The sequence below is a fragment of the Saccharospirillaceae bacterium genome, assembly GCA_022448365.1.
Lineage (GTDB): Bacteria > Pseudomonadota > Gammaproteobacteria > Pseudomonadales > Oceanobacteraceae > Bacterioplanoides.
Window position 1 is genome coordinate 115,344 of sequence record JAKVCS010000001.1, and the last position, 57,671, is coordinate 173,014.

The 57,671-nt window shown below is 48.9% G+C and carries 49 protein-coding genes and 1 other RNA gene (2 of these 50 cut by a window edge); 19 read left to right on the plus strand and 31 right to left on the minus strand.

Going from position 1 to position 57,671, the window contains the following annotated elements:
• From MK185_00510 to ybfE, 11 genes are all read right to left on the minus strand, one after another.
• Nucleotides 1–650, minus strand: the 5' portion of a protein-coding gene (locus tag MK185_00510; protein ID MCH2039103.1) for a hypothetical protein. It extends 19 nt beyond the left edge of the window; the window shows 650 of its 669 coding nt (coding positions 1–650); it begins with the start codon at nucleotides 648–650; its stop codon lies off the left edge, out of view.
• A gap of 268 nt (nucleotides 651–918) precedes the next feature.
• Complete coding sequence (locus tag MK185_00515; protein ID MCH2039104.1) at nucleotides 919–1,275, minus strand: hypothetical protein; 357 nt, start codon at nucleotides 1,273–1,275, stop codon at nucleotides 919–921.
• A 13-nt stretch (nucleotides 1,276–1,288) separates the two neighbouring features.
• The gene (locus MK185_00520; GenBank protein ID MCH2039105.1) at nucleotides 1,289–1,729 is read right to left on the minus strand and encodes a YcgN family cysteine cluster protein; all 441 of its coding nucleotides are present in this window, start codon (nucleotides 1,727–1,729) and stop codon (nucleotides 1,289–1,291) included.
• On the minus strand, nucleotides 1,719–2,015 hold the full coding sequence (locus tag MK185_00525; protein MCH2039106.1) for a YcgL domain-containing protein: 297 nt from the start codon (nucleotides 2,013–2,015) through the stop codon (nucleotides 1,719–1,721). Before MK185_00525 ends, MK185_00520 begins: the two co-directional genes overlap by 11 nt.
• 22 nt (nucleotides 2,016–2,037) lie before the next feature.
• Nucleotides 2,038–3,177: a ribonuclease D gene (gene rnd / locus MK185_00530; protein ID MCH2039107.1), complete on the minus strand. Its 1,140-nt coding sequence runs from the start codon at nucleotides 3,175–3,177 to the stop codon at nucleotides 2,038–2,040.
• Nucleotides 3,170–3,718: a toprim domain-containing protein gene (locus tag MK185_00535; protein ID MCH2039108.1), complete on the minus strand. Its 549-nt coding sequence runs from the start codon at nucleotides 3,716–3,718 to the stop codon at nucleotides 3,170–3,172. Before MK185_00535 ends, rnd begins: the two co-directional genes overlap by 8 nt.
• 27 nt (nucleotides 3,719–3,745) lie before the next feature.
• A complete protein-coding gene (locus MK185_00540) occupies nucleotides 3,746–4,072 on the minus strand; it encodes a YbaB/EbfC family nucleoid-associated protein (protein ID MCH2039109.1) in 327 nt (108 codons plus the stop codon).
• Between the two features lie 31 nt (nucleotides 4,073–4,103).
• Nucleotides 4,104–6,059 (minus strand): DNA polymerase III subunit gamma/tau, encoded by a 1,956-nt coding sequence (dnaX, locus tag MK185_00545; GenBank protein ID MCH2039110.1) that lies wholly within the window; start codon nucleotides 6,057–6,059, stop codon nucleotides 4,104–4,106.
• Nucleotides 6,060–6,144: 85 nt separating this feature from the next.
• Nucleotides 6,145–6,241, minus strand: an RNA gene (gene ffs, locus MK185_00550) — signal recognition particle sRNA small type.
• Between the two features lie 71 nt (nucleotides 6,242–6,312).
• On the minus strand, nucleotides 6,313–6,876 hold the full coding sequence (locus MK185_00555; protein ID MCH2039111.1) for a hypothetical protein: 564 nt from the start codon (nucleotides 6,874–6,876) through the stop codon (nucleotides 6,313–6,315).
• A 118-nt stretch (nucleotides 6,877–6,994) separates the two neighbouring features.
• A complete protein-coding gene (ybfE, locus tag MK185_00560) occupies nucleotides 6,995–7,264 on the minus strand; it encodes a LexA regulated protein (GenBank protein MCH2039112.1) in 270 nt (89 codons plus the stop codon).
• Nucleotides 7,265–7,388: 124 nt separating this feature from the next.
• Here ybfE and MK185_00565 point away from each other — a divergent pair, with 124 nt between their 5' ends.
• Nucleotides 7,389–9,773: an AAA family ATPase gene (locus tag MK185_00565; GenBank protein MCH2039113.1), complete on the plus strand. Its 2,385-nt coding sequence runs from the start codon at nucleotides 7,389–7,391 to the stop codon at nucleotides 9,771–9,773.
• 64 nt (nucleotides 9,774–9,837) lie between these two features.
• Here the strand turns inward: MK185_00565 and MK185_00570 are convergent, their stop codons facing one another.
• On the minus strand, nucleotides 9,838–12,135 hold the full coding sequence (locus MK185_00570) for a YgiQ family radical SAM protein (GenBank protein ID MCH2039114.1): 2,298 nt from the start codon (nucleotides 12,133–12,135) through the stop codon (nucleotides 9,838–9,840).
• 298 nt (nucleotides 12,136–12,433) lie between these two features.
• On the opposite strand from MK185_00570, the gene MK185_00575 reads away from it, so the two are divergent.
• The 3 genes from MK185_00575 (at nucleotide 12,434) to MK185_00585 (ending at nucleotide 17,099) form a co-directional block, all read left to right on the plus strand.
• Entirely contained in the window at nucleotides 12,434–13,531 is a 1,098-nt protein-coding gene (locus MK185_00575; GenBank protein ID MCH2039115.1) for a helix-turn-helix domain-containing protein, read from the plus strand.
• A 498-nt stretch (nucleotides 13,532–14,029) separates the two neighbouring features.
• Nucleotides 14,030–15,805 (plus strand): right-handed parallel beta-helix repeat-containing protein, encoded by a 1,776-nt coding sequence (locus tag MK185_00580; GenBank protein MCH2039116.1) that lies wholly within the window; start codon nucleotides 14,030–14,032, stop codon nucleotides 15,803–15,805.
• 79 nt (nucleotides 15,806–15,884) lie between these two features.
• On the plus strand, nucleotides 15,885–17,099 hold the full coding sequence (locus MK185_00585; GenBank protein ID MCH2039117.1) for a hypothetical protein: 1,215 nt from the start codon (nucleotides 15,885–15,887) through the stop codon (nucleotides 17,097–17,099).
• 71 nt (nucleotides 17,100–17,170) lie between these two features.
• Here MK185_00585 and MK185_00590 read toward each other — a convergent pair whose 3' ends face one another.
• Complete coding sequence (locus MK185_00590; protein MCH2039118.1) at nucleotides 17,171–18,160, minus strand: ion channel; 990 nt, start codon at nucleotides 18,158–18,160, stop codon at nucleotides 17,171–17,173.
• Between the two features lie 173 nt (nucleotides 18,161–18,333).
• Between MK185_00590 and MK185_00595 the strand changes: the two genes are divergently transcribed.
• From MK185_00595 to MK185_00625, 7 genes are all read left to right on the plus strand, one after another.
• Nucleotides 18,334–18,939, plus strand: a complete 606-nt coding sequence (locus MK185_00595; GenBank protein ID MCH2039119.1) for a response regulator — start codon at nucleotides 18,334–18,336, stop codon at nucleotides 18,937–18,939.
• A gap of 46 nt (nucleotides 18,940–18,985) precedes the next feature.
• Nucleotides 18,986–20,044 (plus strand): ABC transporter substrate-binding protein, encoded by a 1,059-nt coding sequence (locus tag MK185_00600; protein ID MCH2039120.1) that lies wholly within the window; start codon nucleotides 18,986–18,988, stop codon nucleotides 20,042–20,044.
• A 631-nt stretch (nucleotides 20,045–20,675) separates the two neighbouring features.
• Nucleotides 20,676–22,013 (plus strand): ABC transporter substrate-binding protein, encoded by a 1,338-nt coding sequence (locus MK185_00605; protein ID MCH2039121.1) that lies wholly within the window; start codon nucleotides 20,676–20,678, stop codon nucleotides 22,011–22,013.
• 178 nt (nucleotides 22,014–22,191) lie between these two features.
• Nucleotides 22,192–23,211 (plus strand): ABC transporter permease, encoded by a 1,020-nt coding sequence (locus MK185_00610; protein MCH2039122.1) that lies wholly within the window; start codon nucleotides 22,192–22,194, stop codon nucleotides 23,209–23,211.
• 14 nt (nucleotides 23,212–23,225) lie between these two features.
• Nucleotides 23,226–24,068 (plus strand): ABC transporter ATP-binding protein, encoded by an 843-nt coding sequence (locus MK185_00615; GenBank protein ID MCH2039123.1) that lies wholly within the window; start codon nucleotides 23,226–23,228, stop codon nucleotides 24,066–24,068.
• Between the two features lie 38 nt (nucleotides 24,069–24,106).
• Complete coding sequence (locus tag MK185_00620; protein ID MCH2039124.1) at nucleotides 24,107–25,303, plus strand: alginate export family protein; 1,197 nt, start codon at nucleotides 24,107–24,109, stop codon at nucleotides 25,301–25,303.
• 115 nt (nucleotides 25,304–25,418) lie between these two features.
• Nucleotides 25,419–26,648, plus strand: coding sequence for an FAD-dependent oxidoreductase (locus MK185_00625; protein ID MCH2039125.1), 1,230 nt, complete (start codon nucleotides 25,419–25,421; stop codon nucleotides 26,646–26,648).
• A gap of 120 nt (nucleotides 26,649–26,768) precedes the next feature.
• Here the strand turns inward: MK185_00625 and MK185_00630 are convergent, their stop codons facing one another.
• From MK185_00630 to MK185_00650, 5 genes are all read right to left on the minus strand, one after another.
• Nucleotides 26,769–28,547, minus strand: a complete 1,779-nt coding sequence (locus tag MK185_00630; protein ID MCH2039126.1) for a bifunctional protein-serine/threonine kinase/phosphatase — start codon at nucleotides 28,545–28,547, stop codon at nucleotides 26,769–26,771.
• Nucleotides 28,548–28,751: 204 nt separating this feature from the next.
• Nucleotides 28,752–30,218 carry a NarK family nitrate/nitrite MFS transporter gene (locus MK185_00635; GenBank protein MCH2039127.1) on the minus strand — a complete coding sequence of 489 codons (1,467 nt, stop codon included), beginning with the start codon at nucleotides 30,216–30,218 and terminating at the stop codon, nucleotides 28,752–28,754.
• 25 nt (nucleotides 30,219–30,243) lie between these two features.
• Complete coding sequence (gene nirD, locus MK185_00640) at nucleotides 30,244–30,570, minus strand: nitrite reductase small subunit NirD (protein MCH2039128.1); 327 nt, start codon at nucleotides 30,568–30,570, stop codon at nucleotides 30,244–30,246.
• A gap of 82 nt (nucleotides 30,571–30,652) precedes the next feature.
• Nucleotides 30,653–33,241, minus strand: a complete 2,589-nt coding sequence (gene nirB, locus MK185_00645; protein ID MCH2039129.1) for a nitrite reductase large subunit NirB — start codon at nucleotides 33,239–33,241, stop codon at nucleotides 30,653–30,655.
• 339 nt (nucleotides 33,242–33,580) lie between these two features.
• Nucleotides 33,581–34,786, minus strand: a complete 1,206-nt coding sequence (locus MK185_00650) for a diguanylate cyclase (GenBank protein MCH2039130.1) — start codon at nucleotides 34,784–34,786, stop codon at nucleotides 33,581–33,583.
• Nucleotides 34,787–35,369: 583 nt separating this feature from the next.
• On the opposite strand from MK185_00650, the gene MK185_00655 reads away from it, so the two are divergent.
• Both MK185_00655 and cobA read left to right on the plus strand, forming a co-directional pair.
• Nucleotides 35,370–38,117 (plus strand): molybdopterin-dependent oxidoreductase, encoded by a 2,748-nt coding sequence (locus MK185_00655; GenBank protein ID MCH2039131.1) that lies wholly within the window; start codon nucleotides 35,370–35,372, stop codon nucleotides 38,115–38,117.
• 1 nt (nucleotide 38,118) lies between these two features.
• Complete coding sequence (cobA, locus tag MK185_00660; GenBank protein MCH2039132.1) at nucleotides 38,119–38,928, plus strand: uroporphyrinogen-III C-methyltransferase; 810 nt, start codon at nucleotides 38,119–38,121, stop codon at nucleotides 38,926–38,928.
• A gap of 23 nt (nucleotides 38,929–38,951) precedes the next feature.
• On the opposite strand, the gene MK185_00665 is transcribed toward cobA, so the two are convergent.
• Nucleotides 38,952–39,407, minus strand: a complete 456-nt coding sequence (locus MK185_00665) for a hypothetical protein (protein MCH2039133.1) — start codon at nucleotides 39,405–39,407, stop codon at nucleotides 38,952–38,954.
• A gap of 183 nt (nucleotides 39,408–39,590) precedes the next feature.
• Nucleotides 39,591–40,235, minus strand: coding sequence for a class I SAM-dependent methyltransferase (locus MK185_00670; GenBank protein MCH2039134.1), 645 nt, complete (start codon nucleotides 40,233–40,235; stop codon nucleotides 39,591–39,593).
• Nucleotides 40,236–40,483: 248 nt separating this feature from the next.
• Here MK185_00670 and MK185_00675 point away from each other — a divergent pair, with 248 nt between their 5' ends.
• Together MK185_00675 and MK185_00680 are read left to right on the plus strand one after the other, a co-directional pair.
• On the plus strand, nucleotides 40,484–42,214 hold the full coding sequence (locus MK185_00675) for a proline--tRNA ligase (protein MCH2039135.1): 1,731 nt from the start codon (nucleotides 40,484–40,486) through the stop codon (nucleotides 42,212–42,214).
• Nucleotides 42,215–42,235: 21 nt separating this feature from the next.
• Nucleotides 42,236–42,844, plus strand: coding sequence for a lytic transglycosylase domain-containing protein (locus tag MK185_00680; protein ID MCH2039136.1), 609 nt, complete (start codon nucleotides 42,236–42,238; stop codon nucleotides 42,842–42,844).
• On the opposite strand, the gene MK185_00685 is transcribed toward MK185_00680, so the two are convergent.
• From MK185_00685 to mqo, 5 genes are all read right to left on the minus strand, one after another.
• Nucleotides 42,835–43,569 carry a pseudouridine synthase gene (locus MK185_00685; protein MCH2039137.1) on the minus strand — a complete coding sequence of 245 codons (735 nt, stop codon included), beginning with the start codon at nucleotides 43,567–43,569 and terminating at the stop codon, nucleotides 42,835–42,837. The two genes, MK185_00680 and MK185_00685, sit on opposite strands and share 10 nt — an antisense overlap.
• Nucleotides 43,570–43,666: 97 nt before the next feature.
• Complete coding sequence (locus tag MK185_00690; protein MCH2039138.1) at nucleotides 43,667–45,076, minus strand: NAD(P)(+) transhydrogenase (Re/Si-specific) subunit beta; 1,410 nt, start codon at nucleotides 45,074–45,076, stop codon at nucleotides 43,667–43,669.
• Nucleotides 45,077–45,090: 14 nt separating this feature from the next.
• Nucleotides 45,091–45,375: an NAD(P) transhydrogenase subunit alpha gene (locus MK185_00695; GenBank protein MCH2039139.1), complete on the minus strand. Its 285-nt coding sequence runs from the start codon at nucleotides 45,373–45,375 to the stop codon at nucleotides 45,091–45,093.
• A gap of 13 nt (nucleotides 45,376–45,388) precedes the next feature.
• Nucleotides 45,389–46,552 (minus strand): Re/Si-specific NAD(P)(+) transhydrogenase subunit alpha, encoded by a 1,164-nt coding sequence (locus MK185_00700; GenBank protein MCH2039140.1) that lies wholly within the window; start codon nucleotides 46,550–46,552, stop codon nucleotides 45,389–45,391.
• Between the two features lie 154 nt (nucleotides 46,553–46,706).
• Complete coding sequence (gene mqo, locus MK185_00705) at nucleotides 46,707–48,260, minus strand: malate dehydrogenase (quinone) (protein ID MCH2039141.1); 1,554 nt, start codon at nucleotides 48,258–48,260, stop codon at nucleotides 46,707–46,709.
• Between the two features lie 480 nt (nucleotides 48,261–48,740).
• Here mqo and MK185_00710 point away from each other — a divergent pair, with 480 nt between their 5' ends.
• Nucleotides 48,741–49,055 carry an NIPSNAP family protein gene (locus MK185_00710; GenBank protein MCH2039142.1) on the plus strand — a complete coding sequence of 105 codons (315 nt, stop codon included), beginning with the start codon at nucleotides 48,741–48,743 and terminating at the stop codon, nucleotides 49,053–49,055.
• A 111-nt stretch (nucleotides 49,056–49,166) separates the two neighbouring features.
• Here the strand turns inward: MK185_00710 and cysN are convergent, their stop codons facing one another.
• Together cysN and cysD are read right to left on the minus strand one after the other, a co-directional pair.
• Nucleotides 49,167–50,777, minus strand: coding sequence for a sulfate adenylyltransferase subunit CysN (gene cysN, locus MK185_00715; GenBank protein ID MCH2039143.1), 1,611 nt, complete (start codon nucleotides 50,775–50,777; stop codon nucleotides 49,167–49,169).
• Nucleotides 50,777–51,685, minus strand: a complete 909-nt coding sequence (gene cysD / locus MK185_00720) for a sulfate adenylyltransferase subunit CysD (protein ID MCH2039144.1) — start codon at nucleotides 51,683–51,685, stop codon at nucleotides 50,777–50,779. Before cysD ends, cysN begins: the two co-directional genes overlap by 1 nt.
• Before the next feature lie 274 nt (nucleotides 51,686–51,959).
• On the opposite strand from cysD, the gene MK185_00725 reads away from it, so the two are divergent.
• The 3 genes from MK185_00725 (at nucleotide 51,960) to MK185_00735 (ending at nucleotide 54,528) form a co-directional block, all read left to right on the plus strand.
• Nucleotides 51,960–52,580 (plus strand): alpha/beta fold hydrolase, encoded by a 621-nt coding sequence (locus MK185_00725; GenBank protein ID MCH2039145.1) that lies wholly within the window; start codon nucleotides 51,960–51,962, stop codon nucleotides 52,578–52,580.
• A 126-nt stretch (nucleotides 52,581–52,706) separates the two neighbouring features.
• Entirely contained in the window at nucleotides 52,707–53,831 is a 1,125-nt protein-coding gene (locus MK185_00730; protein ID MCH2039146.1) for an AFG1 family ATPase, read from the plus strand.
• Nucleotides 53,832–53,931: 100 nt separating this feature from the next.
• A complete protein-coding gene (locus MK185_00735; protein MCH2039147.1) occupies nucleotides 53,932–54,528 on the plus strand; it encodes a rhomboid family intramembrane serine protease in 597 nt (198 codons plus the stop codon).
• Nucleotides 54,529–54,560: 32 nt separating this feature from the next.
• Here MK185_00735 and MK185_00740 read toward each other — a convergent pair whose 3' ends face one another.
• From MK185_00740 to MK185_00755, 4 genes are all read right to left on the minus strand, one after another.
• A complete protein-coding gene (locus MK185_00740) occupies nucleotides 54,561–55,931 on the minus strand; it encodes an L-serine ammonia-lyase (GenBank protein MCH2039148.1) in 1,371 nt (456 codons plus the stop codon).
• 120 nt (nucleotides 55,932–56,051) lie between these two features.
• Complete coding sequence (locus MK185_00745; protein MCH2039149.1) at nucleotides 56,052–56,672, minus strand: hypothetical protein; 621 nt, start codon at nucleotides 56,670–56,672, stop codon at nucleotides 56,052–56,054.
• Nucleotides 56,669–57,346 carry a hypothetical protein gene (locus tag MK185_00750; GenBank protein MCH2039150.1) on the minus strand — a complete coding sequence of 226 codons (678 nt, stop codon included), beginning with the start codon at nucleotides 57,344–57,346 and terminating at the stop codon, nucleotides 56,669–56,671. The genes MK185_00745 and MK185_00750 overlap by 4 nt, the downstream gene beginning before the upstream one ends.
• Nucleotides 57,347–57,477: 131 nt before the next feature.
• Nucleotides 57,478–57,671: the end of an endonuclease/exonuclease/phosphatase family protein gene (locus tag MK185_00755; protein MCH2039151.1), read on the minus strand. It continues 601 nt past the right edge of the window; 194 of the gene's 795 nt are visible here — the last part of the coding sequence; its start codon lies beyond the right edge, outside the window — the gene reads right to left on this strand; it ends in the stop codon at nucleotides 57,478–57,480.

Sequence of the window (57,671 nt, forward strand, 5' to 3'; positions counted from 1 at the left end):
ACACGTCGGCCTTTTTCGGTGATATGCCAGCGCACGCCGTTTTTACCGCTCACCTTGCCAGCCAGGCTGCGTATGGTTAAAACATGCAGCGTTTTGAGGATGGTGGATTCCTCAGCATTGGCCTCACGACAAACACCGGCCAAAGAGCGGAAGATAAAACGTCCACTGGAGAGTATTTTCAATACCTGAGCGGAAGTAACATCCAGCTCATCATTCATCTCGACAACCTGAGGATCAGCATTTGACATGTCCTGCTCGGTTTCCGTATCGATCAATGGTAATAATTCATTTTGAATTGTGCGTAAATTCTGCTGAACCTCCTCCGAACGGGATTTAGCAACCTGTGCCTCACTGAGGATTCGATCCGAAAGATTATCGATAAAGAATCGGCTTAACAAAGCTGAAATAAGACAGAAACCCGTGAAAATTAACAGTCGGGATGGGTCCCCCTGGCTCTCAAGAACAAGCTCACTGTTGACCATGTCGAGGATTACCGGCACCAAAAACGATGCGCCAACACCGACAACTAAAAAACGTGGCAGACTTGCCGCATCCGGGTCCTTCTCACCGTACAGGTAATAATTCACCAAACCGCCAAAAATGCCAGCCAGCAACATCACAGTTGCCAGAATAAAAATATGATTTGCCATGATCTCTAACCTCATCCATCAGAGGAGTTATCTCGCGCAGAGACTCAACCTCTAAGTCCTGTTATTCCGTTGATGGAAGAACCCCCAAGTTACTTTTTTCATTCCGCACTTTCGCCAGAATCGACGACATCAGAACGCTCCCTGCATTAAAACTAGCAAAGAATCCGCTGTTAGCCAGAAAAGTAATAAAAAAATAATCGATCGATGCTTAAGCGATCAGAGGTATAAAGGTGAAGTGCCAGGGTCAGAATAAAAACAGTAACGACCATTAGCTGGCCGTTTTGGTTTCATCCGCAGTGAAGCGCCGAACAAGCTGAAAGATTGCCAACAACAAAGCCCCCGCTGCAAGACCAGATAACAACCAGTTTGCAGCATACATCGCCTGTGCCAGTGAAGAAGTAAGCAATGTAAATGGAAAGACGACAAACGCTGGCGCAAAATACTGTGACCCAGCTTCAATCGGTGCTGGCGTATAAAGCAGCACTGCACCCGTCATATAGCAAAAGCGCCGCGCCTCACCACTCGCATCCATCCAGAAAAATAACCGCCGCCAGCACCAGAATGCCAGCGTGGCGAACACGAAATACATCAGCCAAAAAACAATAAACTCTGAAATACCTTCCATTAATAATCCCGCTCTACGCTTTCCAGATAATCCGATCCTGCCAGTACTCTTCAGCGATTCGATTGTCGGCAATACCTTTATTTTTGATTGAGATCCCGGCCCGATGAACAGAGTCCGGATCACCGCTGATTAAAGGGTGCCATTCCGGCAGATCTCGTCCCTCTTGCAATACACGATAAGCACAGGTTTGCGGTAGCCAAAAGAAGCTTTCCGCCTGTTCGGGTGTTAGCCAGACACAGGTTGGGACCTTTTTATTGCGTTCTTGATAGACAGTACACTGGCAGTTTTTGGTATCCATATAACGACAATGAACGTCGGTATAATACACATCCCCGGTATCTTCATCTTCAAGCTTATGCAAGCAACAGAGCGCACAACCATCACATAACGACTCCCACTCCGGGCGACTCATTTGCGCCAGTGTTTTGGTACGCCAGAATGGCTCAACACTCATGATCGCTTTTGTCCTTTTTACAGAACAAATCCAACATATAGGTTTCTTTAGGAGGAGGCATCTGAAGGTAATAACCTTTGTCTTCAATTTCTGCCATAACTTTTACAGCCTCTGCGCGTGCCAACTTCTTATCCTCGGTAAGAATAATCGTCAGCGTCTTCTCTGCTGGGCCGAAAACCTCCAGCAACTCCTCAGGTAATTCCTTCAATCCTGTTTTTTGCGCGACGTACAAATAGGCTTCATCTTTTTTCAATGACTTGTAAATGTCACATAAAATCTTAGTCATGAACTCTCTCAACTTACATCTGTCAATCCGGCGCCGTCACTTCGGTTAACGCCAGAATTAATTCATCGGTAATTTCTGCTTTACGCCAACCCGCCAGACTGTCAGGCAGAGCGTACTTTCCTGATGCCATTCCCGAGCGCAGCAAGGCTTCAAGGGCTTTTTTCTTCACCAGAAGGTCGGCCGGAATATTCAGCTGCTCTGCTTTTTCCACAATGATCTTTTTCAGATCTTTCAGTGTCTGACCAACTTGCGGTGATAGTGGCTTATCCAGCTGCTTGGGCCAATAACGACTTTCCATGGCCAATGCTTGCTCAATGATTTTCAGTACAACCTTTCCATCTTGTCGTGCAGAAGCCGGCTTCATTCCCGAACGGATTAACTGATCGTGGTTCTTTACTTTGTAGCGGGCAAGATTCCACAGGGTATTGTCATCAACCACTTTATTTCGTGGTACATCGCGCTCACGCGCCTGTTGTTCGCGCCACACAACAAGCTGTTGCAACACAAATTGCTCCTGGGCGCGTAATTTCCACGCCAGCTTCACGCGGCGATAGTGCTCTGCCAACACTTCAGGTGCCTTTGCCTGCTCCACAAGCCGATCACAATCTTCTGCCAGCCAGGCTTCACGCTGCATTTTTTTTAGCTGAGCAATTAGCTTGGGATAAAGACGATACAAATAATGCACATCGGCCACAGCATACTGTACCTGCTCTTCACGTAGCGGGCGCTCCAGCCAATTCGAACGCGTCTCGCCCTTTGGCAAATCAATGCCCAAAACGGCAGATACAACACGTTGAAATCCCATGGATCCCCCCAGGCCAGCAAGCGCTGCGGCGTGTTGACTGTCGGCCAGAGGCGCAGGAACGCACCCCACTAATTGCCGACAAACCTCGAGGTCTTCAGCGCAGGCGTGAAACACCTTTACGATCAGAGGGTGCTCAAATATCTCACGCAATGGCTGCCAATCATCAATTACCAGAGGATCAATCAGGTAATCTCCGTCACTGGAAGTGATCTGAATCAAACCGGCTTTAGGATAAAACGTCGTTGTTCTGACAAATTCAGTATCAACAGCGAGATACGCCTCTCCCTGCCACAGATTGCAGGCTTCCTGCAACGCCTGGTTATCGGCAATCCAGTTCGGCTGAAATAATTCAGTCACTGCTTTTGACCCCGTTAGTGTTTAGATGTTGCAGAAAGTCATCGACAGACCAGCTGCGTAACGACATTTCCGGCAACAGATTGCGAATAAACTGCTCGGTCACCTGAGCCTCAACACCGCCTTCTAACTGCAACCAGACGGCAACAGGCTGCAGCTGTGCAGTCAAACGCTTTAATTGTGCCAAACCCAGTTCAGTTGGCCCGCAGCCCGCGGCGGGTGATAACAAACCGTGCAAAACGAAAACACGCCCGGTGAATCCATTTGCTTGCCAAAACACCGCCTGATCCGCTTGCTCCACGACCAGCAACTCGTTCGAAATGGCATCACGACATCCATCGCAACTGGTTCTGACTGGCATGCGACAGTATTCACAGTGAGTGAATTTCTGTGCCGATTGAAGGCGATCGGCTAATTCACCGGTACTCGCCTGATTAAAAACATGCCTGGCAAGGCGCTTCGCAGCCTTTGGGCCGACACCAGGCAATGCGTCAAAGCTCTGTTCCAGACTCTGAAATAACTCAGCGAATTCGTTTTTGTTCAATGTCTGTCGCTACTTTTACTCAACCGATCAGAACGGCATTTTCATACCGGGTGGCAAGCCCATGCCAGCCGTCATCTTAGACATTTGCTCCTGACTGTTGGCTTCGATCTTGCGCACAGCGTCATTGACCGCAGCAGCCAGCAAATCCTCTAACATTTCTTTGTCTTCTTCCATCACAGAGTCGTCCAGCTCAACACGCTTAACGTCATGACGACCGTTCATGGTGACTTTGACCAGGCCAGCACCAGACTCTCCGGTTACTTCCGCCTCTGCCAGTTTTGCCTGAGCTTCCTGCATTTGCTCTTGCATCTTCTGGGCCTGCTTCATCAGGTTACCCATACCACCTTTAATCATACTTCGACCTCTTCAAACTGTAGGTTTTTCTTTAATTCGCCGGACGGATACTGTCTTCTATGACAAAGCCACCCATCTCTGTGAGAATCTGATTCACAACCGGATCAGATTCAATGGATTGTTTCGCAGCATAAAAAGCTTCGGCCTGCTCGCGTTGACGTCGCTGTTCCGGTGTTTCACCGCGCGGCGATTGCAACGACATTTCAATTTTCGCGCCCGGGAGCAACTGTTGCAATGCATCCTGAATTCGACCGACCTGGCTGGCATTAAACAACGCGCCTTGTGCCGGATCGACATCGAAAACCAATGCTTCTCCGTTCACATCAATCAATGCACTGTTGCGTGCAATCGCCTGAGGCAAACCCGCCAGCGGTAACTGCTGAACCCACTGCCACCAGTTATGTGGCTGAAGCGGATCGAGCTGTTCTGCATCCTGCTTAGCTTCTTTTACTGTCTCTGCGGCCTTCGTCACGAGCGGAGTCTCAAGTTCGACCGGTGTCTGTTCCGCCTGCTTCAAACGTTCTTCGATCGAGAAAACCGGTGCCCTATGTTCAGCGGCATCAACACGCTCTGAACCACCATCAACAGGATCATCAACACCAGCGGTATCACCAACACCCTCTGAGTCATCAACAGCAACGGCATCCTGCACACAATTGGTATCAACAACCTCCTGAGCTACAGCAGGTTCCCCATTCTGGTCGACGGGAGCGGTGACGCCATCATCACCTGCGACCTGATGCAGAGCAGCGACCGAAGACACGGCTGCCGGGTCACTGCTCAGTCGCTTTTTTTTTTCGTCCTCAGCCACCGGTTCAGCAATCGTTGCAACGGAAGTGCCTTGCTCAATCATGGGTGGTGCCTGCAGCGCAGAATTCAGATCGAGATCAACCGGTGCTTGAGGCGCCGGACGGAATGCCAACATACGTAACAAAATCATTTCAAAACCCTGGCGAGGATCTGGCGCCAGATTCAGATCAGCACGTCCGGATAAAGCAATCTGATAATACAATTGCAGGTCTTCGGCTTGCATACTCATCGAAAGTTGCAGGATGGCTTCACGATCCCCCTGCGAATTTTCAATCGCGTCCGGAACCACCTGAGCCAATGATGCCCGGTGCCAGATATGCAACAGTCCTTGCAAGACCTCGTCGTAATCCGGTCCATGCTCAGCCATCGCAGCAATTTCTGCCAGCACATCAGCCGCATTGGCCTTTGCCATCACCTCTGCCAATTTAAACAGGCGACCGCGATCCATAGTACCCAGCATTGCATTGACCTGGCTTTCCCCGACCATTCCCTCGCCGTAAGCAATGGCCTGATCAGTCAGCGATAATGCATCACGCATACTGCCCTGCGCAGCGCGCCCCAACTGCCACAGCGCCGGCTCTTCAAACTGCATTTTCTCTGCCTCAAGCACCTGAGCCAGATAGCTAACAATTTTCTCCGGCGTCATATTCTTCAGACTGAACTGCAGACAGCGCGACAAAATCGTCACAGGTAACTTTTGCGGGTCGGTCGTTGCCAGAAGAAACTTTACGTGGGCAGGCGGTTCCTCCAAAGTCTTCAGCAAGGCATTAAAGCTGTGTGTCGAAAGCATATGCACTTCATCGATCAGGTAGACCTTGAAGCGCCCTCGTGTTGGCGCATACTGGACATTGTCCAATAGCTCGCGGGTATCTTCGACCTTGGTTCGCGATGCAGCATCCACTTCAATCAGATCAACGAAACGACCTTCCGCAATTTCCTGGCAAGAGGCGCAAGTGCCGCAAGGACGCGCACTCACCCCCTGCTCACAGTTAAGACATTTCGCTAAAATCCGGGCAATGGTGGTTTTACCGACACCTCGTGTACCGGTAAACAAATAGGCGTGATGCAGACGTTCTTCGTTCAGCGCATTGATCAGCGCACGCAGCACATGCTCCTGCCCCACCATTTCATCAAAGAAACGCGGGCGCCATTTTCGAGCAAGTACTTGATAACTCATGAATTTTCCAATCAGGAAGGTTGCACATGGTTGCGCATAATACCGCGAAGAATAAGGAAAGTCAGTGACAAGATTTGGAGATGACCTCCGCCAGCCACACCCCGGCACACGAGTCAGCTACTACCGTTGCTCCCTTCCGGGCCTGGCGGGGTTCGCAGCCTATCATTGCGAGGGGACCGACAGAGGCCACCACAACAACCTGAAGAACTTCAGGTGGGCGCACTTTATCAAAACTCAATTTAAAATCAAGCAGTTATCCACCAACCAATTGATTTTCTACCGACTGTACCGGCAAGGCTTCGATAAATTGTTTCATGCGTGACTGTGGGCCGTAATATTTTGGCCGAGAGAAATAATCCGAGGTGGTGCCTGATACTCGTTGCTCAACCACTTCATCTTCAAAAAAGATGCGCAGTATCACGCGCTTACCGGAACTGATGCTAACAAGCTCACCTTCTGTGACCGCAAACTCATTGCAGCCTGCCGCCCCTTTACCTGCCTGCTGCAGATAGGTGAGCTTGCCATCGAGGTAAAGCACCAAAGGCTTCTCAGGCTGCAAACTGCGGTCGCGGCTATCGCACAATTCTAATCGCAGCTCCTCTCCTTTTTGCCAACGCGCACCCAGCGACAATTCAGGCAATCCATACAATGGCACCGGAACAAGGTGAACCAATCCCAGTTGGCGTTCTATTTCGCCAATAACAGGTGGGGTATCGGCAACGGCGTTGCCTTTAACAGACGGGGTATTAGTACAACCCGCAACTATGACCGCGAGTAACAAAAGCCAGCTGCCGCGCAGCATCAACATCTTATCCATAAGAATTAAACCTTCCCTGACTTTCGTTCCTGATAATTTTATCCGGAACGCATTTTATGAAACATCCTTTTTGCGATCAACACCTAGTTGACCTAATCGTCAATTTCCTACATTGATATCAGATATGAAGCCATTGCTTCAAAGCGAGTTCAATTACCTCAGCGCGAGTCAGATTCAGTTCGTCACGAACGTCATCAAGGCGACGAACAACATCACCGTCTACCTTAACTTCGAGGCGATGCATACCAGCCGCCTTGTCACGCTGACGCTGACTACGCTTGTTATGCTTACACTGTAGCGCACGATCATATGGATTGCTGCGTGGCCTTCCAGGTCTGCGGCGGGTAAACATATCGATGGTCGTGCGATCTTCAGGTTGTACAGACATAACAGGCTCGGACAATTAACCGCGCAATTATCCGCGATAGTCTTTTAAAATCAATACACTTGCGTCATCCAAGGGTTCACAATAGGGTGATCGAACGAGATTTACAGGACGAAGTGATTTTTACATGAGCCAGGACACACAATTGCAGCCTGAGAAGCTGTGCCTTTCCATTAGCGAAAGCCAGCTGAATTTTACCTCCACTGCTGATCTGGATGAATTCCAGGGCGTTCTCGGCCAAGACAGAGCCGTCAATGCCATCCAGTTTGGCGTCGCCATGAACCGCCCTGGCTATAACATTTTTGTCATGGGCGATACCGGCACCGGGCGTTCATCCTACGTTAAAGACTACCTGAAAAGTGAAGCGAAACGTCAACATACGCCCAACGTCTGGTGCTACGTCAATAATTTCAAGAATCCTCGTGAGCCTAAAGCCCTTGAGCTGATGCCAGAGCAGGCGTCTCAATTTAAAGAACGTATTGCCACCCTGATTGATCAGCTGTTGGCGACCTTCCCGGCCGCACTGGAACACCCAGCGTACCAGCAAAAGAAATCGGCCATCGATTACGTTTTTAATCGTAAATACGATCGCGCCATTGAAACTGTTGAGCGTGAAGCACACAAACGAGGCGTGGCCCTGTACCGCGACGCCTCGACCATTAGCTTTACGCCTATGCGCGACGGTAAAGCGCTGGATGAAACCGAATTTGCCCAGTTAAGCGAAGATGAACGGGAAACCTTTCACGACGACATTGGTGAACTGGAACAAATGCTTAGCGAACAACTGGCTGAGCTGCCACAATGGAAGCGAGAAAGCAGCGACTCATTACGCCAGTTAAACCAAACCACCATCAAAGATGCGATAGCACCCCTGCTCAATCCGATTCGGGATGATTTTCATGAACAAGGCGCTTTGATCGGTTATCTTGATGAAATGGAAGAACACCTGCCGCGCCTGGTACTGGAAGAACTGGTCGAAGAAAAGATGCTTGAGCTGCGCGAGGAATATGTAAAGCGCTCAAGTATGGAAGAATCGTTAATGCCAAACTTCGCCACACAACATGAAAGCGATAGTGGTGCCCCAGTGGTTTACGAACCGCACCCAAGTTACGGCAATTTGTTCGGCCGCATTGAATACGCCAGCGACCAGGGAGCGCTGGTAACTAACTTTCAGCGAATTTGCGCCGGCGCATTGCACAAAGCCAATGGTGGCTACCTGATTCTCGACGCCGAAAAAGTATTGAGCGAACCTTGGGTTTGGGATGCACTGAAACGCTCCTTGCAATCCAAACAACTCAAGCTCGATTCGCCGTATTCAGAGATGGGGCTGATCAATACCACCAGCTTATTACCGGAACTGATTCCTCTCGATGTAAAACTGGTACTAATTGGCTCACGCCAGATTTATTACCTGCTACAGGAATACGACGAAGACTTTAAACGGCTATTTCGCGCGGTGGTCGACTTCGACTCAGATTTACCGCTGAACGATGACAACCTGACGGGTTATGCACGGTTACTGAAGAGTCGCACCAATGAACAAGGTTACGCCGACCTGAGCCGCGACGCCGTTGTACGCATGGTGCAATTCAGCGCCCGACTGGCCGAACAACAGGATGTCATCAGCGCTCGCATTGGAGAACAATTTGATTTGTTAGCCGAGGCTGATTTTTTACGTCAACTGGCCGGAGATGCAGTCATTGATCGTTTGCATCTCAACCGCGCCATCGCAGCCAAGCAAGAGCGCACCGGTCGGGTGTACGATAAGCTGTTCGAGCAAATGATGGACGGTACGGTACTGCTGGAGACCGGGGGCCAGGCCATCGGTAAAATTAACGGCTTAACCGTAATGGCCCTGGGCGATACCAGTTTTGGTTCGCCTGCGCGCATTACCACAACGGTTTACCCGGGCTCCAAAGGCGTGGTGGATATCGAGCGTGAAGTTTCTCTCGGTCAGGCGATCCATTCCAAAGGTGTCATGATTCTCAGCGGCTTCCTCGGTAATCGCTACGCGCAGAAATTCCCGCTGGCCATATCCGCCCATATCGCGATGGAACAGTCCTATGGCTACATCGACGGCGACAGCGCCTCGCTGGGCGAGCTGGTGTGTCTGATTTCGGCTTTAATTCACTCACCTATCGATCAGAGTTACGCGATTACCGGTTCAGTCAATCAATACGGCGAAGTTCAGGCAATTGGTGGCGTAAACGAAAAAATAGAGGGCTTTTTCCGACTGTGTAAAGCGCGCGGTTTAACCGGCAACCAGGGCGTTATTATTCCGGCATCCAACGCCAATAACCTGCTGCTAAAACAAGAGGTGATTGATGCCGCAGCTGCTGGTGAATTCAGTGTTTACGCGGTCTCACACGTTGATCAGGCCATTGAAATTTTGCTCAATCGTGAAGCCGGTGTGGCCGATACTAACGGCGATTTCCCTGAAGGCAGTGTAAATGGCGACATCATCAAGCGCCTGGAAGAGATTTCTAAAATGGGCGACAAAAAGCCAGATTAACGTAAGCACATAAAACCGCTCAGGGGATCTGCCACAGCGGCAGGTCCCCTCGTGACGTGAGCGGCTATTTCAGTTTACGCACACGCTTAGCTTTTCCAGCCCCCGAGCCCGCATTCCCCTTAGCGCCACTGGCTTTAATCTGGGTTGCAAACTTACCCGGTTTTTTACTGGCTGCTTTCTTACCGCCGGATGACTTTGCAGCACCCGTGCCCTGTGGCTTAACCGGAGATTTATTACCCGGCTTCTTGCTGCTGATGGACTTCTTAAAACCGGGACGCTGAACGCGCTTATTACCAACATCATCTTCAGCCGGGATCAACGCATTCGGGCCAGAACCGATCAGGTCCTGACGCCCCATGGCTTTAAGCTCTTCGCGCAGCATCGGCCAGTTTTTCGCATCGTGATAACGCAAAAATGCTTTATGCGTACGGCGCTGATTAATATCGCGGGGAATGTTCATTTTGGGTTGTTTGTAGCTCATCCGCTTCAACGGATTACGCTCGGAGTGATACATAGCCGTCGCCAGCGCCATCGGCGAAGGATAAAAAGTCTGCACCTGATCAACCCGGAACTTATTGCGCTTCAGCCATAACGCCAGATTCATCATATCCTTATTTTCAGTACCCGGATGAGCAGCAATAAAATAAGGAATCAGGTACTGTTCTTTGCCCGCCTCTTTCGAGAACTTATCAAACATACGCTTGAAGTTATCGTAAGTCCCCATTCCGGGCTTCATCATTTTCGTGAGTACGTTTTGCTCGGTATGCTCTGGAGCAATCTTTAAATACCCTCCAACATGATGCGTCACAAGCTCACGAACGTATTCCGGATCTTCCACCGCCAGGTCGTAACGCAGACCCGAAGCAATAGCAATGCGCTTAATGCCAGGCAATGCACGCGCCGCACGATACAGTTCTGTCGTTGGTTTGTGACTGGTCTCCAGATTCTTACAAATACCCGGATAGACGCAGGATAAACGACGACAATTGTTAAGAATTTCCTGACTCTTACACTTGAGGAAATACATATTGGCCGTCGGCCCGCCCAGATCGGAAATCGTTCCCGTAAAACCCGGAACCTTGTCACGGATTTCTTCGATTTCGTTGATGATGGATTCCTGCGAGCGACTCTGAATGATGCGTCCTTCGTGTTCCGTAATCGAACAGAAAGTACAACCACCAAAACAGCCGCGCATGATATTGACCGAGAAGCGAATCATGTCATACGCGGGAATCTTGGCATCGCCATAACTCGGATGCGGCACGCGTTTATAGGGAAAACCAAATACCGAATCCATTTCATCCGTCTCTAACGGAATGGGCGGTGCATTTACCCAGATTTCCTTATTACCGTGTTTCTGTATCAATGGGCGTGCGTTGTATGGATTGGACTCCTGGTGCAAAACCCGCGAGGCATGGGCATACAAGGCACTGTCATTTTTAACTTTTTCAAACGATGGTAATCGAATCACAGTAGTGTCGGCATCATGATCAACCTTACGCTGCAATGGCATAGGGATGATCTTTACTGGCATCACATCGTCATCTTCATCCGCGTTTTGCTGATTCTTCTGATCAGAAGCACAACCTTCCGTGTTGGCTTCTTTCATATCATACGGGTTCGGCAGCTGATCAATGTGCCCCGGCCAATCAATACGACTGGAATCAATCTCAGTCCACCCAGCCGGCGTGGAATCCCGAACAATAGTCGTGCCGCGCAAATCGTCAATTTGCTCCACCGGTTCACCAGCCGCCAACCGATGGGTCAGATCAACAATGGCCCGCTCGGCGTTACCGTACAGCAGAATATCCGCACCAGAGTCAATCAATACAGAACGGCGTACCTGATCCGACCAATAATCGTATTGCGCAATACGACGCAAACTGGCTTCGATGCCACCAATCACAATTGGCACATCTTTATAGGCCTCTCGACACTTTTGTGAATACACAATGACCGCACGATCAGGACGCTTACCGGGTTCACCATGAGGGGTGTAGGCATCGTCTGAGCGCACTTTCAGATCGGCGGTATACCGATTGATCAATGAATCCATGTTTCCGGCGGTCACACCAAAGTAAAAATTTGGCTTACCTAATCGTGTGAAAGCATCCGGGTCGTTCCAATCCGGCTGAGCGATGATCCCCACACGGAATCCCTGCGATTCCAGCATACGACCCATTACCGCCATACCAAAGCTCGGGTGATCGACATATGCGTCGCCGGTGACCAGAATCACATCACAGCTGTCCCAGCCCAACACATCCATTTCCTGTCGAGACATGGGTAAAAACGGCGCCGTACCAAAACACTCGGCCCAGTATGGATAATTAGAAAAAAGATGCTTTTGAGGCTGATTCATGAACAAAACTAATAGCTAAACGGAAGTGTGTGCATTCTCCCAAAATTCCGTTCGACACAAAAGCAGATTCACAGAAAGTCCCGTAAATTCTGGCCTGCCCCTTCCGTTAACAGCGTCAAAATCTGCATTCTCTGACCTATGACAGCTTTCGCTGTGCAATTTTAATAACTGCTAAGTCTTTGCCGGAGCATTCGGTCTATATTTGTCCGATATTTACCTTGAGTTTTTGCCACTTGTGCCAGACCATCGAACAGGCATTCGCATCTCGAATAACAATAACAACGAAACCTAATACTTTATGATTCAAGCGCAAATTGAGCTTTTCCTGGCCGCCCTTGGTACGGGCCTGTCTTTGTCACTAGCTTTGCTGATTGCCAGAGACTACCTGGATACCCCGGCCGCCAAAGCCTTTATCATGTTACTGCTGTGCGCCAATGTGCACATGTATCATCTCTTTATGCCGGAAGACTGGTTTGTCCTGTCCTGGAGTGTACAAAGCATGGCACCGGCGATGTTCTGGATCGCCTCACGCTACACCTTTGTTGACCCTGGCGACTCGCGCACACTGAGCTGGACGCTGGCTATGACCAGTTTTCTTTTGCCTTTTCTTTGGTTGCTGACAGGTAAACCCGCGGAGTTACGCACCGTATTGATCGATATGCCACAAAAGCTCGAGTACGTGGTAGTGATGCTTGGTATCTTTGAAATCATCAACAACTGGAATAACGACCTGGTTGAGGCGCGGCGGCGCCTGCGAGGTGGTTTATTACTGTCAATGGGAATTGCCACTGGCTGGTCGATATTCTCCTATCGCTTCAGTATTGGGGGTGATGCCATACGCTATCTGGGTATCAATATCAGCCTGATTATCATGGTCTGGTTCCTGCTTCAGAGTCGCCCTGAATTGTGGAAATTACGCGGCAACTCTGCTGACCGGCTGGCGCGCACTGCGCCGGACGAGGAAGCTCCGGCAGAGAGACATCCAGCGCCCGAAGAAACTGCCCCCCTCACCCACCAGAATCCTCACCTGGAACAGTTACACACGTTAATGGCAACAGGCTTCTACCGGCAGGAAAATCTGACGCTGGCGATCCTGGCACAGGCACTGGCACTGCCAGAATACAAGCTGAGAGCAACAATTAATAAATCACTGGGATATAACAACTTTAATGAGTACATCAATCAACTGAGAATTGGCGAAGCAGCTAATCGCCTGGTCAATGAAAAAGAAACCCCCGTGACCAATATTGCCTTAGATGTCGGGTATCGCACTATGAGTTCGTTCAACCGGGCATTCCGTAAAATTCATAGTATGACGCCATCGCAATATCGTGACTCAGACGGTTTAGCAACCAAGCCAGACTCGGAAAAGACGAATACTGCGGTCATGCACTGAACAAAGCTCGATTATGCGGAACGGACAGCAGGTTCCGCCTGTTTCATAAAGTACTTGATAACGTTTCACTGACATCCCCTTTTCTATTCTGCTTGGTGCACTCCGCTGCTATCTAAATAGGCGTCGTTGCAGACTCAATTTTCAAACACTCCATTGAGATTTTTCTGATATAGGTCGTAAAAACTCCATTTTCCAGGAAAGTGGCTACTGCTAGCGCCAGACCTATTCAGCCAATTAGAGTTTTAAGCGCTTTTCTTCTTTGTAATTTCTTCATTCAAGAATTGCACACCGTAAAAAATACACCTGAAAATACCAGTAAAACCACTGATTCTCGGACGTTTCATATTTTGCACATTGATTATCAGAAGTTAATTATCGAATTGTTTTCCCCCATCAATAAACGTTGTCTTTTACTAGCGAGACAACCAAGGAAGGTTGGAATAATAACAATCAAGCCAACGGAACTCGTTCGACTCAGAAAACACTCGAGACTTCAAAATGAAAATAAATACAGTAGCAAATGGAATAAAACCACTGGCTCTGGTGACAGTGATGGCCATCACAGCCCTCAACTTCAGCGGCTGCGGCAGTGACAGTAAAAATTTAACCAGTAATGACCCAGTAGCCGCCCCAAGCAAAGCATTCGATTGCACAGATAACGACACGGTCGGTGCGCGTGTTATTTGCATTGGCGCAGTGGATGACCTGAGCGATCAGAGAATTCAGGATGATCTAATCGCAGCACTGGCGGTTGCCAGAACCGGTGATACGTTTATTCTTCCCGCCGGTCGATACAACTTTAATTCGACCATTGAGTTTAATGGTCTGGTCGACAATGTAGCAGTTTCCAACCTGACATTCCGCGGTGCAGGCAAAGATAAAACCATTATTGATGCCAGTGGCGCTGCTGCTGATGGCTTTCTGATTAATAATACCAACTACCTGACTTTTGAAGACTTCGGCATCTACGAATCCAACAACAATGCATTAAAAGTGACCAAATCCAACGGCGTCATCATGCGTAATATGGCGACTGTCTGGGAAACAGATTACCAGGCCAGCAATGGTGCTTACGGCTTATATCCGGTAGAAACCAGCAACGTACTCATCGAAGACTGCTTCGTAAAAGGCTCGGCGGATGCCGGCATCTACGTTGGCCAGTCCGACAAAATCGTGGTACGAAACAACATCGCGGAAAAAAATGTGGCCGGTATTGAGGTCGAAAATTCGACCAATGCTGATGTCTACGGTAACACCGCACGCGGTAATACCGGTGGAATCCTGGTGTTTGACTTGCCGATTGGTAATGGCAAATACGGCTCCGGTGTTCGTGTTTTTGATAACGAAATAACCGCCAACAACGCGCCTAATTTTGCTAATACCGGCACCTTTGCCGGTGGTGTTCATATTGTCCCGCCAGGTACTGGTGTCATTGTGTTATCGACGTCAGATGTTGAAATTTATCACAACAGGATTCGCGACCACCAAACCATCTCAATTGCTATTGCCTCCTACATACTCGCGGATGAAAAGGTAGCGCAACCTCCGAAAGCCAACGTAGGCATGGGCGAAGGTGAGGTACAAAACTATGGCGATATTCATCCGTATGCGACGGCATTTATGGATGGCTGGAGCCCATTTGTCCGGAATCTGAATATTCACAACAACACCATTACCGTTGCTGACGGTATTGATAACCCACAGGGCGATTTAATCAAAGACCTGATCACCGGGTTCAAAGCGTTCCACAACGAAAACCCGGATATCGCCGATGGCAAGATCACAGCGCCACACATTTTATACGATGGCATTGCCGAGCTGTTAGCCAACACACCTCACCCGGAAGGCCAGGGGGAGTCCATGATTGCCGCCATCGTCGCAGGCATTAATGAAGTGGCCGCTGGTATTAAGGCCAACATTCCAGGCGCTCAGGATTACACCCCAATTAATATGGCTGTGTTTGCCGCGTATGGCGAGGACAGTGGCGTGTGTCAATCCGATATCGCCCTGAACGATCCAAGCCTATTTGCCGCTTCCGTTTATCAGACCAGCGCGACTGCCGATACTTTCAGTACTGGGGCACCACGCGAAAAATTGCAATTACTGGCTGGTGGAGTAAGTGGCGTAGCCAATGCGATCATGCGAGACCCCAACGGTGTGATGAACTGTGCCAGCGAAAATGCCTTCAGAGGCAGCCCGGCAACCGTCACCTTCAATACTGAAACCTTTGGCTGCACCGCTGACGACCGCACGCAAGCGGCTTGTGCGCTTTGATCGCCCAATAAGCAATATAAGCAATAACAACAGGAGGCGCTTTAACGCCTCCAACACCGCCGTAAACCGGATCTGCTTTATGAAAACAATAAAATACCTTTTAGTGTCAGCAACCAGCCTGACGCTATTGGCCTGTGGCAGCTCAGACAACCATTCGCCAAAACCATCGACGCCTTCAGCCATTGCGTCTTGCCAAAACCAGAATAAAACCGTGAACTGGCAACAGGCATTAACCGCCGACGCTGAAAAGCTGTCTCAATATCAATTGTTCGAAAATCCTTGCGACCCGACTCAAAATCCCAGCAATCGTGGTCTGGCTTACGACTTATCAGCACCGCTGTTTACCGACTATGCCAGTAAATATCGCTTTATTTTTATACCGGAAGGTAAAACAGTCAGCTATTCCGCAACCGAGTCCTTTGATTTTCCGGTTGGCAGTATTATCGCAAAAACATTTACCATGCCCGCAGATACCAGCCAGCGTGGCGTAATAAATGAGCGCCTGATTGAAACCCGCTTACTGATTAAAAAGGACGCCGGCTGGGTCGCTCGACCTTACGTTTGGAATGCAGAACAAACCGAAGCCACCTGGGATACCACCGGAGAACAGGTTGCCATCAATAACCTGAAACACGGCAACGACAATCTGTCGTTTACCTATCAGGTGCCGAATCAGAATGCCTGCTCCACCTGCCATCAATTTAATCCAAATGGTGATAACGACGTTGTCAATGGCATTGACCCAACGCCGGTGCGTTTCAGCCCTATTGGTCCCAAAGCACGATTCCTGAACGCTGATTTTGACTATGGTCAGGGACCGGAGAATCAGCTACTGAGATGGGTCGCTGAAAATCTGTTGTCAGGGCTGCCGGACGAATTATCAACGGTGCAAAAAGCCGTGGTTTTTACTGATAGCAAACCCCTGTCTGATTACACTGGTTCCAAAGAACTGCTGACCGCAACCGCTAAATCCTGGCTGGACATCAACTGCGGTCATTGCCACCGAACCGAAGGTCAAGCCAGTAATACCGCTTTTCGCGCAGACTACAATATTCCATGGCGCGGCAATGAGGGATATCACGGTGCCTGTGCCGTGGCAGTTTCCGGTGCCAGCGAGGGATCAGCGCGAATTATCGAACCAGGCAATGCTGCAGAGTCACTTCTGTTTAACCGCCTGAACACCACACAGGCCGGGGTTACCATGCCTCCCCTGGGTCGTGCAGTTATTCATCAGGAGGGCACCGCATTGATCAAAGCCTGGATCGATAGTATGGATCCTGATCTGTGCCAATAAGTGTTCAAGTCAGAGAGCGCAGCTGCGTCCTCTGACAACCTGCATCCTTGATAAACGATCAAAAAGTCCGGTCAGCGTGTCATTTTTTTTACGAAAACAACAACGAACAATGCCATGGTGAAACTGCCAACAAATGCTTCTACAGCGGCAACAAACCGAGCTACGCCAACCGGTGCAATGTCTCCGTAGCCCAGAGTAGTAAACGTCACGATGCTGAAATACATCGAGTTGAGAAAGCGCAACAAATTTTCGCTATGACTGGCATGCATCGAGTAGTGCAACATATCCGCACCGGTTGTTACTCCCATTACAAAATAGATCAGTGCGCAACAAATAATCATCACCAGCGAAAACAGCACCACCCGCAGCGGGGATTCACCGTAGCCACAAAACAGATCAACCACTTTCGAAATGAACCGTTGGGAGCTGAATAAAGGCATTTGATAACGTCGACAAACCATTTCTTTCTTGAAGAAAAACCCGGCGCACTCGAACATACCCTGCTTCTCGCACTGCTTACGAATATTGCGTGAAACCTCCTCTGACTCTTGCCATAAGTCGTTAGCCGTTGCCGGCTGACACGCCGATAACATATCGAGTGCCTGCAATTCCTGGCGAAGGTGATCACCCCACTGAATATTCTCTAAGCGCGCATGAGTAAGACGAGTCCCCAATAAGTTACAGCCACGAAAATCAGCACAATGAAGATTCGCCCCCGCCAGATTGGCTTTCATAAATGAGCTGTCACGGGCGTTGAGTTTAAACAGATGAGCGCCCGACAGATCTGCCCGGTAAAAATCAGCACCTTGACAGGAATAACCGTCTTTGTGGTCACGATTCACCAGATTAATGCCTCGTAAATCGGTTCGCGCCAGCTGTAATCCATCTAATGGACGCCCTGACTGAGCCCATTGTTCCAGCGTTTGCCGTAACTCAATGCCCGCTTTACTATGTGATTTATCGTGCCAGAAACAATAATTGCCATACATGGCAGGCTGATCGCATCGCCAACCATCAGGTGAGCAATAGCAACAAGGCTGTAACTTACCGGTTGTATTCATGTTCTGACTCCTGACGGGATACATCCAGTATAGGAACAGACCGGCAAGGTTCGGCTGCCAAAGTCAGCAATGACACTTGACCGAACACCGGAGATTGCATAGTCAGCTCCGAACAAGGATGATTTGACCCTACTTTTCAAGGCGTTATCGCCGTCGAATATGGAAATACAAACATGACCAAGCCATCTGGCCCGCGCGAATCAGCCAGAATTATGCTGGTAGACGATCAACCCGCTCGTGCGGCACTGCTAGAGCAGGCACTTACCGATGCAGGTTGCAGTGTGATCGCCCGCCTCAGCAGTGCCCAGGGGTTAATGAAACGCGTTGAAGAACATCAACCTGACGTCATTATCATCGACATCGAAAGCCCCGACCGGGATATGCTTGAACACATGAGTGTACTTAATCAGCATAATCCCAAGCCCGTCATAATGTTCAGTGATGAAGACGACACCAGTACGATTGAAAAAGCCATGCGTGCCGGTGTCAGCGCCTATGTTGTGGACGGTCTCAATCCTGGCAGACTGAAATCCATTATGGACGTCGCAGTAGCGCGGTTCCGCGAATTCCAGGCGTTACGCTCTGAGCTTGAGAAAACCCGTAATCAACTGGCAGACCGTCGCTTGCTGGACGAAGCTAAATCGCTGCTGATGAAACAAAAAGGTATGTCTGAAGAAGAGGCTTATCACGCAATCCGGAAGATGGCGATGGATCGTGGACAGCGAATGGTGGATGTCGCTAAAAACATTATTTCTGTCATGGATTTACTGAGCAACTGAAACGAAAACGGATATCGCACCTGACAATGCAACAGAGAACGCTGAAATGACCAACTCATTCCCCACTCCGGAAAAAACCACGCTGACCGTTGGATACATGCCGTTAAGCGACAGTCTGCCACTGATTGCTGCACAAGAACTTGGCTATTTCCAGCAACAGGGCCTCGATGTGAAACTGCAGCAGGAGGTGTCTTGGGCCAATATCCGCGACAAACTGCTCGTTGGTCATTTTGATGCTGCGCAAATGCTGGCACCCATGCTGCTCGCGAGTCACCTGGGACTGGGCGGATTGAAAAAATCCATGCTGGCACCGATGTCACTGGCATTGAATGGCAATGCACTGACCATTTCCAATTCACTGGCACAGCGTCTGAGCGATCACACCGGGTTGGATGAACTCTACACCGATAGCAACAAAGCCGGCGCTGCGATGGCCGACATCATTGATCAAAATAAGCGTGACGGCCGCGACAAACTGGTGTTTGCAGTGGTATTCCCGTTCTCAGTACACAACCTGATGCTGCGCGACTGGCTGGCCGGTGCCGGGATTAACCCTGATGACGATGTACAGCTGGTAGTGCTGCCACCATCACAAATGGTGGAACACCTGCAGCAACAACATATTGATGGCTTCTTCGCCGGGGCACCCTGGAACAGCGTCGCCATTCAACAAGGCGTTGGTCAATGTCTTCTCGCTGGGCCTGATTTATGGGATGAAGCGCCAGACAAAGTGCTTGGTGTCACTCAAGACTGGAGCCAGCAACACCCGAATACGTTGTCGGCTGTTATCCGCGCGATCAAAGCCGGTTGTCAGTGGGCAGCAGAGAATCCGCAAGCAGGTGCGGAATTACTCAGTCAACATCTTGATCTGCCGCTGGAGTGCTTGTTACCGGCCCTCAGTGGTCACTTTGTTTATCGTAATGAGCAGCCACCACGATACATCGCCGATATGCTGGTGTTTACCCCGGAGCGGGCATGCGCGGCACAACAGCAACATGCCACCTGGTTCCTGCAACAGATGCAACGCTGGGGCTGGTTGCCGCAAAGCAGCAACATCGCAGATATTGCCAGCCAGTGCTACCGCGACCCCGCACAATCGCTGTGATCGACACTTATCTCTGGTAATACCGGAAAAGGAACACCACACCTTTTCCGCTCAACCCGGATTCTCAGGCACTCAGCGACACAGGCAGCGTGAGAATTGCCTGGTTCATACGACACTTGCTGCCGCTCAATGACGAATATTCCCAGAATTACTGCACGATGATTTACAAACATAAATAGTTCGATGCCTGACTCTCCATAAAAAGTAACTCAGCAAACGGGGGAAACCAATCGGAAAATTTATCGCCCGCCCCACAATGTGCCATCGCTATATCCTTTCTGCACCAGCACGGTGACTGTTTTTTGCACCATTTTCGTCACTTAGAGCATTCCCATTTATTTATTTTGGTGCCTGTAATTTGCATTCTTCATCAAAGACAAACCGAACAATCGTCGCAAGTACGCATTAAATAAGGATTTTTAAAAACTGGCACAATCCTCGCTATATCCAAATCACAGAGATCCAACGGTGGATCATGTATACAAACTAATTCAATGCCCATTGCCGGGCATTTATATTTAGCACCGACGCTAACGGAATTTTATTCCGTTAGCGTTTTTTTTTGGCCTGAGAAAGAGGAAGAAAGATGCGAGGAATAAATACCTTGAGACGCAACCTGCTCAAAGCAGCAATGGTCGTCTCCACCGGTCTGGCAACGCTGGCAGCACCTATTGCGGTAGCTTCAGATTGGCCAGAAAAAGAAGAGCTGAAGTTTGGTTTTATTAAATTAACCGACATGGCACCACTCGCGGTTGCTTACGAAAAAGGCTTTTTTGAAGATGAAGGCCTGTATGTAACGCTGGAAGCTCAAGCGAACTGGAAAGTACTGCTGGATCGTGTAATTGATGGCCAGTTAGATGGCGCTCATATGTTAGCAGGCCAGCCTTTAGGTGCAACGATTGGTTTTGGCACCAAAGCTGACATCATCACTGCCTTCAGCATGGATTTAAATGGTAATGGTATTACCGTATCCAACGACATCTGGAAACAGATGAAAAAAAATATTCCACATGAAAATGGCAAACCGGTTCACCCGATTAAAGCCGATGCGTTAAAGCCTGTGGTAGAAAAATATAAAGAAGACGGAAAGCCATTTAATATGGGGATGGTGTTCCCGGTATCAACGCATAACTACGAGCTGCGCTATTGGTTAGCTGCCGGTGGTATCCACCCTGGTTATTACGCTCCGCACAAGGGTGATACATCCGGTCAGATTGATGCCGATGCTTTATTATCTGTAACACCACCACCACAAATGCCAGCCACGATGGAAGCCGGAACCATTTACGGTTACTGCGTAGGCGAACCATGGAACCAACAAGCGGTATTTAAAGGAATTGGTGTACCGGTGATTACCGATTACGAAATCTGGAAAAATAATCCGGAAAAAGTGTTTGGTGTCAGTAAAGGCTGGGCCGATAAATACCCGAATACTCACAAGCGTGTTGTAAAAGCCATGATCCGTGCCGCTCAGTGGCTGGATGCAAATAACAACGCCAACCGTCCGGAAGCCGTAAAAATTCTCGCCAAGAGCCAATATGTTGGTGCGGATTATGATGTGATTGCAAATTCCATGACCGGTACCTTTGAATATGAAAAAGGTGATAAGCGTGACGTGCCGGATTTCAACGTGTTCTTCCGCTATAACGCAACCTACCCATACTACTCAGACGCTATCTGGTACCTGACGCAAATGCGCCGCTGGGGTCAAATCTCTGAACCAAAATCGGATAACTGGTACAAAGAAATCGCGAAAAAAGTTTATCGTCCGGATATTTACGCTGCTGCAGCAAAAGATCTGATTAAAGAAGGCAAGGTTAACGCAAAAGACTTCCCGGATTTTGCAACCGAAACCGGCTTCAAGCCAGTACAAACCGAATTCATCGATAACGTGACTTACGATGGTACTAAGCCAAATGAATACCTTGAACAATTCAAAATTGGCTTAAAAGGTTCGGAAAAAATTTAACCCGATAGATTGATCGTTACCGGGACTGGAAGGGCTTTGCCCTTCCCTTCTCAATAAACCGATCAGTCAGAAAGCTACAAATACCTTTTTTAACAATGATCGTTTTTTTGTACAACAACCGTTATTGCAAAGTAACCGACTCAACCCGAGTTTCAACAATAACTGACAGGAAGCAACCATGAGCAGAACCATCGCATTACCCAACCTCGCCAATGTCAGTTGGCTGGAACCGATTATAAAAATCGGCAAAGGCGAAAATATTGGCCTGCAGTTCCAGATCATCGCGAAGAATATCGGCATACCTCTGGCTGGTTTATTAGTTTTTTTAATGATCTGGCACGCCGCTGCCAGCAACATCAATACCTCGCTGGGTAAATTCCCTGGCCCTTATGAAGCCATGACTCAGGCATCAGCACTGTATTCAGAGCATGTTGAAGAGCGTGAAAAAGCAGACGCTTTTTACCTGCGTCAGGAGAAACGCAATGCTGCTCGCAGCGCCCAGGATCCCGATTACAAGCCGCGTATTCGTGAATATACGGGTAAGCCGACCTATTTCGATCAGATTGGTACCAGCCTGATTACGGTACTGAGCGGTTTCGTGCTGGCATCGGTTATCGCTATTCCGGTTGGTATCGTCATTGGCTTAAGTGCCAACTTATATTCTGCGTTTAATCCGGTGATTCAACTGTTTAAACCGGTATCGCCTCTGGCTTGGTTGCCTCTGGTTACCATGGTAGTGAGTGCCCTGTATGTTTCCGACGACCCGACAGTACCAAAATCATTCATTACCTCGATGATCACCGTAATGCTGTGCTGCCTATGGCCAACCATGATTAATACCGCAGTGGGTGTCGCATCTATTTCCAAAGACTTGTTGAACGTCAGCCAGGTACTGCGTCTGAATTACTTTACTCATATTCGTAAAATCGTACTGCCTTCTTCCATCCCAATGGTATTTACCGGCTTACGTTTATCACTTGGTATTGCCTGGATGGTATTAATTGCAGCGGAGATGCTGGCACAAAATCCAGGGCTGGGTAAATTTGTCTGGGATGAATTTCAGAACGGTAGCTCTAACTCACTCGGCCGTATTATGGTCGCGGTATTAACCATTGGTGTGATTGGTTTCATGCTGGATCGTGTGATGTTGATCATTCAGAAGTCCGTGTCCTGGGACAAATCAGCCACTTTACGCTAATCGAGGAATTATTAATGAAAACATTACTTGAATTAACTCAGGTTGGCATCGAATTCCCAACCCCAAACGGTTCATTCCGCGCGCTACAGAATGTTGATTTAAAAATTCAACAAGGTGAGTACATCTCACTGATTGGTCACTCCGGTTGTGGTAAATCAACCGTACTCAATATCGTTGCCGGATTATTGCAGGCAACTGAAGGCGGTGCGGTATTAAATGGCAAAGAAGTGACTGAGCCAGGCCCGGAACGAGCGGTTGTGTTTCAGAATCACTCACTGCTGCCATGGCTGACGGCCTACGAAAACGTAGAGCTGGCCGTTAACCAGGTATTTAAAGGCAAGAAATCAAAAGCTGAAATGAAGCAATGGATCGAGCACAACCTCGAGCTGGTACACATGAGCCATGCCATGCATAAACGCCCGGATGAAATTTCCGGTGGTATGAAACAACGAGTCGGTATTGCCCGGGCGTTAGCGATGGAGCCACAGGTATTGCTGATGGATGAGCCTTTTGGCGCCCTGGATGCGTTAACCCGTGCTCACTTGCAGGATTCCCTGATGGAAATCCAGAAAGAACTGAATAACACCGTCATCATGATCACCCATGATGTTGACGAAGCCGTACTGCTATCAGACCGAATTGTCATGATGACCAATGGCCCTGCCGCGACTATCGGTGAAATTCTGGAAGTTGACCTGGAACGTCCGCGTAATCGCATCCAGCTTGCCGATGACCCTACCTATAACCGCTACCGACAACAGGTACTGAGCTTCCTGTACGAAAAACAAAAAAAGGTAGAAGACATTCAGTCGGTTAAGAAACCGGCGATCGAAAAGTCAAAAGAAAAAGTTGCTTGAAACAATTCACTATGGATAAAACCACTTCTGGAGAAGTTATGAAAAACAACCGTAAAACGTCACGCAACCTGACTCCGGCTCTGCTATCTGCAGCCGTGTTAGCAGCCTCACTGACAACCACTGGTCAGGTTCAGGCAAATGCAACAATGGATGCACTCACAGATGGCAAAATTCTTAATAACTTCCGCCTGCGTTATGAGACCGCCGATACCGACGGTGGGGCAGATTCAGCAACTGCTTTGACATTACGTTCACGCGTGGGTTATGAAACCGCTGATTTTTCCGGCTTCAAACTGTTAGCTGAACTGGAAGATATTCGTGCCATTGTTGACGAATATGCACCAGAAGATGCAGATTACGATGTGATTGCCGATCCGGAAAATACCGAATGGAATCGCTTCCAGCTGTCTTACGCCAAAGATGGTGTATCAGCGATTGTAGGTCGCCAACGCATCATTCTGGATAACGCGCGCTTTATTGGTAACGTTGGCTGGCGTCAAAACGAAGTAACCTACGATGCCGTAAAACTGGGTTATAAAAAGGATAAATTGAACCTGACCTACGCCTACATCGATCAGCGTAACTTCCTGAACTTTACCGCCAATGACACCAGCGACCACTTATTAAACGCGTCTTATAGTGGCTTACCCGTGGGCAAAGTAGCTGGTTATGCTTACCTGCTGGATAACAAAGATTCAGAAACCACCATTAATACCTACGGTGCGTACCTGGATGGCAAGCAAAAGCTGGATTCTCTGACGGTGTTATACCGGGCTGAATTTGCCACTCAGAATCGTGAATTAAAAAACGGTACTGAATTCGATACCAGTTACGTATTGCTGGAAGGGGGCGTTAAAGTTTCTGGGTTTACCTTCAAACTGGGTAACGAAATCAAAGGCTCCGACGACGGTAACGGTGGATTCATTACCCCATACGGTACCAACCATAAGTTTGGTGGCTGGGCAGACCGCTACCTCGGCACACCAGCAGCGGGTCTGGATGATAAATACGCGTTGGTTGCAACCAAGGCCGGTCCGGTAAAACTGGTCGCGGCTTATCACACCTACTCAGGCGTTGACGACAGCGAAGATTTTGGCAGCGAAATTAATTTACTGGCCGCCGGTAAGATCAACAAGAACTTCACTGCTGGTATCAAATATGCGGCATTTTCTGAAGGAGATGACGCGGCTAACGATACCAATAAGCTGTGGGCATGGATCGGCGCTAAGTTCTGATCAAGCGATAGTTTAAGGTTCCTTCATTTACCGTAGTCTCGGATTCTGACAGATATGATGTCAGGTTCCGGGGTTACGGTGTTTTTATTTTGTAGACTCAAATTTGGTTAACGACATGACAACAAACAATTTGGTTATTATTGGTAACGGTATGGCGGCTAATCGCCTATTGGAAGAACTGGGTAATCAACATCCGTTTGACGAAATCCTGGTACTCAGCGGTGAAACGTCAGCCCACTATAACCGCATTATGTTGTCACCATTATTGGCTGGTGAAACCACACTGGCAGAGATCACGCCCCACGACGATAACTGGTATCAAACTCGTCGCATTCGCGTACTTTTGAATCACTGGGTCAGCGACATCCGACATAGCGACAACATGATTGTTTGTGCCAATGGCGCACAATTCAGCTATCAGGCACTGGTCATGGCCACTGGCTCAGAATCATTTATTCCTGCTCTGCCCGGCGTCGACGCCGAAAACGTCATCGGCTTTCGTGATTTACATGACGTCGATTATATGCTGGAACGTTCACCCAACATGAACAAAGCCACCGTTATTGGTGCCGGCTTATTAGGCGTTGAGGCCGCAGTTGGTCTGCGCTCTCATGGTATCGATGTCACGCTGTTGCATCGTAACCCGGTATTGATGAACCGTCAGCTGGATGATGAAGCATCGGATTTACTTGCTACCGCTCTCGAACAGCGCGGTATCCGTGTGGTTACCGGAGCAGACAACATCCGTATCCATAAAAATAATAATCTGGCTGATACCATCCGCTGGAATAAATCAGAAGATGATACTGAAGCAACAACCGATCTGGTGGTTTTTGCGACCGGCATTAAACCCACCATCCAGGTGGCTCAGCTTGCCGGGCTGCTGTGTGATCGCGGCATACAGGTTGATGAGTGCATGCGCACCAGCGTTGAGGGAATCTATGCACTGGGTGAATGCTGCCAGTTTGAACAATTCACCTACGGACTGGTCGCACCAATCTGGGAGCAGGCGAAAGTACTGGCTGCTGAACTGAAGGATAAAAGCAGTACCCTGGCCTACCAGGAAAATCAGCATTTAACCAAACTCAAAGTATCGGGTCTGGACGTGCACAGCCTCGGTCAGATTCATGCGGAACAGGGCGACGAAGAAATTGTTTTACGTGATCCACAACAAGCTATTTACAAGAAGTTAATTCTTAACAACAACCGTTTGGTGGGCGCTTTGTGTGTGGGCGACGTTATCGATAGTCAGTGGTATTTTTCTCTGATGCGCAATGGCGATGATGTTTCAGCTTATCGTTCACTTCTCACTCTCGGACAGCTGTTTTGCGACAATGCCGCATAATTCAGACTAACCACGGATAAGGATTCAGGCCATGGATGGGCCTGTCGACTTTACATCAACACGAACAACTTTGCTGTGGCAGTATATATCGCCTGGCGAGGTGTGCAGATAGCCTGCCAGTCAGGCTATCAACAATAGTTGCTGAACAATAACGATAGCCAATAACAACAAACTCGTGCCCTGCCAGAAACGCAGAGGATTTCGCTCAATCAGCGGACGCTTTGCCGCCATACCAACCAAGGCGGGATTTGGCTGGTTCAGATCCTGCCACAGTTCAGAATATGCCCGATGTCGTTTTTGAATGTTCGGGTGACAGGCTTTTTCCAGTGCTAAATCAAGCCATGCCGGGACATCAGAACGGTGAAATGCCAACGAACGATATTGCCATTCAGAGATGGACTTAGGGGTCTTGCGATGTATTTCATCCATCTCGTAGGGGGTTGTGCCAGCCAACATTTCATAAATGATAACTGCCAGAGAGAACAGATCACTTTGTGTTCTGGCAACACCATTCATCACATATTCGGGGGCAATATAGAACACCGATCCAACCGGGCAGTCCTCTTCAACAGCGTTAGTTACTTCCGCTAATCCCTGAACGGCGACGGTACCAAAATCAATTAATTTAACCTTGCCGTCATTCGTGATCAGAATATTCTCAGGCTTAAGGTCTCGGTGCACCATACCAAGACGCTGAAACGCCCGAAGGCCATGAATAACCTGCTCAACAAGATCACGCACCTCTTTTAACGCGGGTCTGGGATGGTCGTGCATCCATTGTCGAAGCGAACTTCCCTCGACATATTCGCACAAGTGATAGAGAAAGCGACTACCGTCGCGCACCGTGTAAATTTTCATGACATTGCCATGATCAACGCGATTACCGACCCATTGCTCACGTGAAAATCCATCAAGATACACCAGATCGTCACTGAAATTGGCAGACGGTGCCTTTAACACAAACTTTCTTTGCTCGCTGTTTTCAACCAGATAAACATGGCTGCGGGTGCCACTGTATAACACCTTCTGAACCCGCAGCTGATCAATCTTATGGCCCACTTCCAATACTGGTGGAATAATTCTTTCACTCAACTGTCGCTGAGCTTCAACAATATCAGGCGCTGGTGTTTGCTCGATACGTAATACAAAACAGCTGCAATTATCGTCGCTGCCGCGCTGTAATGCCTGATCAACCAGTTTTTGACAGGCCTGTTCAAACTGATACTGCTGGTCTTCTGCGGTGAGTTGTGAGAACCAGTGTTTTATTTCGCTGGTACTAAAAAAATCATGCACGCCGTCAGTAGAAAATAAAAAACAATCGCCTGGATGAATATCTACACAGTGGTAGTCGACTTCCAGATGATTATCCATTCCCAACGCCCGACTCAGGTAAACTTTACCGCCCTTTTCCGGATTTCCCTGGCTGATGCAATGATCGCGGGTAAGCTGTTCAAATTCAGCGTCGTGACTATCCTCAGCCATCCGGAAACGATAAATCCGACTGTCACCCGCGTGAAAAATATGAGCACTGTTGGATTTGGCAATTAAGGCACTGAAGGTGGTGACCAGACCATTATGACGAGCACTCGCTTGTTGCCCATGATGGTATAACCAGGCGTTCAACGAAGAAAGCACCTTGCTGGCAGATGTTTTGACATCCCAACTGTCCGGTGTGCAATAGTAATCCTGCAAAAAATGAGTAACAGCTGTACTGGAAGCTAGTTGCGCCTGATCACTGCAGCTCACACCATCAGCGATGCAAACACCAATACCTTTGTATTTTGCCTGAGACAAACCTGGCTGATGGGCAGCAAAGGCATCCTGATTTTCATCTTTCACACCTGCCGTCGAATAACCACCAAAACTGACTTGTAATTGCTCACCCATCACAACCGCCATATCCACGCTTAAAAGTTCGGATGTACCTTAACTTTGTTCCTCGATTTCCTGTTCAAGTGAACATCATTCTTCAACATCAAAAAACAGAAATAGCCATACTCTTTCTGTCACCGAATCGTACAGCACATTCCTGTGCTGGCGATCCGGTCGCAACATCCTGTTGCTGCTTCAAAAGAGTATGACTATCTCTGTTTTAAATTTCGATTAAGAAACCTTAATTAACTCAACCGAACCATCTTCATTGATCTCTGCCATATGACCCTTTGGTTCTTCCATTGCCAACAGCGCAACGAAACCAACAACCGCGGTAGCAGCAATTACCAGGAAGAAGGTTGAATAATCAACCAGCGACAATACCGTCAGATAAGTTACGGCACCAACGTTACCGTATGCTCCGGTCATGCCAGCAATCTGGCCGGTTAAACGACGCTTGATTAATGGTACAGCGGCAAATACCGCACCTTCGCCGGATTGTACAAAAAAGGAACAGGCCATCGCTGCGACAACTGCCAACCACAGAGGCCAACTACTATCCACCATGGACATCACGCAATAACCCACGGCCAACCCAGCAGTCAGAATTAATAGTGTCGATTTACGACCAAATTTATCCGATAGCCAGCCGCCCCCCGGACGCGACATCAGATTCATAAAAGCGTATGCCGATGCCACCATACCCGCTAGAACGGGTGTTAATTCGAAAGTTTCAGCAAAGAACAATGGCAACATTGAAACCACAGCCAACTCAGAACCGAAGGTCGCAAAGTACAATACGTTTAATACTGCAACCTGCTTGAATTTATACTGATGAACTTCGTCCACCGGGGCTTCAAACACGTGTTTGTTCACTTTCCAGACATGAGACAACTCATACAAAAACAGCAGCACCAAACCAACGTAACAGAGCAACGCTGTGGTTTCAGACAACAGGCTGACACCTGCTGGCGACAACTTCCAGGTCAGCAATGCCAATGCAGCGTACATTGGCACTTTCATAATCAGCAGGAAGAAAAAATCACCTTTGCTGGTCACTTCAAGAGCGCCGAGGTTTTTCGGGCGGAAATACGTCGACCCTTTTGGAGTATCAGACACGTTGGCATAAAAGATAAAGGCAAATGCCAGGCTTAGCGCGCCGGTAATGCCAACGGCATAGCGCCAGCCATCATCTCCCCCAAAGGCCAGAGCAACCACTGGCAAGGTAAATGCCGCAGCAGCGGAACCAAAGTTCCCCCAACCACCGTAAATGCCCTCAGCCATTCCCAGTTCATTAGCTGGGAACCATTCACTCACCAGACGAATACCGATGACAAAGCCGGCGCCAATAAAGCCCAACAGGAATCGGGCAATTGCTGCCTGGGTAAAATCGTCTGCCAGCGCGAACATGAAGCACGGTATGGAGCAAATCGCCAATAATGCGGAATAGACCAGTCGCGGTCCAAAGCGATCGGTCAGCATACCAATGACAACTCGCGCCGGAATGGTCAATGCAACGTTCAGAATCAACAGGGTTTTTACTTCCGACGGTGCCAGCCCCAGGCTGGCTGCAATGGCCTGCAATAAAGGAGCGTGATTAAACCACACCAGAAACGTGATAAAAAATGCCATCCAGCTTAAATGCAGTGTTTTCATTTTCCCGCTGAATGAAAAAATATTGAATTTTTCCGTAGTCATAACTAAACCTTACTCACTAAATCTCTTATGCCGCTAACAGTATCTGATCGTTCTCGACTTTAACCTGAAACGTTTTTATGGAAACTTCACCGTCTTCGAGGCACACACCCGTGGCCAGGTCAAAGTGTTGTTTGTACAGCGGTGATGCCACAACCAACTGTTCACCGATAGAGCCAATAATACCGCGAGATAGTACATTAGCTTTACCAAACGGATCGTAATTGGATACAGCAAATACCTGCTCTGTATCACCTAAACGAAACAACGCTACCTGCTCTCCGGATAGCGCAGCACAAACACCGGTATCGGGAGCAATATCATTTAAATCACATACAGCAATCCAGTCAGACATCACGGATCTCCTGAAAATAAATATACATTTTATGAAAATTAGTGCGCCCGGTAGCCGTATACCGGGCTTCGATTAATTACAGTTAGCCTACCGGATTCAGTTCGATCAGTTCGATCTTCTCTGCTTCCGTTGCCGGACGACGCTGACCACGCTCGCGCACATAGTACAAAGCACTGTCTTCGTTGTCGGAGTTGATAAAGTGCTTAAAGCGCTTCAATTTCTCGGTGTCGTTAATAGTGGTTTTCCACTCGCATTGGTAAGTGCTCACGACTTTTGTCATGGCATTTTCAAGTTCACTATTAATATTCAGTTTATCGTCAATGACCACCTGTCTGAGATAATCCAATCCCCCTTCGAGGTTTTCCATCCATACCGAAGTACGCTGCAGACGATCACCGGTACGGACGTAGAACATCAGAATACGGTCGATGTATTTCACCAATGTATCGTCATCAAGATCGGTTGCAAATAAATCACCGTGACGTGGACGCATACCGCCGTTACCACAAACATACAGATTCCAGCCGTTCTCTGTTGCAATAACACCAATGTCTTTACTTTGTGCCTCGGCACATTCACGTGTACAACCGGAAACTGCAAATTTGATTTTATGCGGTGCACGCAGCCCCTTATAACGATCCTCCAACGCAATCGCCATGGATACAGAATCCAGTACACCATAACGACACCAGGTGCTGCCGACGCAGGATTTGACCGTACGCAGCGATTTACCATAGGCGTGGCCGGTCTCAAATCCGGCATCCACCAGCTTGCCCCAGATTTCTGGCAGCTCATGCAGTTGCGCACCAAATAAATCGATGCGCTGACCGCCGGTAATTTTGGTGTACAAGTCGTACTCTTTTGCCACTTCCCCCAGCAGGATCAGTTTTTCTGGTGTGATCTCGCCACCGGCAACGCGCGGCACAATCGAATACGTGCCATCCTTCTGCATGTTTCCGAGGAAAATATCGTTGGTGTCCTGCAAACCAATATGATCGTCTTTAAGAACGTATTCATTTTCGAATGAAGCCAGAATCGAACCAATGGTTGGCTTACAGATTTCGCAACCATGGCCTTTACCGTGTTCGGCCAAGACTTCCTTAAAGGTCGTCAATCCTTTCACACGAATAATATCTGCCAGTTCCTGGCGCGAGTATGGGAAATGTTCACACAGGTCGTTATTTACTTCGACACCGAGGGATTCGAGTTCAGCGTCCATGACCTGTTTGGTCAATGCTGCACAGCCACCACAACCTGTCGATGCTTTTGTCGCATCTTTGATATCACCCATGGTACAGCAACCGCCCTGCACCGCAGCGGCAATGTCACCCTTGGTCACATCAAAACAGGAACAGATCTGCGCCGTCTCAGGTAATGCAGCAACACCCAATCCAGCACCACCTTCTTCGTCGGATGCAGCCGGTAACAATAGGGCGGCCGGATCACCCGGTATATCCATATCATTCAGTTTCAGCTGCAACAGAGAGCCATAAGCTTCCACATCACCGACCAAGACAGCCCCCAGCAGCTTCTTGCCATCGGCCGACACAATCAAACGCTTGTAAACGTCACTGACTTCGTCTTTGAAGACGTAGCTCTGACAACCTTCACTGCTGCCGTGTGCATCGCCAATGGAAGCCACATCAAGCCCGAGTAACTTCAGTTTGGTCGACATATCAGCACCCTGGAATTCCAATGTCGCTGTTTCGCCACTGAAACTGGCCTGTATATGATTAATCGCTACTTTGGCCATCTGATAACCCGGCGCGACCAAACCATAGATTTTGTTGTCCCACAAAGCACATTCACCAATGGCGTAAATGTCCGGATCGGAGGTTTGGCATGAATCGTTAATCACAATGCCGCCTCGCTCACCAATCGTCAGGTCAAACTGACGTGCGAGCTCGTCCTGCGGGCGAATACCCGCAGAGAATAAAATCATGTCGGTTTCCAGAAAACTGCCGTCGGCAAAATTCATGCGGTAACGACAGTTCTCACCCGCAACAATTTCCTGAGTGTTTTTCTCGGTATGAACCCGCACACCTAAACCTTCAATCTGTGTACGTAACAGCTCACCACCACCATCATCAAGCTGCACCGCCATCAAACGCGGGGCAAATTCGACAACATGTGTCTCCAACCCAGCTTGCTTTAAAGCATTGGCAGCCTCTAACCCAAGTAAACCACCACCAACAACAACACCAACCTTACTCTGTTCAGCCGAAGCAGAGATGGCTTCCAAATCTTCAATGGTGCGGTAAACCAGACAATGATCCTGATCTTTACCCGGAATCGGTGGAACAAATGGGTAAGAGCCGGTAGCCAATACCAATTTATCGTAGCTTTCGGTTAATCCGTTTGCAGTGGTAATGGTTTTATCTGCGCTGTTGATAGCGACTACTTTGTCATTCAGTAGGTAACGGATATTCTGTTGCTGGTATTCGTCTTCGTTGGTTAACGATAAATCGTCTGCGGTTGCGCCGGAGAAATATTTACTGAGCTGAACACGGTCGTAAGCCAGACGAGGCTCTTCAGAAAAGGTGATTAATTCGTATTCGGACGCGTTTTCAGAGGACGCAAGGGTAGACAAAAACTGATGGCCGACCATGCCGTTGCCGACGACGATGATGCGCTTTTTATTTGCCGTAGCGGAGGCGTTTAATTCGCTCATAATGAACTCTCTCTATCTGGTCATAATTTTTTATGTCTCCTAAGGTGCTTCATTGCCCTCTTCAGTCGCTACGGCGTTGTAACGATGAACATCAAACATGCCTTAGCAAACTAGATGCCAGATAATGGTTTCAGCCATTTATTGGGAGAATTTATCGGAACTGCGGCCGGCACTCGGGATAAAATGCACAACGAACGGGCCAAAGACAGACTATTCGCACCATGCGGGTGCGAATAGCAAATAACCAGAAATTGTGTGTTTAAACACGACAAAACGAGACAACAGGCAGTGAATCAGGTGCTTGATAAGCTGATGCAAAGGCACGCAAAGCACTACCAACTAGGCACTGCCCTCCAGCACCGCAATACTTAACTGATTACGGCCGTTTTGTTTGGCTTTGTATAACGCCTGGTCCGCTTTTTCCAGCATGCCTTCTAAGCTCAGCCCAGGATCACAACAAACCAGACCACCCGAAAAAGAATAATTAAATTCCGGGCAAGGGCTTTGTTCTTTTAAACGTGCAGCAACGCGATCGAGAATCTGCTGGGCGGTTTCCGGGCCTGTTTCACTTAAAGCAAGAACAAATTCTTCGCCGCCCCAGCGACCAACAATATCGTTTTCTCGCAAACAGGATTTCAACGTCATAGCAAAATGCTTGATAACCTTGTCGCCTATCGCATGACCATAGCTGTCGTTAATCGACTTGAAGCGGTCCAGATCCAGCATCGCCAAACACATATTGTGGCCATAACGACGGTAACGTATACGTTCCTCCTCCAGTCGTCGCATGGTCTCCCGGCGATTCAACAGTCCGGTTAGCGAATCACGCATCACCAGATTACGAACCGTACGACCCCGTCGAATACGGGATTCAACCGCGGATAACAAATCCGCCGAGCGCACCGGTTTCGTGAGAAAGGTATCCGCCCCGGTGCATAACGACGTTAACTGCTGCTGCGGGCTCATTTCACACGACAGAAAAACAATGGGAACCGAAATCAGATTCTCCATTTGACGAATGATGCCTGCCAGCTCCTGACCGTTGATATCAGGCATGTATAAATCCAACAGAATCAGATCAGGAATATTGTCCTGCAGGTAGGGCATCAACTGCTCAACTGGCGCAGCAATAGTATGAGTAACAAACCCTGCCGCCTTGAGAATATCAGCATGAAAGTCAGCAACGGATGATTGGTCATCAATTACCAATACGTGATACGGGTCTCGTTCAAACCGCTCGCTGAGTGCATCCAACTCCAATAGCACCTGATTCACATCAATCGGTGTCGTGAAAAATGCCTGCCCTCCCATCCGCACTGCAATGGCACGGAACTGCAGGGTATCTTCACTGCTGATTGCGATCACCGGCCACTGCTTATTATTTTCCGCCATATCGATCAGCCAACTGTGCTGCCTGTCAGACAGCTCATCGAGATCAATGATCACAGCAAACGTATTGGCTTCTTCCCGAGCCAACAGGTGCGAAATCGAATCAACCATCTTCGCTTGATAGCCAGCAGCCGCTATTGCACTTTCTAGAGCCACTGTGGCCTCATTACGCCCCAAAATGAGGACATGTAAGGGCTGCCCTTTAATATACTGATGTACTGTGCGATGCAGCAGCGGCGCCCCATCTGATGCGGCAAAGGCTTCGCCTGAAACCGTTGTAATATCCGTCATTTAATCCGCTCAAACTCGATAAGTTACCGCTGGAGTCTAGCAGCGCTGATATAAGACGACATGGGAATAGCATCCTAGCAGGGCAAAAAATGCTGTATTTACTACCTTCTTGGGTATTTCTGAGGGCTGACTCATACTAAAGAGCGAGCAATAGCAAACTTCGCAACATATCAGTGCACGCCATCCAGTTAACACCCAAATACAGTGCATGCACGACCACCCAACCATTGTGTTTTTCACTGTGACAGGGATCATTCGCTATAAAATAAATCTGGCATCAAACTTGAAAGAGAACACTGACTGGCCCAACAGCCAGTACTTCGGGATACCAGCGCTGGTATTTCAGTTTTCGTGTTGTGTAACAAAGGTCTGTTTTCCTCCGGTCCAGACCTGAGCATTGGCGCTCACAGATTTTTATCTGTGAGCGCTTTTTTTTTGGAAAGTGATCATGAGCGACATAGCTACTCTAACTACCGATACCACTTGCCCCTATTGCGGCGTGGGCTGCGGTGTCAAGGTTGAAACCCATAACGGTGCACCTGCACCGGTAGCCGGGCTGGCCAATCATCCGGCAAACTTCGGCAAGCTATGTGTTAAAGGGTCTGCTTTGCATCAGACACTGGACCATAATGAACGCTTAACCACCCCTCTGCTGAATGGCAGCCCGGCCTCCTGGGATCAGGCACTGAATCTGATCAGCGATAAAATTCAACAGGTTATCAATAATCATGGCCCTGAAGCCGTGGCGTTTTATGGCTCAGGGCAATTGTTGACCGAAGATTACTACGTTGCCAACAAACTGATGAAGGGCTTTATCGGCAGTGCCAATATGGATACCAATTCACGCTTGTGTATGGCCTCTGCAGTGGCTGGCTACAAGCGTGCGTTTGGATCGGATACCGTACCCGGATGTTATGAGGATCTTGAGCAGACCGATCTGATCACCCTGGTTGGCAGCAATCCGGCCTGGGCTCACCCAATTATTTATCAGCGTATCGTCGCGGCGAAACAACGTAACCCATCATTAAAAGTGGTCGTTATCGATCCACGCAAAACTGCCAGCTGCGACATTGCCGATTTACACCTGGCCATTCGACCCGGGGCTGATGCCTATCTTTTTAATGCCCTGCTCAACTATCTGGCAACCACCGATCAGCTTGATCAGCCATTTATTGAAAACTGTACCGATCATTTTGAACAGGCACTGGATCAGGCACGATCCCAAAGCCAGGATTTACAACAGTTATCCGAAAATACGGATCTTGCAGTAAACGATTTGCTGCGCTGGTTCGATTGGTTTGCGACCAGCCCGCGTGCGGTCACTGTTTACTCCATGGGCATCAACCAAAGTGCGACTGGCACGGATAAAGCCAATGCCATTATTAACGCTCACCTCGCCAGCGGGAAAATTGGCAAGCCAGGTTGTGTGCCTTTTTCAATCACGGGTCAGCCAAACGCCATGGGGGGGCGTGAAGTAGGAGGTCTGGCGAATCAATTGGCAGCCCACATGGACTTTTCTGCCGCCGAGCGTGAACGCGTTAAGCGTTTCTGGCAAGCTCCCAGAGTTGCTGAGAAGCCCGGTCTGAAGGCCGTTGAACTGTTCGAGGCAGCGCTGCGTGGCGACATTAAATTTCTCTGGATTATGTCAACCAATCCATTGGTCAGCATGCCGAACGCCGACCTGGTAAAACAAGCACTGGAAAAATGTGAATTGGTGGTGGTTTCTGATTGTATGGCTTACAGCGATACCGCCAGAGCTGCCCATGTATTATTGCCCGCCGCCAGCTGGGGAGAAAAGAATGGTACGGTGACCAATTCGGAACGACGCATCTCCCGCCAGCGCGGATTTATGCCCCCACCGGGAGAAGCCAAACCGGATTGGTGGATTATTTCTCAGGTTGGCCAGCGCCTCGGCTACAAAAACGCTTTTAACTACCAGCATCCAGCTGAAATTTTTGACGAACATGCACGCCTGTCGGCGTTCGAGAACAACGGCAGTCGTGACTTTGATTTATCCGCCTTAGTGGGCATGAGCGAACAGCAATACGATGCGCTGGCGCCGGTTCAATGGCCGGTAAATAATTACTACCCCACCGGAAAAGCACGTTTTTTCGAAGACGGCCGTTTTTTTACCGAAAATAAAAAAGCCCGGTTCCTGAGTGTTGATGCTTGTTTACCGGAACAAGAAAACGCGACAGGTAACCCAGAGCAACCCGGACTCAATATGAACACCGGGCGAATTCGCGATCACTGGCACACCATGACTCGCACCGGCAAAAGTGCTCGTCTGGCACAGCACATCAGCGAACCGTTTATCGAATTGCATCCGGAAGACGCTCAAAATTATGGTGTTAAAGACAATCAACTGGTTGAGGTATTTAACCGTCGCGCCACCATTCGTGTTCGCGCCCGGATCAGCGATCAACAGCGTCGCGGCGACGCATTCGTACCGATGCACTGGAACGATCGATACGCCAATCAGGCGCGCATGGGTACCCTGGTAAACTCTGACCACGACCCGTTCTCGGGTCAGCCAGAACTGAAGATAACCCGCATTCAGCTGCGCCCGCTGCCTTTGACCTGGCAAGGATTTATTTTATCCCGCCAGGATCTGTTCGCCACCGATGGCAGCTTATCACCACTTGATTGCGACTATTGGGCATACGGTTTAACCAGCTCCGGTCATTTTTACGAAGTCGCGGGCAACCAATCGGCTCTCGATTTCATGAACACCTTTAAACAACGCTGCGAACAACAGCTGCCAGGGCAATGGTTATCTCTTGATGATAACCAGCGTCAGCACCATCGCTGGGCCTGCATCAAGGATGGACAGCTGCAGGCGATTGCATTTGTTCAGGGCATTCACGAACCAGAATTCAGCATCAATCGTCAGTGGTTAATTGAACAATTTACTCATGACGATATCGACGCCCTCACCCGCAAAGCGTTGCTGGGGGGAAAGGCACCAGGAAAACAAAGCGACCCGGGAAAGATTATCTGTTCCTGTTTCCAGGTGGGCGAAAATGCAATTAAAGCAGCGATCGAACAAGGTGCAGAGAACGCCGCTGCGCTCGGTCAAAAACTGCAGTGTGGTACCAATTGTGGCTCCTGCATTCCGGAGCTGACGGCTCTGACACAACAATACTGTCGCACTGATACAACGGCAGAATTAATTACCGAATTAGGTGAGAGATAATATGACACACAAGAACTCACATCACAGCAAACCCTCAAATCCATCCGGCACCGCAAATTTTGGCCAGGTTTCCCTGGTGGGCGCCGGTCCAGGCGATCCGGAGTTGTTAACTCTGAAAGCTATGAAAGCCATCAGTCAGGCCGATTGTGTGTTGTACGATGCTCTGATTTCCCAGGAAATACTCGACTTTATCCCGAGCCAATGCACCCGCATTCATGTCGGTAAACGCTGTGGTGATCACAAAATGGGTCAGGCAGATATTCAAACACTATTGGTTTCTTGCGCCCGAAAGTATCAGCGTGTTGTGCGCCTCAAAGGGGGAGATCCCTTTATTTTTGGTCGCGGTGGTGAAGAACTGCAATACCTGCAGCAACGGGGTATCGATGTGACAGTTGTTCCTGGCATAACGGCCGCTGGCGGCTGTGCTGCTGCAGCTAAAATTCCACTGACGCATCGCCATCTAGGTAATGCACTGGTATTGCAAAGTGGTCACAGTCAACATGGCGAGTTTGATCTGCCGCACAATCCCACACGGGTGTTTTATATGGGTGCCAAACAGGCTGGTGCAATCACAGCCCGACTGTTAACCGAGGGCCTGCATGAATCCACCCCCATTGCCATCATCGCCAACGGTACTCTGCCGAACCAACAAGTCTTCAAAGGGGTATTGATGGATTTACCTCATCTGGCAGGCCAATATTCCGGTACAGGTCCGGCGTTAATTGTAGTAGGTGAAGTGGCCGCTCTTGCGGACAACAGCCATTACCAGAGTGAAAGACCGGTCGATCAACAGCGCAGTCATGTCGCCTGATGATGATCTGATGAGCAGCAGCATTAATACTGTTGCTCGGAGTAATACGCACGAATAAAAATCTGTTGTTCTTGAATGACAAAATCAAAGGTATCAATTGCAATGACCGAACCATCACCGTCAGCACTTCGGTAATCCCACTCTAGGTTAATCACCACTTTGCCTTCGCTTTCATTAACCTCAGCGGACCTGACGACCGATTGAATATTGAAGATATCCACGTCCTCCTCGTCCTGAAGAGCAGCGAAAGACGATACATCAATGACTTTAAAGTTGATTTCGTGGGTGGGGATTAATAAGCCGAAGTCCAATGCGTAAGAGACTTCACCACCCGGCTGAAACATTTGAGTGATGGTCTGATAATCGCCTTCAGATTCCAAACGATAATATTGTTCGACTTTCTCAATCAGATCTTCACCTGTGACAGCGACCGCAGGCGCTGAACATACAATAAGCACCGCATAAAACAGTATTTTCATCCATATCTCCGATCAATTTCAGGCACAAACCCTATTAACCGTGAGTGTAAGCAAGAAAACTGAACCTGCGCTAAACATCAACCAACCGCATACAGGCATCAAAAGCGTTTGGGCTGATTTACGTTCAGAGGAATTTATTTCGGGGAATTGACCAGCGCGACGTGATCGATGAGGCCACGGCCATTAATCGCCTGCGTCCTTTTTTAATACCAGAATACGGTTATTAGCGGGCATGGCGATGTCTTTTACCAATCGTAATTTTTCTTTACGGGCGGCCAGAATAATTTGCTCGAAGTCTTTAATTCCAGACTCCGGATCACGCTCCCTTAACCAACGATCAAGGTCCCGATTGCCATCGCTGGTAAATTGTCCATCGTAATTATAGGGGCCGTAAAACAAGGCGACGCCCGAATTTTTCAGCACCCGACTAATACCGGTCATCATGGCGCGAACGCTTGCCCAGCTGACGTAATGCACCAGATTGGCACTGAATACCGCATCCACCTGCTTTACAGGCCAAAGGTCCTGAGCAATATCGAGTACCAGCGGCGGTAGAAAGTTGTCTTGTGCTGTTCGCTCTCGCCAGGCATTAATGCCCTCGATGGTGTGGGCTAAGTCGGAGGGTTGCCAAATAATATCTGCCAGGACGGTGCTGAAATAACTGGCATGCTGACCAGTGCCACTGCCCAACTCAAGCACCATCGAGTGTTGCGCAATTTCCTGCTGCAACACATCGGCGATGGGTTTCTGATTACGCAAACAAGTTGGCGAGACAGGTAAGTCTTCCGCCAGCAGCGCTTCGAGCTGTGACGTAACAGCTGTCACCATGATTAACTCTCCCATGAATCCGGGACCCATTATCTGAAGGAGTATGTCATAGCGACACCGCAGCACAAGTAATGTTAAGAAAAACACCGTTACAGCCGGGCAAACGTATCGTCAGCACAAAAGCGATTGAAAACTCCGCGTCGTAAACAAGCCAACAAGCACAGAAAACAGTCCTCACTGCATTGCCGCAAACAGTTCCAGCCTTTAAAATTGCGGGTCATTTGAATCTATATGGGCAAATAAGACGCATGCGCGCTACTCAATTCCTGATTGCAACCGAAAAAGAAACCCCGGCTGATGCAGTGGTTGTCAGCCACCAGCTGATGCTGCGCTCCGGCATGATCCGTAAACTGGCCGCAGGCCTGTACAACTGGATGCCCCTGGGTTTACGTACTCTGCGAAAAGTAGAGGCCATTGTGCGCGAAGAAATGAACCGCGCCGGTGCGATGGAAGTGTTGATGCCCGCCGTTCAACCGGCTGAGCTTTGGGAAGAAAGTGGTCGTTGGCAGCAATACGGCGGTGAATTGCTGCGTCTGAAAGATCGCCATAGCCGTGACTTCTGTGTTGGTCCAACCCACGAAGAGGTGATCACCGATCTGGTTCGGAACAACATCAGCAGCTACAAACAACTGCCGTTGAACATGTATCAGATTCAGACCAAATTCCGTGACGAAACCCGTCCGCGTTTCGGTGTGATGCGCTCTCGTGAATTCATCATGAAAGACGCTTACTCGTTCCACTCCGACGAAGCATGTCTGGAAAACACCTACCAGGCGATGCACAAAGCCTATACCCGCATCTTCACACGCCTGGGCCTGGATTTCCGTCCGGTATGGGCCGATACCGGTTCCATCGGTGGTGCCAAATCTCACGAGTTCCACGTATTGGCCGAATCTGGTGAAGATGATATTGCCTTCTCTAACGCCAGTGATTACGCAGCAAACGTTGAGTTGGCTGAAGCACTGGCACCTGCCGGTGAGCGCCCTGCCGCAACGGAAGACATGCGTGAAGTTGATACGCCAAATGCCAAAACCATCGATGAGCTGGTTGAGCAGTTTGGTCTGGCGATTGAGAAAACCATCAAAACCCTGATTGTTCGTGGTGAAGCGGATGAAGACGGCAACCAGCCGTTAATCGCTCTGCTGGTTCGTGGCGATCATGAACTGAATGAAATCAAAGCCGAAAAGCTGGAAGGCGTTGCCAATCCGCTGCAATTTGCTGGCGAAGAAGAAATCCGTGCGGCCATCGGTGCGGGTCCGGGTTCTTTAGGTCCGGTGGGTATGAACATCCGCATCGTTGCGGATCGCGCAGTTACTCATTGTTCTGACTTCGGTGCCGGTGCGAACACTGATGGCAAACACCTGTTTGGTATTAACTGGGAGCGTGATTTACCGCTGCCGGAAGTGGCTGATCTGCGTAATGTCGTCGCCGGTGATCCAAGCCCTTGTGGCAACGGCACACTGGAAATTAAACGTGGTATCGAGGTTGGTCATATTTTCCAGCTGGGTACCAAGTACTCAGAAGCGATGAAAGCGTCCGTCCTGAACGTGAATGGTAAAGATCAGACCCTGATTATGGGCTGTTACGGAATTGGCGTTACCCGTGTTGTTGCCGCAGCCATTGAACAGAATAACGACGACAACGGTATCATCTGGCCAGACGCCATTGCACCTTTCCAGGTCGGTATTGTGCCAATGAACCTGCATCGCTCTGAAGCGGTTCAGCAAGCCACTGAAAAACTGTACACCGAACTGACCGAAGCCGGTTTCGACGTGTTCCTGGATGATCGCGATAAGAAAACCAGCCCGGGCGTTAAATTCGCGGATATGGAATTGATGGGCATTCCACACCGTATCGTTATTTCAGACCGTGGTCTTGAAGCCGGCACGCTGGAATATAAAGCCCGCCGTGCGGAAGACAAACAGGATCTGGCGGCAGACTCTGTGGTTGAATTCCTAAAAGAAAACGTTCAACGGTAATTAGCATTAAGGAAAGCGCAGATGAAACGACTTAACCAAAACGTTTTTTCTGCGCTTTTTTTATGCCTGTTATTGATCACCATCTCCCCTTTAGTTCACGCCAATAAAGCTTCATCGAACAAACCCAAAGTTGATAGCGAACTGCGCGATGCATTACGTAACGCGGTTAATGATGCCACCTCATTTGAGGATGAATTCGCGGCGCAAGTCTGGCTGGTAGATATGTCGACACGCTTAAAACGTTATATCAAAGACGATAAAAAGCGACTCGATTTTCTCCGCATGGTGCATCAGGAAGCCTCTCGTGCCAATTTATCACCGGAGCTGGTGATGGCTTTGATTCACGTTGAAAGTGGTTTTCAGCGTTTTGCATTATCAGTGGTGGGTGCCCAGGGGTATATGCAGGTCATGCCATTCTGGAAAAAAGAGATTGGTCGCCTGGACGATAACCTGATGAAGACCCGTACCAATTTGCGCTATGGCTGTACCATTCTTAAGCACTATTTGAAACGCGAAAAAGGCGACTGGATCCGCGCGTTAGCCCGTTATAACGGCAGCCTGGGACGGACCAAATATCCCGAAAAAGTCATGATATTCTGGGAGAAATACTGGTTTATTGATCATCGCTGATGCCAGATTGCATCCGGTTCAATCGGACAACTGTGGCTTCGGGGCAAATATTGACCGGTCTGATCCAGCAGTTCTAACTCCCCCACTTTTTCGCGGTGAAGACGGACAACCGCATTACGGAAACGTCCGAACATGCGTTTTATCTGATGGTATTTCCCTTCTTTTAATACGACCCGCGCAGACTTAGGACCGGTTATTTCCAACACGGCAGGTTGTGTGGTGATATTTTCGTACGGAAAATACATCCCTTTAGCAAAAGCACTGACATACTCGTCGCTGAGATCATTTTCCAGCTCCACGCTATACACTTTTTCGACTTTAGCTTCGGGTGCCATGATTTTTTCAGACCAGCGACTGTCATTGGTTAATAACAGCAGGCCACTGGTATTGCGATCCAGTCGGCCAACAATATGCAATTCCTGCTTACGTGGATGATCAATCAGATCAAGAACGGTTTTATGCACATCGTCCCTGGTTGCACTGACCACCCCTACCGGTTTGTTCAGCATCAGATACAGCGGTGTATTTTGCTGCAAAACAGTCTCACCACAGGTATCGGCATCAACAACGATGCGACTGAACTCATCGATCTGAAAAGCCGGATCGTTGATGACATCACCATTCACCCTAACCCGTCCCGCAGCTAGCAACGGTCGCAGGTTATTACGGCTGATGCTCAGGGTTCGACTCAGAAACCGGTCGAGACGACCTCGTTTGTTATTCATAGATACGCTAATGGCAATGGTGGAAAAAACAGACGGCGCTATTTTAGAACAATTGCGGCCGTCTGTTGAGTGAGCCATTCAGGCGCTTACTCTCTGTTTATAAATCCTTCATTGCCGAGATGGTATCCTGCAGCACTTTCTTTGCGTCGCCGGCAACCATCAAGGAGTTATCGCGAATGAACAGTTCATTCGGGATACCGGCAAAACCGGGCGACAAACCACGCTTCACCACCACCACCGTTCGGGCGTTATGAACGTCCAGAATCGGCATACCAAAGATAGGAGAAGCCGGATCTTGAGCGGCTGCCGGATTCACAACATCGTTGGCACCCAACACAATCGCCACATCGGTTTGTGAAAATTCGGGGTTAATAGCGTCCATTTCGACCAACTGCTCGTAGGGCACTTCAGCTTCCGCCAACAACACGTTCATATGACCAGGCATACGACCAGCAACTGGATGAATGGCGTACTTAACAACCGCACCCTGAGCTTCAAGCATATTGGCCAGTTCCCGGGTAGCATGCTGCGCCTGAGCAACCGCCAAACCATATCCTGGAACAAATACCACGTTTTGCGCGCCATCCAGCAACATCGCCAGTTCATCCGCCGAAGAAAACTTCACTTTGCCTTCGTAAAACGCGTCGTTCTCAGAGCGGCTGATACCGGCCGTTTCAGCCATCGAGCCACCAAACAGCACATTGGTCAGTGAACGGTTCATCGCTTTACACATGATGCTGGTTAAGATGATACCGGATGCACCCACCAGCGAGCCGGTGATAATCAGGCCATTGTTCTCAAGCACAAAACCTGCTGCGGCCCCGGCCAACCCGGAATATGAGTTCAGCAAGGCCACCACCACGGGCATATCGGCACCACCAATTGGCATCACCAGACAAACCCCCAACACCAGACACAGAATTATCAAACCAGCGATCAGCAAATCAGAGTTCAGCGGATCAACGGCGGCAAAATATCCGGCACCGGCGATTAACAGCAGCAGACACAGTTTTACTACCCACTTGAATAAATGCACCTGGCTGGAATCACCAATTTTTCCCTTTAATTTACCCACCGCAATAAAGGAACCCGTCAGTGTCACAGCACCAATTAAAATCGATAGAATTACGGCAATCGACCAATCGTACGCGGGTACAAATTCACCCAATTCTGCCAGTTTCTGACTTTCCAGATAGTTTGCTGAAGCCACTAACAAAGACGCACCACCACCAATACCATTTAATGCTGCAACCAGCTCCGGCATATCGGTTATGGCAACTTTTTTCGCCAGCAAAGCACCCATTGCGCCGCCAATTAACACACCGATCATAATGTATTCATACGACACAACGTTATGATCTGATAAAGCAACAATGACCGCGATTAACATCCCGGTAGCCGACATCCGATTCCCACGCACGGCGGTTTTAGGTGTCGTCATACCTTTAATGCCAAGAATAAACAGAACCGCTGCAACCAGATAACCCAAATTAATTAATGTATCCATGAGTTAATGACTCCTTACTTCTTTTTAAACATATTCAGCATGCGGTCGGTCACCATAAACCCCGCCACAATATTGATGGTGGCTAACGCAATTGCCGAAACACCTAATACCGTTGACAAAACCGTGGTGTGCTCACTCCCCCCCGAACTGATAATTGCGCCCACAACCACAATCCCAGAAATGGCGTTGGTACCACTCATCAGTGGGGTATGAAGCGTAGGCGGAACTTTATTAATTACTTCGACACCAACAAATACAGCGAGTACGAAAATAGTCAGACTCATGATAAACATTTCCATGACACATATTCCCTCAGACGATTGATTCGATTTCAGTTTCAGATAAAGTTTGTTGAATCTTCTGGCGTAATCCCGGGTGTTTTATATCACCGTTTTCGGTCACCAGTGTGGCAGCCACAATGTCATCATCAGGATTCACGCTAAGCTCACCATCGGAGACCATGTTCAGCAGAAAAGTAGTTATATTTTTTGCCAATAATTGCGATGCATGAACCGGGACACGACCCGGGTGATCGGTGTAACCAATAATGGTGACACCATCGACATAAACTTTTTGGTCAGCAACGGTCCCTTCAACATTGCCACCCCGCTCGGCCGCCAGGTCAACCACCACAGAACCTTTTTTCATACAGGTCAACATGTCACGGGTAATCAGCCGTGGACTGGGTTTTCCCGGTATCGCCGCGGTGGTGATAACCAAGTCAGCCTGGGAGATTTTGGTGCTCATCTGTTCCCGTTGCTGGCGATAAAAGGCTTGGGATTTTTCGCTGGCGTAACCAGACTCGTTACCGCTTTCGGTTTCCAGATCAAATTCCACAAACTTAGCTCCCAACGATTCAACCTGCTCGCGAACCTCCGAACGAGTGTCGTACGCCTCTACCACTGCCCCTAAACGGCGTGCGGTTGAAATAGCCATCAAACCCGCCACACCGGCACCAATGACAAAGACCCGGGCCGGATGAATAGTTCCAGCTGCTGTCATCAACATCGGGAAATACTGAGGCAGCGCCATGGCACCGGCCAATACCGAGCGATAACCACTGATGGCCCCCATGGAGCTTAATACGTCCATGGATTGGGCCCTGGTAGTACGGGGGATAAACTCCAACGCAAATGAGCGGATGTTTTGCTCTGCCAACTGGCTTATTAAAGGCAGATTAAACCAGGCATCTAACAGACAGATCAGGGTCGTGTGTTCTTTTAACAAAAACACCTCCTGATCCAGAGGCTGACGCACTTTCAGGATGATATCGGCCTGCTGATACAACGACTCGGCGGTTGGTGCGATACTGGCACCGCAGTTACGATATTCATCGTCGGCAAAATGCGCTTGATCACCCGCTCCCTGCTGAACAACCACCTCAAAGCCATTATCGATCAGCATCTGAATACCCGAAGGTATTAATGCCACCCGGGCTTCTCCAGGAAATATTTCCTTGGGCACTCCAATCAACATAATAAAAACTCCTTATATTTTATAAATTAATAAAGACGTGAGATTAAAAGTTTCAGAAAAACAGAAGCCATCGGGAATTGAGAATTCAATTCCCGGGTTCAGCGTTTATTTCATAAATAGTTATTACTTATACGATAAGATTAATCGCGTTTAATCAGCCATGGTGATATTGGCTACTGATAATGGCCGATGATCCAGCCACTGTATTTTCAGGCGACTTCAGACCCAGCGTAGTAAGCGTTTGCTGTCGGATATCACGTAATAATTTGCCATCCTCGATCAGAGACTCTCCATAAGAAGGCAACAGCAATTTCAATCGATGTTTCCAGCCTGCCTGCATCCTGAGTGCAAAACATTTTTCCAATACCTCGATCATTGCCCGGGTCGCAACCGAAGCACCGGGAGATGCACCCAATAACGCCGCCAGCGAACCGTCTGCGGCAGCGACCAGTTCCGTACCGAATTCCAGTTTTCCCTTACCATCTGCGTCTTTCTTGATGATCTGCACTCGTTGACCGGCATCGACGAGGAACCAGTCATCGGTTTTGGCAGCCGGATAATACTGCTTTAAGGTCGCCATCCGATCTTCATGAGACTGCATAACTTCACGGATAAGATATCGCGTCAGATCCATATTTTTCAGGCCAACTTCGACCATCGGTTTCAGGTTATTTAGACGCACCGACCTGATTAAATCCAACTTCGAACCCGCTTTCAGAAATTGCGTGGTAAAACCTGCATAGGGGCCAAACAAGAGCGCCGGTTTACCATTAATCATGCGCGTATCGAGGTGAGGTACCGACATCGGCGGCGCACCAATCGCAGCTTTGCCGTATACCTTAGCGTGATGACGAGCGACAACCTTCGGGTTTTGACACACCAGCCATTGACCAGACACCGGGAAACCACCATAGCCCTTGCCTTCCGGGATGCCCGATTTCTGCAACAATGGCAAAGCAGCGCCACCAGCCCCCAGGAAAACAAACTGACTATCGATCGTTTGTTTATCTCCGGTAATATTATTTTTAATTTCAACCTGCCAGCGCTTGCTGGCTGTTTTTCTCAATGCGCCGACTTCATGATCCAGCATCAGCTCGAAATGATTTTGCTGTTGCAGATTTTTCACCAGGTGGCGAGTCAGCGAACCAAAATCGATGTCAGCACCATAAGCAACACGGGTTGCAGCAACAGGATCACCATCCGGACGCTGATCCATGACCAGCGGCATCCACTGCTTCAAAACCTCAGCATCATCGCTGAATTCCATATCGGCAAATAAATGATGTGCCGATAATTTTTCAAAGCGCTCACGCAGGAAGGCGACATTTTCTTCGCCCCAAACGAAGCTGATGTGCGGAGTGGGATTAATAAACGCCTGTGGCGATGGCAGATCGCCAGTAGCGATTAATGATGACCATAATTGCAGCGATAATTCAAAGTTCGAATTAATTGTTAATGCGCGATTAATTTCCACCGCCCTTTTTCCATTGTCAGCCGCTAACACTTCGGGAGTGTAATTCAGTTCACAATATCCGGCGTGACCGGTTCCGGCATTATTCCAGCCGTCAGTACTTTCGCCAGCAACGGAATGAAGTCGCTCGACCATCAGGATATTGATCGACGGCTCCAGTTTCTTAAGTAAAGTAGCCAACGTTGTACTCATCACACCACTGCCGACTAACAATGCATCAACTTTCTTCGCTGTCATGGTGATTTCTCCTGTAGGTGAAAATCATGTTTCCTGATGGTGCGGATCTGCACACGATTACAATGGGCTTGTGGCCCTACCCGCCAATAGCAGGTTCGAGGTGGAGTTATACGGATCCAATAAGTTGGTCGCAATAGCAAACGCAGGTTGTAATCAGTAGAGTTTTTTATGCCTGTTATAAGCTATTGCTTATACATACAATTCTTTGCATTGGTTTTTTGTTATGATCCAGCTTGCAGCGCCTGAAACGGAACTATGACTTAAGCCGGGCACAAGAAGGGTTTAAAACGAAGAAATTCAGCTCATTTTATTGAAGAATTCCGCGATTGCATCGGTGGATGCCTTTACCGCATCGGGTTTGTGGACCAGCAAAGCAGTGCACAAAGCTGTAGGATATGGATACAAAATGTCGGTTCGCTCATTGCGCTGGTCTATAATATCCCGTGAATTAATCTCCCGAATGACCTCAGAAACGAATACATGAAAATCATCGAACTTCGCGAATATAAAATTAAGTCGGGCAAAACACAGGAATGGCTGGAACTGATGGGTACCGAAATTCTGCCCTACCAACGCCATAAAGGCATGAACGTACTCAATACTTACCTACAAACAGACGACGAGGGTAACGACTATTTCGTCTGGCTCCGGGAGTTTGAAAATGAGGAGTCACGACAGCGACTTTACGCTGAAACGTATGACGATTGGTGGAAAACTGAAATGAGAGGCAGAGTTTTCAGCCTGATTGAAGAAAGTGCTGTCAGTGTAAAACTGTTAAAACCGCTGGATATGTAATCGTTATTTCGCGTTAAATACGCCCAACAAAATGCCCAGAGTAAAAACTGCGCAATAAAACCCCCGATCTGTTTCCAGACCGGGGTTTTAAAAGACAGAGAAAAAACGGAATTAAATAATTCCTTTCTCCTGCAGTTCCGCAATCAGGCTATCCAGAGACTCCTGATCCGCGGCCAGGCTGATATCAGCGCCGTCTGCACCACCGGCAACCAGAGCAACCAGACCCGCAGCTTTCAGTAGTTCTGCATTCTCGGCTGTTGCGATGCCAGATACGCGACCCATTTCAAACAGACGACGATCCAGTTTCAGAGCAACGTCTTCGGCGTTTGCTGCGTTGATGGCAACAACGGCTGGCTTCTGACCGAAACGTGCGGCTTTCTCTTCCGCCGACACTGGGTGTGCATCACCCTCACTATCCTGAGCCTCACCAACAATCATACCAGCGCCAACAGTTACGTTGGTCAGACGGTCAATCACGATAAAACCACCCGTTGCGCGGTTTTTCTGATACGGGTCGAAGGCCACCGGTTTAGTCAGCGCCACTTCACAGAGCGCAATCTCGTTCAGTTTGACTTCGTCCGCTTCGTGGTGATCCATGGTGTTAACATCCACACGATGGTGAATCTTAGACACAGCTCCCTGGGACATCTGTGAAGCAAATTTAATGTCGTAAGGTTTACCCGGAACCAATGCGTCTTCGGCCATCCATACGATGTCGGCGTTCAACTTGCTCGATACTGTGGGTACATCGTCGATATGAACCAGCGTATCACCGCGGGATACGTCAATTTCATCTTTCAGGGTGATGGTCACCGCCTGATCGATGAATGCTTCGTCCTGGTCACCCTCGTAGGTCACAATCTTATCGACGGTGCTGGTTTTGCGCGAAGGCAACGCCATTACGCTGTCGCCCGGGCGAATGGAACCCGATGCCACGGTGCCACAGAAACCACGGAAATCCAGGTTGGGACGATTTACGTATTGAACCGGGAAGCGGAAATTCTGCAGATTTTTATCAGCCGAAATTTCTGCCGTTTCCAGAATTTCCATCAATGTTTTGTCGGTATACCAGTTGGAGCGCTCGGTACGGTTAACAATATTGTCCCCGTCTAGCGCAGAAATTGGCACACACTTGATGTCGCTCAGATTCAGGTTTTCAGCAAACTTGAGGTAATCCGCCTTGATCTCTTCGAAGCGCTCTTCGGAGAAATCCAGCAGATCCATTTTATTCACGGCAACAACGACGTGTTTGATACCCAGCAGTGACGCGATGTAGGAGTGACGCTTGGTCTGCGTCTGAACACCGTAGCGGGCATCGATCAGGATGATCGCCAGATCACAGGTCGAAGCACCGGTGGCCATGTTACGGGTGTACTGCTCGTGTCCAGGCGTGTCGGCAATGATGAACTTACGCTTCTCAGTGGAGAAATAACGGTAAGCCACATCGATGGTGATACCTTGCTCACGCTCAGCGGCCAAGCCGTCTACCAACAGTGCCAGGTCGATTTTGTCGCCCTGAGTGCCGGATTTTGCTGAGTCATTTTCAACCGCTGCCAGCTGATCTTCAAAGATCATCTTGGAATCGTATAACAAACGGCCAATCAGAGTAGACTTACCGTCATCGACGTTACCGCAAGTCAGAAAGCGCAACAGTTCTTTGTTTTCGTGTTGCTTCAGATACGCCAGGATATCTTCTGCAATCAGGTTTGATTGGTGTGACATTAGAAGTACCCCTCTTGTTTTTTCTTCTCCATGGAACCGGATGAATCGTGGTCAATCGCCCGACCCTGACGCTCTGACGTAGTGGTCAGCAGCATTTCCTGAATAATCTCAGGCAGAGTGTTGGCGGTGGATTCCACGGCACCGGTTAATGGGTAACAACCCAGGGTACGGAAGCGAACCATTTTATTCTCAGGCACTTCGCCTTCGTTTAACGGCATACGCTCATCGTCAACCATGATCAGCATGCCATCACGCTCAACCACAGGACGTTCTTCTGCCAGGTACAGACCTGGAATTTCGATGTTTTCCATGTAGATGTACTGCCAGATATCCAGCTCAGTCCAGTTGGATAATGGGAATACACGGATGGATTCACCTTTGTTTACTTTACCGTTGTAGATGTTCCACAGTTCAGGACGCTGGTTTTTCGGGTCCCAACGGTGGTTTTCATCACGGAAGGAGTACACACGCTCTTTCGCACGGGATTTTTCTTCATCACGACGCGCACCACCAAAGGCCGCATCAAAGCCCCATTTGTCCAGCGCTTGTTTCAGCGCCTGGGTTTTCATGATGTCAGTGTGCTTGGAAGAACCATGGGTGAACGGGCCTACGCCCTGCGCCAGACCTTCCGGATTAGTATGAACCAGCAGTTCCATACCAACGGTTTCCGCCATTTTGTCGCGGAACTCGATCATTTCTTTGAACTTCCACTTAGTATCCACGTGCATCAGTGGAAATGGTGGTTTACCCGGATAAAAAGCTTTTCGGGCCAGGTGCAGCATTACCGCGGAATCTTTACCCACGGAATACAGCATTACCGGATTATCAAACTCTGCAGCGACTTCACGGATGATGTGAATACTTTCCGCTTCGAGCTGTTTTAGATGCGTCAGATTGTAGTCAGTCATGGTTGCTCTTCTGCTTCCGAGCTATCCCTCAGGGACATGATCGGAGTTACTTTTCGCCTAATTTAGATGGACGCGACTATATCAAGAGGTGAGATATATAAGAAGGTATGTTCGATAACATTTAGCTATATGGATATAGGCAGCTTGTCGTATCATTTCCCCGGCCCGGAACTTACCATTGTCGCCAAGCCACAGGCAGAACGGCGGTCGTCTGTTTCCGCACTAAACCGGCCCGACTGCGCTCCCCATAAAACCCGAATCACAGGGACAACGTATGAGTGAAATAGCAATCCGCATCGCAACACCCAGCGGTGACCTGGAAGCCCGAGTGGATAACGCGGGCAGCGACGGTTTTCTGATGTGTCACCCTCACCCCTTGTTTGATGGCAGTATGAATAACAAAGTGGTGACCACTGCCACTCGTGCAGCCGCAGGTCTTGGGCTATCGACACTGCGTTTCAATTTTCGCGGAGTTGGCAGCAGTTCAGGTGAACACGATCACGGCCAAGGCGAAGTCGATGATGTGCTTGCCGCGCTGAGATTCGCCCGACAGGAACTGGGCTGGAGCAAAATCTATCTCGGTGGTTTTTCGTTTGGCGCCGGAATGGCTTGTCTGGCTTCCTGCCAACAACCAGAGCTAATATCCGGGCTGTTTCTGGTGGCACCAGCGGTTCATCACTTTGACGCCCCCAACGCACTCCCCTATGAATTCGAAAGTCATGTGTATATGGGCGATGCCGATGAAGTTGTTCCTTTTGACGAAGTGGACGACTGGATTGAACGACTGGTTCCACAGCCGCATTGGCGGGTTTTCAGCGATGGCAGCCACTTCTTTCACGGCCGCCTGACCGACTTTAAACAATCATTGATTCAGGATCTGGAGGTGCTGATCTGATCGCTCAATCCCGACGTTTATGCCACGACGTAAGCCGCACTACAAAAAAGTGCGGTTTTAGGTTAAATTGCGCCCCCTGAAATTTGCCCCAAGGCTTGCCAAAACGGCTTTTACGAGGAAAACACCGTGTCGACATCTCCAGGTTCTACTCCATGGGAACTTTACCAAGAAGACTTAAAACGCGACGACTTCTCTTACGATGCCGCTCAGGAAATGGCTGTCAAACATCTGCAGCGCCTGTATGAAGACCTGGTAGCCGATTATAAAGCTCAGAAAAACAAGGGCTTTGTGTCCAAGTTACTGACCAAGAAGAAGCAGAAAGAACCGATTAAAGGTCTGTACTTCTGGGGGGGCGTTGGCCGTGGCAAAACCTATCTGGTTGACACCTTTTATGATGCACTGCCGTTCGAGCGTAAAATGCGAACGCATTTCCACCGCTTTATGCAACGTGTTCACGCCGACCTCACCAAACTGACCGGCGCAAAGAACCCGCTGGAAACAGTTGCTGATCAGATTGCCGAAGAAGCGGTGGTTATCTGCTTCGATGAATTCTTCGTCTCTGATATTGGTGACGCCATGATCCTTGGCGGCCTGATGCAGGAACTGTTTGCTCGTGGTGTCACTCTGGTATCGACCTCCAACATTATTCCCGATGGTCTGTACAAAGACGGGCTGCAACGGGATCGGTTTATCCCGGCGATTAAATTGCTGAACAAATACACTGAAGTTGTGAACGTCGATAGCGGCGTGGACTATCGACTGCGTACTCTTGAGCAGGCCGAGTTGTATCATTACCCGCTGGACAACAGCGCCGAAGCGTCACTGCAAAAAAGCTTCGATAGCCTGGCACCCGACGGTAAACACACCGAAACCAACGTTGATGTGGAGATTCTTGGTCGTAACATTCCGGCCAAAGCCATCTGTGATGACGTTGCCTGGTTTGAGTTTGAAGGCCTATGTGATGGCCCTCGATCTCAAAACGATTACATCGAACTGGGTAAACTGTTCCATGCAATTCTGATTTCCAACGTGCCGGTAATGGGCACCAAAAATGATGATCTGGCGCGCCGTTATATCAACCTGATTGATGAATTCTACGATCGTGGCGTCAAAGTCATTATGTCAGCAGATGCGCCGATTCATGAAATTTATGGCAAAGGCAAACTGGAGTTTGAATTCCAGCGCACCACCTCTCGTATGCTGGAAATGCAATCTCACGATTATTTAGCTCGCGAACATAAAGCGGATTAGTTCGTTTCTTGCTTATCGTTTCAATAAATCAGTGAAAAAATAAGCAGCTTACTCAAGCTGCTTATTTTTTATACCCACGGTAACAAGGAAATACCGCATCATGACACCAGTTAAGCTGTCTTTTCTGAAACAACGATTCAGGCAACAGTTTCGTCTCGTCCTTCTCATTGCCACAATCGTTGCCATTATTGAAGTTATTAACCTATTGACGCTGAGAAGCCTGAACCAATTGGCGTTAATTCCACGTGACTTTACCCGGCTGCCTTTTATTATCACCACACCACTGCTGCATAAAGATGCCTGGCACTTCCTGTCAAACATCATCCCCTTTATGATCCTTTCGTTTTTAACGCTGCAATACGGTCGAAAAACGTACGTTACTGTCTTACTTACCGGAGTTATTTCAACGGGCATCGGTGTCTGGTTATTTGCCCGTGGAATACCTCACATGGGTCTCAACAGTCTGGTGTATGCACTGTTTGGTTTTTTACTGTTGAGCGGTATTCGCACCCGGCAATTAACACACCTGGCGATTTCATTCGTGACACTGCTGGGATACGGCGGCCTGGTACTGGGCCTGTTACCAATGAACGCCTATATTTCCTGGGAAAGTAACATTTTCGGCGTCCTGACTGGTCTGATATGCGCATTTTTCCTGCATAAAATGCCCAAAAAAGAAGTGACTCTGGAGATGTAAGATATACGGCCAATACCGGCATGCAACACGCATTAGCACTCGGTGTAATTGACCGCTAAACCTCCCAGTGAGGTCTCTTTATATTTTTCCGACATTTCTAATCCGGTTTGCTTCATAGCAGCGACGCAATTATCCAGTGACATCACATGCCGGCCAGTGTCGCGGATGGCCAGTGATGCTGCGGTATAGGCTTTTAATGCACCAAAACCATTTCGTTCTATGCAGGGAATCTGAACCAGGCCTTTCACCGGATCGCAAGTCATACCCAGATGATGCTCAAGCGCAATTTCGGCAGCATGCTCAATCTGTTCCGCACTGCCACCCATAACAGCACACAATCCTGCCGCGGCCATTGCACTGGCAGAACCGACCTCACCCTGGCACCCTACTTCAGCGCCCGAAATCGAGCTTTTGTGTTTAATAATTCCGCCGATTGCCGCCGCAGTCAGCAAAAAATCCTGTATCTGTCGCTCGGACAATTGCTTATTCCGCCAGACGTAATACAACACCGCAGGAATTACCCCCGCCGCACCATTGGTCGGTGCAGTCACCACGGCATGGCCAGCCGCGTTTTCTTCATTGACTGCCATTGCATAAGCGCACAACCACTCGTGTAATTGCGCATTTTCCTCACACTGCTGTAACTGCCGTATTAAGCGCTGCGCACGACGTTGTACTTTCAGACCGCCAGGTAACTCACCTTCGCAGTTTAAACCGCTTTCGAGGCACACCTTCATGGCTTGCCAGATTTCGTTCAGGCCTTTATCCAGACACTCATCGGTCCAATGAAAATGTTCATTCTGGCGCTTCATCTCGGCAATGGTCAGGCCGTTTTTGTGTGCCATTTCTACCATTGAGGCGGCACTGTCAAAAGGGAACGGGTATTGACTGGCGGGCAGTAATTTAAGTGGCGCTACCAGACCCTGCAATTCCGCACGGTTATGGATAAATCCGCCACCGATCGAGAAATAATGTTCGTGGCGAACCAACTCATCCCGATTATTACGGAGTTCAAACAGCATCGCATTGGGGTGCTCCGGCAAACGTAGCTTGGTAGCAAACACCACATCATCAAAGAAACAAAAGTTGAACCAGTGCCCACCGTGATCAAAACCATCGAGTTGCTGCAAACGGCCGACTTCAGCTTCAATGTTGATGTGGGCTAACCGATCTGGACGATGCCCGTGCAATCCAAGTAATACCGCTTTATCAGTGGCATGGCCACGCCCGGTTAGTGCCAGTGAGCCACCCAGAATACAACGCACGTGCATACCAGGGGATACGGTTTCCAGCGGCGCTAAAACCTCGTCACGAAAGCGACACGCGGCCAGCATCGGACCAACGGTGTGTGAGCTGGACGGGCCGATACCCGGCTTAAACAAATCAAGCGTACTGATGAACATAAAGACTCCTCCGTACCGAGCCTGCTTGTCATCTCCAGTATCCGCCATCTGTGGTAAATTGCCAGAAGGCAACTTACATTACTCAATATCCTCAGTGAGAATGCCCTTAGTTCACTGACATTAATGGTCATTTGCTTCGAAATACCACCCGATATTCAATGAAATGAGGCTGTAGGTGTCTTCCAGATCTGTTTTCGTTTCGACCATTGTCTGAACATACCAAAACTGATGAACCACCCTCCAGCCTATATTTGCTCCCAATAGCGGTTTCATTTTATTCGATCGTGAGCGTACCTTGCGATCTGAGTCTTGTGCATCAAAACAAATATCTGTTTTTTTCTTACACACTACTTTCTGATGCTGCTGCAGACGAAGTCCAACTCTTGGCTCAAGAAAGAAACCGCGAAATTGATTCCGACTCCCTGTTTTACTCCAAGAGAAATCGATGTCGTAATTAACGTCGACCGGTTTCTCACTTACCGGAGTTAAGACCTCTATTTCAGTGGAATTCTTCTGAAAATAAATTTGCTGAAGGTAGTCCTGAGTTTGACGAAACACCAGGAAATTCAGGCCATAGCGATCGTTGCTGTCTTCAAACACATGATTGGACCATCCGGCACCAACACCATAGGAAACAGACGAATGAGCTGTTGCAGCATCATCCGCCCTGACCATGTCAGCACTGGCGGAAAAAATACCTAACGCTGCCACAATAGGCAGTACTTTCATCAAGCCTGTCATGGTGTAATCCTGCTATTACATGGCAGCAAGTGAGGCTCAACCATATTCAGCTCCACATGAGCCTGAAGACTGCCAATAAAGCCTGTTACCCTCGCCCGCTCTCCGAGCTGAGAAATTGGACCCGAGGTCGATATTTGTTTTTCACATACCTGATCGAAACGAATATCCTGAATACTGCCATCAATCTTTATCAGGGTTGCCTGAGTGGGGTCTTTATCAAAATACTGAACAACCAAACCTTCGTTTATCCAGAAATACTGCGCCCGACTAACCATAATGTTTCCATCCCATACACCGAAAGGAAAAGTGGGTGACTGGGATTGTACGGAGAATAGAGGGTCCAAACTATCAAACCGGCGCATGGACAGAGAAACACTGATATTTTCGCAAGTATTCTGCGACGCGGAGTAATCTCCGGTGAGGCTCAGCACCGCCCAGATTACACCATCGAACGAAGGTAGTATTTCCCGGTACTGGCAAGCGTCGCTATTATCCAAAAGCATCTCTTCGTTACCATTACTTAAGGTGAAACGAATGAGCTGCTGGTACCCGGGATAACGTGATCTGGGAATACCTGCAATCAGGTAGTCAAATGTTTCGGAAAAATACAAAGGATGCGCATCTGTAACAGAAATCTGCTGAAAGTCAGTTCCATCCTTATTCAGCTGATACAAGTAAGTTTGGTTATCAGATCTTTTATTGGTTGAACCAAAATCCATTACAGAAGCAAGGAGCGACAGTCTGACCGGCTCACTTAAATTAGTAAAGCATTAGCAAGTGCTCGCTCTTGCTTACACTCAAGAGTTTAATGTAACTGCAATTCAATAATTAATGGCAAGTGATCCGAGCCAATATCGTCTCCGGTACGTAACTCCGAGACAGTGATTGCATCACTTGCCAGACAATGATCGATGGGAATCATCAGGGCTGGCCATTTTAACTGAGCTGGCCACGTCGGCAGAATGCCGAAGCCATTACGGCAATTGCTTAACCCGGAGA

What these genes read in the sequence shown, in the direction of transcription:
- MK185_00595 (MCH2039119.1), top strand. Translation starts at nt 18,334, where the DNA reads ATGACCAAGCCATCTGGCCCGCGCGAATCAGCCAGAATTATGCTGGTA.
- cysD (MCH2039144.1), bottom strand. Translation starts at nt 51,685, where the DNA reads ATGACTGACTACAATCTGACGCATCTAAAACAGCTCGAAGCGGAAAGT.
- MK185_00710 (MCH2039142.1), top strand. Translation starts at nt 48,741, where the DNA reads ATGAAAATCATCGAACTTCGCGAATATAAAATTAAGTCGGGCAAAACA.
- nirB (MCH2039129.1), bottom strand. Translation starts at nt 33,241, where the DNA reads ATGAGCGAATTAAACGCCTCCGCTACGGCAAATAAAAAGCGCATCATC.
- MK185_00575 (MCH2039115.1), top strand. Translation starts at nt 12,434, where the DNA reads ATGATTCAAGCGCAAATTGAGCTTTTCCTGGCCGCCCTTGGTACGGGC.
- MK185_00695 (MCH2039139.1), bottom strand. Translation starts at nt 45,375, where the DNA reads ATGGAAATGTTTATCATGAGTCTGACTATTTTCGTACTCGCTGTATTT.
- mqo (MCH2039141.1), bottom strand. Translation starts at nt 48,260, where the DNA reads ATGACAGCGAAGAAAGTTGATGCATTGTTAGTCGGCAGTGGTGTGATG.
- MK185_00670 (MCH2039134.1), bottom strand. Translation starts at nt 40,235, where the DNA reads ATGGTGACAGCTGTTACGTCACAGCTCGAAGCGCTGCTGGCGGAAGAC.
- MK185_00520 (MCH2039105.1), bottom strand. Translation starts at nt 1,729, where the DNA reads ATGAGTGTTGAGCCATTCTGGCGTACCAAAACACTGGCGCAAATGAGT.
- MK185_00675 (MCH2039135.1), top strand. Translation starts at nt 40,484, where the DNA reads ATGCGCGCTACTCAATTCCTGATTGCAACCGAAAAAGAAACCCCGGCT.
- MK185_00580 (MCH2039116.1), top strand. Translation starts at nt 14,030, where the DNA reads ATGAAAATAAATACAGTAGCAAATGGAATAAAACCACTGGCTCTGGTG.
- MK185_00525 (MCH2039106.1), bottom strand. Translation starts at nt 2,015, where the DNA reads ATGACTAAGATTTTATGTGACATTTACAAGTCATTGAAAAAAGATGAA.
- MK185_00620 (MCH2039124.1), top strand. Translation starts at nt 24,107, where the DNA reads ATGAAAAACAACCGTAAAACGTCACGCAACCTGACTCCGGCTCTGCTA.
- MK185_00585 (MCH2039117.1), top strand. Translation starts at nt 15,885, where the DNA reads ATGAAAACAATAAAATACCTTTTAGTGTCAGCAACCAGCCTGACGCTA.
- MK185_00655 (MCH2039131.1), top strand. Translation starts at nt 35,370, where the DNA reads ATGAGCGACATAGCTACTCTAACTACCGATACCACTTGCCCCTATTGC.
- dnaX (MCH2039110.1), bottom strand. Translation starts at nt 6,059, where the DNA reads ATGAGTTATCAAGTACTTGCTCGAAAATGGCGCCCGCGTTTCTTTGAT.
- MK185_00680 (MCH2039136.1), top strand. Translation starts at nt 42,236, where the DNA reads ATGAAACGACTTAACCAAAACGTTTTTTCTGCGCTTTTTTTATGCCTG.
- MK185_00605 (MCH2039121.1), top strand. Translation starts at nt 20,676, where the DNA reads ATGGTCGTCTCCACCGGTCTGGCAACGCTGGCAGCACCTATTGCGGTA.
- MK185_00740 (MCH2039148.1), bottom strand. Translation starts at nt 55,931, where the DNA reads ATGTTCATCAGTACGCTTGATTTGTTTAAGCCGGGTATCGGCCCGTCC.
- MK185_00665 (MCH2039133.1), bottom strand. Translation starts at nt 39,407, where the DNA reads ATGAAAATACTGTTTTATGCGGTGCTTATTGTATGTTCAGCGCCTGCG.
- MK185_00725 (MCH2039145.1), top strand. Translation starts at nt 51,960, where the DNA reads ATGAGTGAAATAGCAATCCGCATCGCAACACCCAGCGGTGACCTGGAA.
- MK185_00690 (MCH2039138.1), bottom strand. Translation starts at nt 45,076, where the DNA reads ATGGATACATTAATTAATTTGGGTTATCTGGTTGCAGCGGTTCTGTTT.
- MK185_00565 (MCH2039113.1), top strand. Translation starts at nt 7,389, where the DNA reads ATGAGCCAGGACACACAATTGCAGCCTGAGAAGCTGTGCCTTTCCATT.
- MK185_00555 (MCH2039111.1), bottom strand. Translation starts at nt 6,876, where the DNA reads ATGGATAAGATGTTGATGCTGCGCGGCAGCTGGCTTTTGTTACTCGCG.
- MK185_00610 (MCH2039122.1), top strand. Translation starts at nt 22,192, where the DNA reads ATGAGCAGAACCATCGCATTACCCAACCTCGCCAATGTCAGTTGGCTG.
- MK185_00735 (MCH2039147.1), top strand. Translation starts at nt 53,932, where the DNA reads ATGACACCAGTTAAGCTGTCTTTTCTGAAACAACGATTCAGGCAACAG.
- MK185_00600 (MCH2039120.1), top strand. Translation starts at nt 18,986, where the DNA reads ATGACCAACTCATTCCCCACTCCGGAAAAAACCACGCTGACCGTTGGA.
- nirD (MCH2039128.1), bottom strand. Translation starts at nt 30,570, where the DNA reads ATGTCTGACTGGATTGCTGTATGTGATTTAAATGATATTGCTCCCGAT.
- MK185_00590 (MCH2039118.1), bottom strand. Translation starts at nt 18,160, where the DNA reads ATGAATACAACCGGTAAGTTACAGCCTTGTTGCTATTGCTCACCTGAT.
- cobA (MCH2039132.1), top strand. Translation starts at nt 38,119, where the DNA reads ATGACACACAAGAACTCACATCACAGCAAACCCTCAAATCCATCCGGC.
- MK185_00625 (MCH2039125.1), top strand. Translation starts at nt 25,419, where the DNA reads ATGACAACAAACAATTTGGTTATTATTGGTAACGGTATGGCGGCTAAT.
- MK185_00745 (MCH2039149.1), bottom strand. Translation starts at nt 56,672, where the DNA reads ATGACAGGCTTGATGAAAGTACTGCCTATTGTGGCAGCGTTAGGTATT.
- MK185_00635 (MCH2039127.1), bottom strand. Translation starts at nt 30,218, where the DNA reads ATGACTACGGAAAAATTCAATATTTTTTCATTCAGCGGGAAAATGAAA.
- MK185_00540 (MCH2039109.1), bottom strand. Translation starts at nt 4,072, where the DNA reads ATGATTAAAGGTGGTATGGGTAACCTGATGAAGCAGGCCCAGAAGATG.
- MK185_00685 (MCH2039137.1), bottom strand. Translation starts at nt 43,569, where the DNA reads ATGAATAACAAACGAGGTCGTCTCGACCGGTTTCTGAGTCGAACCCTG.
- ybfE (MCH2039112.1), bottom strand. Translation starts at nt 7,264, where the DNA reads ATGTCTGTACAACCTGAAGATCGCACGACCATCGATATGTTTACCCGC.
- MK185_00700 (MCH2039140.1), bottom strand. Translation starts at nt 46,552, where the DNA reads ATGTTGATTGGAGTGCCCAAGGAAATATTTCCTGGAGAAGCCCGGGTG.
- MK185_00615 (MCH2039123.1), top strand. Translation starts at nt 23,226, where the DNA reads ATGAAAACATTACTTGAATTAACTCAGGTTGGCATCGAATTCCCAACC.
- MK185_00570 (MCH2039114.1), bottom strand. Translation starts at nt 12,135, where the DNA reads ATGAATCAGCCTCAAAAGCATCTTTTTTCTAATTATCCATACTGGGCC.
- MK185_00515 (MCH2039104.1), bottom strand. Translation starts at nt 1,275, where the DNA reads ATGGAAGGTATTTCAGAGTTTATTGTTTTTTGGCTGATGTATTTCGTG.
- MK185_00630 (MCH2039126.1), bottom strand. Translation starts at nt 28,547, where the DNA reads ATGGCGGTTGTGATGGGTGAGCAATTACAAGTCAGTTTTGGTGGTTAT.
- cysN (MCH2039143.1), bottom strand. Translation starts at nt 50,777, where the DNA reads ATGTCACACCAATCAAACCTGATTGCAGAAGATATCCTGGCGTATCTG.